This is a genomic window from Rhodococcus sp. NPDC055112 (assembly GCF_053607505.1).
Genome location: NZ_JBSGTR010000039.1, coordinates 1 through 51,983, shown reverse-complemented (window position 1 = coordinate 51,983; position 51,983 = coordinate 1). Strand labels below are relative to the sequence as shown.

Genomic DNA, 51,983 nt, shown 5'->3' with positions numbered 1-51,983 from the left:
GTCCAGGGACTCGTCAACCGCGCACAGGCGCGCAGCGCCTAGTACCCGCCGAGTCCCTTGCCGATCATCACCACGCCGATCACCAGCAGCAGCGTCGCCATCACGGCCGCGTTGTTGGCGGTCAGCCAGGACTTGAGGTTCTGCAGCCAGACCGTGGCCTTCTCCTTGGCGACGAAGTAGGCGATCACCGGCACTGCGACCGTGCTGGCGGCCAGGATCGTGAAGACCACCCCGGTGACCACCAGGGTGGCGCCGCTGACCCCGAGGTTGGCGACGGCCACCGCCGCGCCGACGATCATCAGCAGGTTCTTCGGGTTCACCGCGGACAGCGCGAAGCCGAGACCAAGCGCCTTGCCGGGGGTGACCTTGTCGATGGCGGCGAGCCAGCCGGGCATGGTCGGTTCTGCGCCGGGGGCGGGCCTGCCCCGCCACTGCTTGAGCGCCAGCCAGAGCAGCGCGACACCGAGGACGATCTTGATGGTCGCGGTCGTCGCGTTTCCGCCCGACGAGGAGTCGAGGCCGACCACGCTGGCGATCGTCACGATCACGGTGTACCCGAGGGCGATGCCGAGAATCCAGCCTGCGGTGAACGCCGTCGCGGTGCTCCCCGCCTTCGGCGTCAGCAACATGAGGATCGCGGCGATGATCGGGATCGGACTGATCGCGACGCCGAGCGCGAGCGGAAGAATGTCACCAATGGCAGTTCCCATGGTTGGCATGGTGTCAGTCGGCGGGTGGGCGGGAACCACCCGAAAAGGGTGACCGGCGGTGGCTGCGCGTGGTGCGGGTCAGGTGACATGCTTCGTTCCATGGCGTCGAATACCCAGTCGTTGAACATCGAGCCGCCGAAGGCCGCGTCACTCAAGAACATGTCGTGGGTGCCTGGCGGTCTCTTCTGGATGGGCTCGGAGGACTTCTACCCGGAGGAGAAGCCCGTCCATCAGGTCGAGGTGGACGGCTTCTGGATGGACACGCATCAGGTGACCGTCGCGGAGTTCCGGCGTTTCGTGAAGGACACCGGCCACGTCACCGTCGCCGAGACCGCGCCGGACCCCGCCGACTATCCCGGCGCCGATCCTGCGCTGCTGGTGCCTGGCTCGTTGGTGTTCACCCCGCCGCCCGGCCCGGTCTCGCTCGACGACTACCAGCAGTGGTGGTCCTGGGTGCCGGGCGCGGACTGGCGTCACCCGGAGGGTCCGGACAGCAACGTCGGCGGGCGCGAGCGGCACCCGGTGACGCACGTCGCGTACGCGGACGCCAAGGCCTACGCCGCGTGGGCGGGCAAGGAGCTGCCGACCGAGGCCGAGTGGGAGTTCGCCGCCCGCGGCGGTCTGGACCGCAAGGCCTACGCGTGGGGCGACGATTACACCCCAGGCGGGAAGCAGCAGGCCAACACCTGGCAGGGCCAGTTCCCGTGGCAGAACCTCGCCGAGGACGGGTTCGTCGGAACCTCGCCGGTCGGGAGCTTCCGGCCCAACGGTTACGGGCTCCTGGACGTCGCGGGCAACGTCTGGGAGTGGACCACCGACTTCCACGCCGCCGACCACAGCGCGGGCGGGAAGAACGTCAACCCGGCGAGCTCGTGCTGCATCCCGCGCAACCCGAGGTCGGAGTCGGCGGCGCAGACCGAGGGCGAGAGCTACCCGCGCCGGGTCATCAAGGGCGGCTCGCACCTGTGCGCGCCCAACTACTGCCTCCGCTATCGCCCCGCCGCCCGCCAGGGCGAGACCGAGGAGACCTCGACCTGCCACCTCGGGTTCCGGTGCATCGTCAGGTCGCCCGGGCCACGCTGATGGACCACTGGCTACAGCACGAGATCATCGAGCCGGGCAAGCTGCCGCTGCTCATGTTCTTCCTGGGGTTCATCGGCGGCTTCGCGTTCATCCGGCTCAGCGTGCGCATGATCCGGGCAAAGGTCCGGTGGTGGCCCGGCAACGTCACCCCTGGCGGCCAGCATGTGCACCACGTGGTGTTCGGCGTCGTGACGATGTTGATCAGCGGCGTGTGGGTTATCGCCGTCTACGAGGACGGCAGCTCGACGACCGGCGCGGCGCTCGCGGCGGCGTTCGGAATCGGCGCAGCACTGGTGCTCGACGAGTTCGCGCTGATCTTTTACCTCAAGGACGTGTACTGGGCCGAGCAGGGACGGACCTCCGTCGATGCCGTGTTCGTCGCCATCGCCGTCACCGGACTGCTGCTCCTCGGTGCCAGACCAACGGCGATCCTGGACGTCGAGGACTTCCGCGGGGAACTCCCGGGGTGGGCGCGCGGGCTGGTGGCGCTGCTCACGCTGCTGAGCTTCCTGATCGCGGCCGTCGTGATCGCGAAGGGCAAGATCTGGACGGGACTGTTCGGGATGTTCTTCTTCCCGGCCCTGCTGGTCGGCGCCATCCGGTTGAGCCGTCCGGGCGCGCCGTGGGCGCGCTGGCGCTACGGGGACCGGCCGAAGCGGATGCGCAAGGCCCTCGAACGGGAGAAGCGGTACCACAGGCCCATGATCCGGGCGAAGATCTATGTGCAGGACCTCGTCGCGGGCAAGCCGAGCGTCGAGCACGCCAGGGTGGCGACCGAGGAAGAGCTCGAGCGGACCGTGCAGGCCGCGCCCCCGGCCCCGCACCACGAGCGGGTGCCCCGGTAGTCCCGATTTCGTCCCGTCCTGCTCGTCTGGCACAATTGACGGGTTGCCTGTACAGGCAACACCTACCTAATCGGAGTACGAACCAGCCGAGCACAGCGTGAGCAGTGCCGCTCGGTTCCTCTACTCGTGCGAAAACGCAAGGATGGAACAACCGATGAACACCCTGGACTTTCTGGACGCCCGCTCACTCCGCGACGACATTCCGGAGTTCCGTCCCGGCGACACCCTGAACGTGCACGTCAAGGTCATCGAAGGCTCGAAGGAGCGCGTGCAGGTCTTCAAGGGCGTCGTGATCCGTCGCCAGGGCGGCGGCATCCGCGAGACCTTCACCGTTCGCAAGGTCTCCTTCGGCGTCGGCGTCGAGCGCACCTTCCCGGTGCACAGCCCCAACATCGCTCAGGTCGAGGTCCTCACCCGTGGTGACGTCCGTCGCGCCAAGCTGTACTACCTCCGCGATCTGCGTGGCAAGGCCGCCAAGATCAAGGAAAAGCGCTGATCTTTCTCACGCATTTTTCAGGTTGGCCCGGCCCCGGAACAGCACCTTCGTTCTGGGGCCGGGCTAACCTGTTCCGGTGGTAAATACCCCTCAGGAATCGACGGCGCCGGACGGTGCCGAATCCCCCGAACCGACGTCGGGGAGGGTCGAGAAGAAACCCCGCTCGTTCTGGCGGGAACTCCCCATCCTCATTCTCGTCGCGCTCGTGATGAGCTTTCTGCTGCAGACCTTCATCGTCAGGGTGTACCTGATTCCGTCGGAGTCGATGGAACCCACGCTGCACGGCTGCGCCGGCTGCACCGGCGACCGGATCGCCGTCGAGAAGATCAGCTACCGCTTCGGCGAACCGCAGCCCGGTGACGTGATCGTGTTCAAGGGCCCGGAATCCTGGAACGGCGGCTGGACGTCCACCCGTTCCGACAACCCGGTGGTCCGCGGATTGCAGGAGGTCGGTTCCCTGGTCGGCCTGGTGCCGCCGGACGAGAACGATCTGGTCAAGCGGGTCATCGCGACCGGTGGTCAGACCGTCGAATGCTGCGACGACCAGGGCCGCATCCTGGTCGACGGCAAGCCGATCGACGAGCCGTACGTCGTCACCGACTTCCCCTTCACCCCGGGCACCCAGACCTGCGACACCCCGCTCAAGTCGGGCCGCTGCTTCGGTCCCGTCACCGTCCCAGAGGGCAACCTCTGGATGATGGGCGACAACCGCAGCAATTCCGCGGACTCGCGCTATCACGTCGGCGACGAGTACAACGGAAGCGTGCCCGTGGACAACGTCATCGGCAAGGCAGTCGCCATCGTGCTGCCGCCCTCGCGGTGGGGCCTCATCGATTCGCCTGATATCCAAGGACAGTGAGTACCTGGCCACCGAGGACGATCATCCGCAGAGCGGCGGGTCTGCGGACGATGGAGTCTGCCCTCATCCGTAGCGGCCTCGGCCCCGTGGTGGGCGTCGACGAGGCCGGCCGCGGCGCCTGCGCGGGACCGCTTGTGGTCGCCGCTTGCGCGCTCGGGCCCAAGCTGCACCCGGCGCTGGCGAACCTCGACGACTCCAAGAAGCTGACCGAGCGGATGCGAGAGGAACTGTTCCCCGCCATCACGCGCATCGCCAGGGCCTGGTGCATCGTGGAGATCCCGGCGTGGGAGGTCGACTCGCTCGGCGTGCACGTGGCGAACATCGAGGGCATGCGGCGCGCGGTCGCGGGCCTGGCGTTGTCCCCGGGATACGTTCTGACGGACGGGTTTCGGGTGCCGGGCCTGCCCGCGCCGTCGCTGCCGGTGATCGGCGGCGACGCGTCGGCGGCCTGCATCGCGGCGGCCAGCGTGCTGGCGAAGGTCTCGCGCGACCGCACGATGGTGGCAATGGACACGGAGCTGCCCGGCTACGGGTTCGCCGCGCACAAGGGGTACAGCACGGCCGCGCACACCGCGGCGATGGCCGCGCTCGGCCCGAGTCGTGAGCACCGGATGTCGTACGCGAACGTCGCCGCCGCGCGACTGATGCAGCGCGATCCGGTGCGCGAGGACCGCTTGGTGGCCGATGAGGTGGGCGAAATGTACACCGCGGAGGTGCGTGCGGGATGATGATGGTTCACCACAGAGCAGGAGGACGGCGAAACAGATGAGTGCCGAAGATCTCGAGAAGTACGAAACGGAGATGGAGCTCTCGCTCTACCGTGAGTACAAGGACATCGTCGGCCAGTTCGCCTACGTAGTGGAGACCGAACGCCGGTTCTACCTGGCGAACTCCGTCGAGCTGATCCCGCACAACGCGGACGGGGAGATCTACTTCGAGGTGCGGATGGCCGACGCCTGGGTGTGGGACATGTACCGCCCCGCGCGGTTCGTCAAGCACGTCCGGGTGATCACCTTCAAGGACGTCAACATCGAGGAGCTCGAGAAGTCCGACCTGCGGCTGCCCGAGAACGGGCCGTTCGGGGAGTAGGGCGAGCGCACACCGCACACTTTCTGCCGAGATCGCACACCCTTTGATCACTCAACGGGTGTGCGAACTCGTCAACGGGGTGCGGGATCTCGGCTGCGGGTCAGGCGATCTGGACGCCGTTCTCCAGCATCGTGGTCCGCAGCACGAATGCTGCCTCGCCGCCGATGATCTCGCCCACCAGCGTCAGATAGCGGTCGACAAATTCGGGGCCGTGCGGGGCGAAGGTCGCGCCTGCGGACTCGAGGTGATGGGCCAGCTCGTGCAGGACCACCAGCTCGCGCAGGGCCCAGGCCGTGCCACGGGTGTGCAGCGGTACCGCGATGGTCGCCGAGCCCGCCTCGTAGTGGGCGGCGGCCGCGCCGGCCCGCGCGCGGACGGTGACCGGGGCGGCCGCGCCCGGCCAGCGCTCGCGCACCCAGTTCAGGGCCAGCACCCGGTCCGCGTAGTCCTGGACCGAGTCGATCGAGGCGAACTTCCGCTCGACCGGCAGCGTGATCGTGGAGCCGAACAGTTCGAGCTCGCGCGCCCCCTTGTCGGCGCGGTCGAAGACCGTGCGCACCACTGCCTCGGCCTCGTACACCCGGGTGCGCTGGCTGTCGCGGTCGGTGCTCACTCGAGCTGCTTCGTCGCGCCGGCGAGCTCAGGGGCGTGGCCGAGGCGCGCGGCCCGGCCTGCCCGGTCGCCCGCCCGTCGCGCGGTAGAGGAGTGCCCCGCGGTGGCCTTTGACCCCCGCCACGTCCCGCGCGCCTGCGAGGTCTGACGGTAGAAGTCCGACAGCTCGAGCTGCTTGTCGCGCAGCACCAGCGCGGTACCGGTCAGTTCGGAGCCCTTCGAGTCCTCCGCGCGCACCGCCTCGGCCTCGGCGGCCTTCTTCGCGGTGGTCAGCCGTTCACCGATCCGGGCGGCGAACGCGAGCTGGAAGTTCAGCCGGGCCGTGACCCCGGCGACCGGACGGTGCGCCCCCGACTTGATGAACGCGTCCGATGCCCGGACCATCTGCACCAGCAGGCTCGAATACAGCGCCTCGCAGGCATCGATGTCGGTGCCGAACCCGTAGGCGAACACCTGCGTCGAGTTGTGCGCGACGTCGCACTGCACGTCGTTGGCGCCGGCGATGCTGACGAACAGGTGCACGTAGGTGCGCAGGCCCTTCTTGCCGGTCTCGCCGATCGAGATGACCCGCTGGGTGGGGGTGGCGCGCTGCTCGCGACGCGAGGTGTGCGAGCGCGCGACGGCGAGGTCGATCGAGGTGGCGGTGGCCAGGCGCTGAGCGGCCTCCATGAAGGCCTGGGCCTCGTGCGGATTGGTGGTGGACTCGGCCTGGCGGAGCAGACCGCCGATCCTGGCCAGCATCTTCTCGGAACTCACTCGGACGAGCGTAGACCGCGGCACCGACGCGCGGCCGCGCCTATCGCTGGCCGTCGAGCTCGAAGTACAGCGCGTCGGACCAGTGGCCGAGGCCGAGCTCGCGGAGGGGTTCCTCGATGCTCTCCTGAGACGGCGTGAACAGCCACTGCCAGAAGTTCGGCTTGGCGGGCGCGAGCCCGGCCAGGGCGGCCTCCATCTCGGCGTCGATGTCCGCGAGCCCGGTCAGCAACGCCGCGCCCTGGTCGGCGAAGGGCTCGTCGTCCATCGCGAAGATCTCGCCGCACTCGAGGACGAAGTGATCGTCGGGCCCGGTGTTGGTGCGCAGGAAGCGCAGCGCGTCCTCGGCCATCGTGCCGAGGCCCGGGTGGTGGATGCGGCCCAGGAACTTCTCGAGCCGGGCGATGCCGGGTCCGCAGCGCGCGGTGACCGCGATCAGGTCGGGGGTGTCGTCCCAGATGATCGACTGGCGGGCACGCGGGTCAACGGACACGAGGATCCGGGGGACCAGCGGTATCGCGTACGACCACTCGGAGACGCCGGCGAGGCGCTGGGTGCGGGCCGCGGCCGGATCCGCCTGTGGATCAAGGGAAGTGGTGTAGAGGTAGGTGCGGTTGGCCACGGCCACTTCCTGTCTGTGGTGGATCGGGCGACCAGCCGAGTGTAGGGGTCGCCGGTGACGGGCCACCGCTGGATCGGCCGCGATCCGCCGCTACGCGTGACCGGCGCCCAGGTGAAGGGACACGAGCTCGGCGAGGTGCACGCCGACCTGGTCGAGCGGGCGCACCGACCGGGACGAGATCGAGACGATGGTGGCGCCCTCGATCGCGCACACGGCGGTGGTGGCAAGCGACCGGGCGGTAGACGCATCAACGCCCGTGCGCTCGAGCTGACCGGCGAGCAGATTCGACCAGTCGTCGAACACCTCGGCGGCAACGGCTGGCGCCAACGGCGCCTCGGGGCCGCCGAGGGCCGCAGCGACAATCGGGCATCCGGCGGTGAAATCGCTGGCCACCAGCGTGTCCTTCCACATCTGAATGAAGGCGACGAGGCTGTCGGTCGGGCCGTCGGTGGTGGTGGACTCGGCGATGACCGAACTCATCAGCCGGCCGGCGGCCCGGGTGGATTCCTCGATGAGCTGCGCCTTCCCTCGGGGGAAGTTCTGGTAGATCGAACGCCGCGCGGTGTCGCTGCGGGCCAGCAGGTCGGTGATGCCGGTGCCTGCGACGCCGCGCTCTCGTACCAGCGCGATCGTCCCGGCGATGAGCCGGTCGCGCGGACTCGTGGTCATGGGCATCCATCCTTCACCTGAGCGAACAATCCTTGCGGTAGCACGATCAGTCTACTATGGTGCCTGAAAGACGTAACTGGCATTTACACATATCTTTCCGGGGTCGTATCCGGGTTCACCCGCCGCCGCATCCATGAAGGACTTCGCATGACGCCACTGAATCGGACTTCTGATCGAGCCCCGAGCCCTACGAAGCCTCGGCCGTCGAGGGGAGCCCTCGCGGGTGACGACAAGGGCGGCGTGCTGACACGGTTCGTCGAGGCCTCGGACGGGGTGCAGCTGGCGGTCTACGAGCGGGGGAACCCGGGCGCGCCGACGGTGCTGTGCGTGCACGGGTTTCCGGATGACCACCGGGTCTGGGACGGGGTGGCGGGCGAGCTCGAGTCGACGCTGCGCGTGGTGACATTCGACGTACGGGGTTCGGGCGAGTCGGGACAACCGAGACGGATCAGGGACTACCGCCTCGACCAGCTGGCAGACGACATCGGTCGGGTCGTCGACGCGGTCTCGCCGGGGCGGCCGGTGCATCTTCTCGGGCACGACTGGGGCTCGGTGCAGGCGTGGCATGCCGCCACGGATCCGGCGCAGCGCGATCGCATCGCCTCGCTGAGCTCGATCTCCGGACCGTGTCTCGATCACGTGCCCTACTGGATGCGGTCCCGGCTTGCCGCTGGCCCCCGGGGTTGGAAAGACCTTCTGGCTCAGTGGAAGTCCCCGCTGTACATGGGCTTCTTCCAGATCCCGTTGGTTGCGCCGCTGGCGTGCCGACTGGGCCTCGTCGACGGCACGATCGCTCTGGCAGCGCGCTTCGAGACCGGGGTCATGCCCACGGACGTCTCGGCGCGCCGCGCCAGCGACAATCGCGGCGGACTGAGGATTTACACCGCAAACCTGCTCCCACGCCTGTTGCGCCCGCAGGAACGCACCACCGATGCGCCCGTACAGGTCCTGGCCCCGCGCCGGGACATCTTCATCACCCCCGCGAGCCAGGTCGATGTCGGTCGCTGGGCCGTCAATTCACGAGTTCATTCGGTCGACGGCGGGCACTGGATACCCCTGTTCAACCCGACCGCGATCGCCGACCTCGTGCGGTCGTTCGTCGGCGAGCACGAGGCGGAAACCATCAACGCGAACGGAGAGCCACGATGAGCACACACACCGACTCCGACAAGGTCGCCATCGCCGCCCGCAACGTGTCCTGGGACTGGACCGGGCTGCCGATGCACTATCTCGACGCCGACCCCATCGCAACGCATGTCGTGAACGGGATGAACATGCTCCTGCCCGAGGGTGAGGTCTTCTTCGTCGACGTCTTCCAGCAGGCACTGCCGCTGATCAAGGACGACGCCGTCCGCGCGGACGTGATCGGGTTCATCGGCCAGGAAGCCACCCACTCGTCGTCGCACCAGTCGCTGCTCGACTACCTCGATGCCGAAGGGCTGCACACGGATCCGTACGTGGCGCAGGTCCGGTGGATGTTCCGTCGCCTCCTCGGCGACCGTGACCTGACCGGACGCAAAGCCCGTTCCTGGCTCCTCGAACGGGTCGCCATCGTCGCCGCCCTCGAACACTTCACCTCCTACCTCGGGGACTGGGGACTCAACGCCCGGGCCTGGGACGATGCCCTCGAACCTCGGGTGCTCGACCTGCTCCGCTGGCACCTGGCCGAAGAGGTCGAACATCGCCATGTCGCGTTCGACCTCTTCACCCACCTCGACGGCGGCTACCTGCGGAGGGTGCGCACCTGGCTGGTCGCCGCGCCCGTGTTCGCGATCCTGCTGGGCCGGGGCCTCCGATTCCTGATGTCCGTCGATCCCGACCTCGACGACCGCAGCCGGCGCATCCGATTCCGTGATGCCCGGCGGGCCTGGCGCAAGGGTCTGGTGCCGAGTCCGGGGAGCCTGGCACGGATGTTCGTCGAGTACTTCCGCCCCGGCTACCACCCGTCCCGCTACGGCTCGACCAGCCAGGCCGTCGCCTACCTCGCTTCCTCACCTGCGGCACGTGCCGCGGCCTGAGCGTCCCATCGCCCGATCTGGAGTCCGCTCATGACCCGATTCACTCCGCCACCGGCGCCCCCGTCGCTGCGCCGGCCGGACAAGCCCGACCGGCTGATGTCCGGCCTACGGATGGTGATCCGCGGATACGCCGCCGTGACCAGCCGGGTGCGCATCCTCGAGCCCACGCCTGTGGACCGCGTCCTGCGCCTGATCGTCGCGGACAGCCGCATCGAAGCCGACGGGGTGCGCAGCCTGCGTCTGGAATCCGCGGACGGGTCCGCCCTGCCGCGATGGCACCCGGGCGCACACATCGACCTGACACTGCCCTCGGGGAAGGTTCGCCAGTACTCGCTGTGCGGCGACCACAACGACCGGCGAAGCTACCGGATCGCGATCCGTCGCATACCCGACGGCGGCGGCGCATCGATCGAGATCCACGATCGCCTGCCCATCGGTGCACGGGTCACCGCGGGTGGTCCGCGCAACGGCTTCCCCTTCGCGTACCCGCACCTGGCACGGGCCGACATCTCCCGGGTGGTGTTCGTCGCCGCAGGCATCGGCATCACCGCGATCCTGCCCATGGTGCGTGCGGCGGCCGCATCGGGTGTCGATTGGCACCTGACCTACCTCGGCCGGGACGCCGGGTCCATGGCGTTTCTCGACGAGATCGGCGAACTCGACCCCGACCGGGTCCGGATCCTCACCGGTCCGCGCCGCACGGCCGCCGAGGTGCTGGCACACGCAGGCCCGCGCACGTCGGTCTATTTCTGCGGGCCGCCGGGGCTCCTTGCCGGTATCCAAGCCGGGTTCGACCGAACAGGATCGGCCGGAATGCATTTCGAGAGGTTCAGCCCCGAGCCCGTCGTCGGTGGGCAACCGTTCGAGATTCGTCTCGCCCGCACCGCGGAATCCGTCCATGTCTCCGCGGCCGAATCGGCCCTCGCCGCCGTGCGAGCCGCGGTACCGGGTGTGCCGTACTCGTGCCAGCAGGGATTCTGCGGCACGTGCCGAGTGCGGGTCGTCTCCGGTGACGTCGACCGCCGCGGACGATCCGCGTTCCTCGACGAGCCGGACACGATGCTCATCTGCACCGACCGCGCGAACTCCGCACAACTCACCATCGACCTGTGACCGTTCATCGATTCACACCCAGAACGAGAGGCTGATCATCCATGGCGACTCCCGATTCCATCGCCCCGTGGTGCCCTCCGGAGTTGGCGTCCGGGGCCAAGAGATTCGCCGTTCGTTCAGGATTCACCGGCCTGCACTGGACGAACGTGGCGAAGAGTTTGTCGCCGGCAGGCAGGGAACTCCTCCGCAGGGACTTCGTCCCGGTAGCAGTCGAGACCTTTACGGGAACCACACTGGAGTTCTGGAACGACTGGCTCTCCGATGCGAAGCTCGACGACCTCCAGGGACTGGTCGTCGTGCTCGACTCGAACGGAACCCCCGCGGCCTGGGTCGCGAGCAATCAACGCCGGTTCGGCGGTCGTGAGTGCTTCTATGCCAACTCGGCGGGGGTACACCCGGACCACCAGGGGTCCGGGCTCTCGAGCGCAATCTGGCGGGAACTGTTGCGCAGCGCGATCGTAGCGTCGGCGCCGCGCCGGCTGTACGCCGTCATGCGCACCGCCAATCCGCTCGTCTACGGCGCATGGTCGGCGGCCGCCGGTGGGCCAGGAAAGGCCTTTCCGTCGCCCGCTTCCTCCGCGATTCCAGATCGGGTGCTGCGCATCGCGGCGGACGCGGCGCGAGATCTCGGTCAGCTCGACCGATTCGACCCGGCCACCTTGATCATCACGGATGCCTACGAACACACGGAGAACGGGCTGTGGACCGAACGGCCCACGTCGGATCAGGACGCCGTCGACGACTGGATGCGAGCCACCCTCGGTCCGAAAGACGCGATCGTGCTCGTCGTGGCATTCGACCCGATCCCGATGCTGCTCAGTGAGATGGTGCGGACGGTGCGCATCCGGCTGGGAATCGGAACAGGCGGTTCGTCGAGGAGCTCACGGAGCGCCGAAAGGGCCTGATGGGGACGAGGCCGTCCGGCCTGGTCGGAGTACGCGCGGCCGGGTTGTCCACAGGGTCGAATCCACCCACAGGGCAGGGCAAGACGTCGGGATGACGAGGTCTCGGTCGGCCGCAGGGGTGACAGGGTCTGGCCATGGCACGGAACCTGGAGCTGGGGGCATGGGGTGAGGAGCTGGCCGCGGGCCACCTCACCCGCGCGGGCATGACGATCCTGGAGCGGAACTGGCGGTGCCGGTACGGCGAGCTGGATCTCATCGCCAGGGACGGCGGCGCGGTCGTCTTCGTCGAGGTGAAGACGCGGTCGGGCCGGGGCTACGGCACGCCCGCCGAGGCGGTGACATTCGCGAAGCAGGGCCGGATCCGCAGGCTGGCCGGGCTCTGGCTGGCCGAGCAGCCGCATGGCTGGCGGCAGGTGCGGTTCGACGTGGTCGCCGTGATCGTCGAGTCCGGCCGCGATCCGGTGCTCGAGCACATGCGCGCGGTGTTCTGATGGCGCTCGGGCGGGCCTACGCGGTGGCGGTGCGCGGTGTCGACGGCCAGCTGGTGGAGATCGAGGCGGACATCGGGCGCGGGCTGCCCGGGGTGCACCTGGTCGGGCTGCCCGACACCGCGCTGCAGGAATCGCGGGACCGGGTGCGGGCCGCGGTCACCAATTCCGGTGAGCGATGGCCGGATTCGCGGGTGATCCTGGCGCTTTCGCCCGCGACGCTGCCGAAGGGTGGCAGCGGATTCGACCTCGCCCTTGCCTGTGCGGTCCTGGTCGCGGACGGGCGGGTGCCGAGCGCGGACCTGGACAAGTCCGTGCTGCTCGGCGAGCTCGCGCTGGACGGGCGGCTGCGCGGGGTCCGAGGCGTGCTGCCCGCCGTGCTGGCGGCCAAGTCCGCGGGCAGGCCCGCCGTGGTGGTGCCGTACCCGGCGCTGGCCGAGGCAGGTCTGGTGGACGGCATCGATGTGTGGGGGGCGCGCAACCTGCGGGAGGTGATCGAGTGGCTGCGAGGGGAGTTGGTGCTGCCGGGCCCGGCCCCGTTGGAGGTGCCGCCCGAGCGGACGACGGCCGACCTCAGCGACGTGGCGGGCCAGGGGGATGCGCGCCTGGCGCTGGAGGTGGCGGCAGCGGGCGCACATCACCTGATGCTGACCGGCCCGCCTGGCATCGGGAAGACGATGCTGGCACAACGTCTTCCGGGGGTGCTACCGCCGCTGAGCGAGCAGGAGGCGCTCGAGGTGACCGCGATCCACTCGGTGGCGGGGCTGCTCACCAGCGAGCGGCCGCTGATCATCGAACCGCCGTTCGTTGCCCCGCACCACACCTGTTCGATCAGTGCGCTGGTCGGCGGCGGGTCCGGGATGGCAAGGCCCGGCGCGGTGAGCCGGGCGCACCGGGGTGTGCTCTTCCTCGACGAGTGCGCCGAGCTGGGCGTCAAGGCGCTTGAGGCGCTGCGGACCCCGCTCGAGGACGGTGAGGTCCGGATCGCACGGCGGGACGGGGTGGCGTGTTACCCGGCGCGGTTCCAGCTGGTGCTCGCGGCGAATCCGTGTCCGTGCGCGCCGCCCCGCACGGAGGACTGCGTCTGCGCGCCGACCGCGCGCAGGCGCTACCTGGGAAAGCTGTCGGGTCCGTTGCTGGACCGGGTGGATCTGCGGGTGAGCATGCAGCCGCTCTCGGTCGGCGCGCTGAACGGGGAGGCCGCCGAGTCGACGGCGGAGGTGCGGGCGCGGGTGGCGGCCGCCAGGGCGACTGCGGTCGAGCGATGGCGTGAGTTCGGCTGGCGGACCAATGCGGAGGTGCCGGGTCCCGCTCTGCGGCAACGGTTCCGGATCTCCCGACAAGCGCTCGGTCCGTTGGAGGGGGCGCTGCGGGAGGGGCAGATCACCGCCCGGGGCGCCGATCGCGCCCTGAGGGTCGCGTGGACGCTCGCGGATCTCGCCGGCCTGCCATTGCCCGGTGAGGATCAGGTGGGGTGCGCGCTGGGCTACCGGGATCGGCGGGGCGAATGAGTGCGCGGCGGGCGGCCTGGGCGTATCTGTCGCAGGTTGCGGCGGGCCCGTGTGCCCCGCTGGTGGAACTGGTAGCGGCGGTGGGGCCGGAGGAGGCGGCGCGGGCGGTGCGCGGGGCGGCGCTGCCGGAGGCACTGCGTACCCGGACGCAGGCGCGCAGACACATCGACTCCACTGCCCGCGATCTCGATACTGTCGGGCGGCTCGGCGGCAGGCTGCTCACACCCGACGACGAGGACTGGCCGGCGTGGCGACTGCTTGCCTTCGACGGCCTCGACCCGCGGCGCGAGCGGGAGTCGGCGCCGCCGTTGGCGCTGTGGGTGCTGGGGGAGCGGCCGTTGACCGAGCTGACCGATCGGGCTGTTGCGGTGGTCGGGACCCGGGCCGCCAGCGGCTACGGCGAGCACGTCACCGGGCAGTTCGTCGACGACCTCGCGGGCCGGGGCTGGACCGTGGTCTCGGGTGGTGCCTACGGCATCGACGGCGCCGCGCACCGCGCCGCCCTGGCCGTGGGTGGGGCGACGGTGGCGGTCCTGGCGTGCGGGGTGGACCGGGCCTATCCGGCGGGGCACGCGGGGCTGCTGCGGGAGATCGCCAGGGAGGGGGCGGTGGTCAGCGAGTACGCGCCGGGCACGACCCCCGCCCGGCACCGCTTCCTGGCCCGCAACCGGCTGGTCGCCGCGCTCGCGGACGCGGTGTTGGTGGTGGAGGCGGGTGCCCGCAGCGGGGCGCGTAACACCGCGACCTGGGGGGCGCGGCTGGGCCGGCCGGTGCTGGCGGTGCCGGGCCCGGTGACCTCGGCGTCCTCGGTGGGGTGTCACCGGATGATCCGGGAGGGGGAGGCGCTGCTCGCGGCACGCGCCGCCGATGTGGTGGAGGCCGCCGGACCCGTCGGGGTGGCGAGCGAGGACGGCGGCCCGGTGCGCGCGCTCGACGGACTCTCTCCGAAGGCGGCGCTGGTGTACGAGGCGCTGCCCGCGTCGGGATCGGTCGGCGTGCGCGAGCTGTCGGAGGGCTCGGGGCTGCCGATCGGGTCGGTGCGTGGTGCGCTGCCAGTGCTCGAGCTGGCAGGGCTGGTCGGGTCCGACGGGACGGGGTGGTTCCGGCGAGCGACGACGTGACTTGACCCTGACCCTGGGGCAGGCTTGCAGGATGGTCGGCATGACGAGCACAGAGACGCCGAGCGGCTCCCGAGGGCGCGGTGATCGGTGATGCTCACGGTCGGAGAGCTCGCGTCGCTGGCGGGCACCACGGTGAAGACCGTGCGGCACTACCACGCGCGCGGCCTGCTGGCGGAACCAGAGCGGGAGGCGAACGGATACCGCAGCTACGGCGCGCAGGACCTGGTCCGGCTCAGCCGCATCCGCAGGCTTCGCGACCTCGGCCTGTCCATCGCCCAGATCGGCGATCTGCTCGAGGGCGACACCGGCGGGATCCACCAGGCGCTCGACGCGCTGGACGACGAACTGGCCGAGCAGTCCCGGCTCATCGCGCTCCGTCGCCGCACCATCGCGGACCTGCGCAGCAGCCTCGACCCGGAGCTGCCCGACGAGTTCGCGCAGGTGATGTCGCAGTACCTCGCCGCGGGGGTGTCGCCGGCATGGGTCGCGCAGGAGAAGGAGTTCCTGCTGCTCGTGATCGCGGTCTCGGCCGGTAGCCCCGACGTGCGCGAGCGGCTGCTCGGCATCCACCGGCGGGTGCTCGCGGACCCCAACCGCGCGCGCGGCGTCGACCTGATCGGCCGGGTCTCCCGGCTCGACGACCACACCGGCGATGCCGAGATCGACATGCTCGCAACGGACTACTGCGCCTTCATGGCGGAGGTGCTACCCGACCAGATGCGTCCGAGTGAGGTCCCGTACATCAGGGACGACGAGCGGATGTCCGCACTGATGGACGAGCATCGCTTCGGCAATGCCTCATCCGGCTACGAGAGGTTCGTCCGAGCGGTGGCCGCCCGGCTTGCCGACGGCGCCTAGCGCCGCACACCCCCGATTCACCCGTTCAGGCCCGCGTCACATGTGGGTCTATCTGCCATGCCCGAACTCAGGAGGTACACGCGCATGCAAAAACTGACAGTCATCACGGCCGCCGCGGCGGCCGTGGGCACCATCCTTGCCGGATGTGCCCAGCCCCAGCCGGATTCGGCGACCGAGGACCCGACCGTGAGTGCGTCGGCCGTCGCCCTCGACCGCTACCACCGGCAGCCCGTCTCGTGGGCGGCCTGCGCCGACGAGCAACTCGCGGCGACCGGCAGCGAGTGCGCGACCGTCGACGTCCCGCTCGACTACCGGGATCCGCAGGGCGCGACCATCGAACTCGCGATCTCCCGGATGGCGTCCACCGACCCCGGCAGCAGGCGCGGCATCATCCTGACCAACCCCGGTGGACCGGGCGGCCGCGGCCTCGGCATGCCTGCCAACCTGCGCGAAGGAATGACCCCCGACGTGGCCGCCGCCTACGACGTCATCGGGATGGACACGCGCGGGCTCGGCGCCAGCACCCCGCTCGACTGCGGGCTGGCGGACATGACCTGGTTCCGCGCGACCGGCACCGATCGGTCGGGGTTCGACGAGAACGTACGACGGGCCTCGGAGGCAGCCGACCTGTGCTGGGACAAGTACCCGGATGTGTTGCCACACATCAACACCGCGAACATCGCCAGGGATCTCGACGTGATCCGCGCGGCGCTGGGGGAGGAGAAGGCCTCGTATTACGGCTGGTCCTACGGCACCGTGCTGGGCGCGACGTACAGCCAGATGTTCCCGGAGCGGCTCGACCGTCTGGTACTCGACAGCGCGGTCGATCCGGCCAAGTACGGAATCGAGATGTTCCGGGACATGGGCCCGGCAAACGAAAAGGCCATCGACGACTTCGCCGCCTGGGCCGCGCAACGCGACGGTGAGTACGGGCTGGGCGCCACCCCGAAACAGGTGCGGGCGGGCATCGAGCAACTGATCGCCGACGCGGCGACCACCCCGATCATGGTGGGGCAGTTCGCCCTCGACGACCACACGCTGCCGTTCGTCCTGTACTTCAACGCCACCAGCGATACCGACAATGCCGCCTTCGCTGAGGTCCTGGTGCAGCTCCGTCAGCTCGCGGCAGGCAAGCAGGTGACGCCGGCGCCGAAACTCGAGGGCCTGCTGCAGGCGATGTTCCGCCCGGAGTCGGGCACCGGCCCCGACTATGCCTCCACGCTGGCGATCCTCTGCGGCGACCGCAGGATGCCGACCGACCCGGAGTGGTACTGGCAGAACATCGAACGCGCCCGCGCCGAGCAGCCCATCTTCGGATCCGTGCACAACGCCATCACGCCGTGTGCCTTCTGGCGCGCGCAGCCGATCGAGCAGGTCGAGATCGGCAACGACACCCCCACGCTGCAGGTGCAGTCGCTCGGGGACACCAGGACCACCTACGAGGAGGGCATGGGCATGCACCGGGCCATGCGAGGGTCGAGGCTGGTGACGGTACCGGGACGCACGCACGCCGTGTTCCCGGATTACCCCAACGATTGCGCGCGCGACGCGGTGAACGACTACCTCGGGGAAGGCGCACTCCCGGGCGAGGACGTCGTCTGCGAGGCGTAGCCGGGCGTCAGCCGAACTGCGGGCAGATGTGCTGCCGCGCCGCGTCGTAGGCCCGGGTCTCCTCCTCCAGCGCTTGCTGCTCGGCCGAGAAGTCGCGACCCGCTGCCTTCGCGGCGTCAAGGGCGGACTGTCGGGCACCGATCAGGGCCACCGTGTAGCCCGCCCAGTCGTCCCAGGAGTCGGTCGACACGGCGGCGGGCAGCATCTGCTCGTATGCCTCGCAGTAGCCGTGGCCCGCGGACACGATGGCGCCGCGTTCGGCGCGCGGGTTCAGCGTGATCGCGCCCGCGGTGATGTCGTCCCAGCGGCTGTCCGCGCAGACGGCGCCCGCGAATCCCGCGTCGCCGTCCTCGGGCACGTTCTTGAACACGGCGCTCTGCTCGACCCGCTCGATCTGGGCCGGGCGCGCGGCGACGAACTGGTCCACCAGGTTCTGCTCGACGGAGTCGGCGGTCCCGTCGCCACGCGGCCGCAGCACGTCGACGAGCTCCTCGGCGGTGGCGTTGGGGAGCGTTGCGTCGACGCATGCCGCCGCGTCCGCCGACCCGGGCTCGGAGGAGGCCGCCGAGCATCCGCCGAGCAGGACGGCGGTCAGCGGAAGCAGGACGGCGAGTGAACGGATGCGGCGGATATGTGTCATTGCCCCTCGAGAAAAGACGCGGAAGTCGCTGGCGGCGGCGCTGGTTCACCTCGCCCCGGCGTGGACGGTCGATCGCACGCGACGAATCGGCCAGGCAGCAGTATCTCAGGCAAACGCCGAACGAGTGGGGAATCTCGCCATCCGGTCCGATGCGCCCGTATTGTGTTAGGTAACGCTAACTAGTGGAGGAGTCGGAATGGCCAGACGGATCACCACGCTCACGGTCTCGCGCACCGAGCGGTTGACCCCACACCTGGTGCGCGTGTACCTCGGAGACCCCGGTTTCGAGGAGTTCGTCCCCAACGACTTCACCGATGCCTACGTCAAGCTGATCTTCGGACCGGACGACGATCAGGTGCTGCGCACGTACACGGTGAGCTCCGTGGACGACGAGAATCGTGAGGTCGCCATCGATTTCGTCGTGCACGGCGACGAGGGGGTGGCCGCACCGTGGGCCGCCTCCGCCCAGCCGGGGGAGAGTGTGCGACTGTACGGTCCCGGTGGGGCCTACGCCCCGCGTGCGGACGCCGACTGGCATCTCCTCGCAGGCGACGAATCGGCGATCCCCGCGGTCGCGGCGGCGGTCGCCGCGCTGCCCGCGGACGCGGTGGCGCGGGTGGTGCTCGAGGTCGCGGGCCCGGACGACGAGGTGCCCCTGCCATCGGCAGCGCCCGTGGACGTCACCTGGGTGCATCGCGGTGGCGCCGCGGACGAGGTGGGTGACGACCGGGCAGGCGACAACGCGCCGCTGATCGAGGCGGTCAAGGCCGTGCCGTGGTTGCCCGGTCAGCCACACGTGTTCATCCACGGCGAGGCGCATGCCGTCATGCACGGTCTGCGCGCCTACATCCGCAAGGAGCGCGGGGTCGCCGCCGAATGGGCGTCGATCTCCGGCTACTGGCGGCGCGGCCGCACCGAGGAGGGCTTCCGGGTGTGGAAGTCGGAGCTCGCGGCCACCGAGAATCCCGACCGCCCGCGCTAGCCGACGGGGACCGGCGCGCCGCGGCGAACCAGTCGAATCCCGGTGCCGCTGAGCGCTATCGCGATGACCAGGCCAAGGGCGAGGCCGATCGCGGGGAAGCTGAGCCAGGTCGGCCCGAGGTCGATGTGCCACGGCAATGATGCGGTGGTGGGATCGCCTGCCGGCGTGCGGTCCAGTGCGAAGGGCTCGCCCAGCTGGGGTGGATGGATGCCGCCGACGAGCGCGACGATCGCGCCGTAGACCAGGCCGCAGATCAGGAAGACCGCATATAACGGTCCTCGGCCGTCGCCCCCGCGGCGGACCAACCGCCAGCCGGACAACCCCACCACCGCGCCGACGGTGGCCAGCATCGTCGCGCCCACGGCCGGGAAGATCAGTAGCGCCGGGAGCCACGGCGGGCCGGGGAAGTACATGAACCCGTAGTAGATCGTCCTGACGCCAAGGCGGCCGTTCGGCTCGGTGGGCGAGTAGTCGGCGTATGGGGTCGCGTGGCGCCACGCCGCCGCGCCGAGCACCCCCGCGGCCAGCCCGAACACGGCCAGCGCGAGGACCACTGCGGCGAACCCGCTGCCCGTCCTTTTGCGGTTGCTCACCGGATCATCATCGCGGACACCGGGTCCCAGACGGTGTAGTCGACGCCGGGCGAGTCACATCGCCGCTTCGGTCTAGGCGCGGGCCGCCATCACATCGGCGCCGTCGACCGCAGGCTTGGCGGGCCTGCCGAGGGTGAGCAGCGCCGTCATCGCTGCGACCGCGCACACCACGATGCCGATGGACATCCCCAGCGCGGACCCGCCGACCAGCGGCGAGATCAGCGCCGCCAGGCCGAACTGGCCCGCGCCCATCAGTGCGGACCCGGTGCCCGCGGCGGCGGTCACCTCGGACTGCCCGAGCGCGGTGGCGTTGCCCATGATGAATCCGAGGCTGGTGGTCACCAGGAACAGCAGGGGCAGCACCACCGCGGTCGCGGCGGCGCCGACGGTCACCTCGAGCAGCAACAGGGTGCCCGCGGTCAGCAGCATCGACACCCCGAACCTCAGCAGTTGGCGGGCGTGGAATCGCCCGATCAGCCTCGTGTTGACGATGCTGCCCGCGACGATGCCGATCGAGTTGACGCCGAACACGATCGAGAACTGGCCGGGGGTCAGGCCGAGCACGTCCTGCACCACGAAGGGCGAGGCGGAGATGTAGGAGAACAGCGCGCCGAATCCGAACATGAAGGTCAGCGCGTACCCGACGTAGCGACGGTTGCCCGTCACGTACCGCATGTTGTGGGCGAGCGCCGAGAGCCCGCCGCCGTGCCTGCGCTCGACGGGCAGCGTTTCGGGCACCAGCGTCAGCACGCCGACGAGCATCACCACGGAGGCCGCGGCGAGCACCCCGAAGATGCCGCGCCAGCCGATCGGCCCCAGCAGCGCGCCGCCCATCAGCGGGGCCAGCACGGGGGCGACGCCACCGATGATCATCATGATGCTGAACAGCTTTGCGGCGTTGTCGCCCTTGGCCCGGTCGGCGATCACCGCGCGCGCCAACACGATTCCCGCGCCGCCGCTGAGGCCCTGCAGCAATCGGGCGCCGATGAGCACCTCCGCCGACGGTGCGAGTGCGCAGGCCACGCCGCTGATCGCGCAGACGACGGTGCCGCCGATGAGCAGCCTGCGCCGCCCCCATCCGTCGGAGAGCGGGCCGACGATCAGCTGGCCGATGCCGAGGCCGGCCATGAAGGTGGTCAGGGTGAGCTGGACCGTCGAGGCCGAGGTGCCGAGGTCCTCGCCGAGGACGGGCAGGCCCGGCAGGTACATGTCCGTGGCGAGCGGCGCGATCGCGGACAGCAGGGCGAGGATCAACAGCATCGGGATCGGAATGGTTCGGCTCACATGAGGGACCCAGCGGCGCGGGTGCTTGATTTATTCCCGTCTGGGGGCGACGGTGCGAACATGAGTTCGCAGGCGAAGCGGCAGGAACCGGGCGAGGTACCCACGCGGTTGGCGTCGCACCTCGACGCCTACGCCGAGTACCTGTCGCTCGAGCGCGGCCGGTCCGCGCACACGGTCCGGGCGTATCTGGCCGACGCCCGGTCGCTGCTCGCGCACCTCGCGGCCACCTCGCCGGACGCGGACCTCGAGGACATCGACCTGCGGGTGTTGCGGTCCTGGCTGTCGGTGCAGGCATCCGCCGGGGTGGCGCGCACCACCCTGGCACGCCGAACCGCGGCCGCCCGCACCTTCACGACATGGCTGACCCGCACCCGCCGGATCCCGTGCGATCCCGGCGTCCGCCTCGTCGCGCCCAAGGCCCACCGCACCCTGCCCGCCGTGTTGCGCCAGGGCCAGGCGGCCGAGGCCATGCAGGCCGCGGAATCCGGTGCGGCGCAGCTCGAACCGATCGCAGTCCGGGACCGGCTGATCGTGGAGTTGCTGTACGCCAGCGGAATCCGGGTGGGGGAGCTGTGCGGCCTCGACCTCGACGACGTCGATCTGGAACGCCGGGTGCTACGGGTGCTGGGCAAGGGCAACAAGCAGCGCTCGGTGCCGTTCGGGGGACCGGCGGCCGCCGCCGCCGACGCCTGGCTGACGTCGGGGCGCCCGGCGCTGGTGAACGAGCGCTCCGGCCGGGCGCTGCTGCTCGGCCGACGCGGCGGCCGGATCGATCAACGGCAGGCGAGGAGCGTCGTGCACGAGGTCCTCGAGGCGGTACCCGGCGCGCCGAGCCTCGGCCCGCACGGCCTGCGGCACTCGGCGGCGACCCACCTGCTCGAGGGCGGCGCCGACCTCCGGGTGGTGCAGGAGTTGCTCGGGCACAGCAGCCTGGCCACGACGCAGCTGTACACGCACGTGTCGGTGGCACGGCTGCGAGCGGTGCACGACCAGGCGCACCCACGGGCCTGACGGCCGCTACCGTTTCGCGTAGTCGGCGAAGCCCTGCCAGTCGATCAGGACGCAGGCCTCGTCGCCGACCACCCACGCGTCGTGGCCGGGTGGGGCGACCATGACGTCGCCGGGGCCGAACTCCTGCCGTTCGCCGTCGTCCATCACCACGACCATGCGTCCGGAGACGCAGTAGCCCACGTGGGCGGCCTGGCAGCTGTCGGTCTTTGCGATCGGCTTGACGTGCTCGGACCACTTCCAACCGGGTTCGAAAACTCCGCGGCCGACCGAACCGCCGTGGAGGTCGACCAGATCGAGCTTGCCCTTGCCGTCCTCGAACGGGCGGGTCTCCTCGGGTGAATCGAATGTCTTGCGAACCAATCCGGACATGGCCTGCCTCCTGTGGTTGCCTGCCACCGATGCTTCTCCCGGCCGGGGGCGAAGTCCAGGCCCCGCTTGATAGCCTCGGCCCCGGAACCACTGCGGGTCGAACCCGCAGATCTGCCACACATTCGGGGGAATTGTGAACCGCGATCATTCGACGCCGGCCTGGCTGCAGGGAGCCGCCGCGCAAGCGGAGGAGCAGGCCTGGACGGATCGGAGTGTGCCGCTCACCGCCGTGCCAGCGTGGTCGCCCGCAGTGCCCGCAGTGCCCGCAGTGCCCACAGTGCCCGCAGTGCCCGCAGTGCCCGCAGTGCCCGCAGCGCCCGCAGCGCCCGCAGCGCCAGCCGTGCCAGCCGCGCCAGCCGTGCCAGCCGCCCCCGAGGAACTGTGGACCGGGCCGAACCACGCCGTCGAACCCGACTGGGCACGCCGTAAGCCCGCCCCGGTCGAGCCGACCTGGACCGAACCGGTCCGCCCGCCGGCGCCGCCCCACCAGCCCACCAACCGGGACCTGGTCGCCGGGGCGCTCCTCAAGCGGCCGCGACGTGCCCCCGACGCCGGCTGGCGCGCGGCCGTGCACCGCATCTCCGGCGGGGTCATCAACCCCGGCCAGTCCGGCGAGGAACTGCGACAGCAGGCCCTGGTCGAGCGCATCAACCAGCCGATCCGAGGCGACTACCGGATCGCGTTCCTCTCCCTCAAGGGCGGGGTCGGCAAGACCACGACCACGGTCGGGCTCGGCTCGACGTTCGCCTCGCTGCGCGGGGACCAGGTGATCGCGGTGGACGCCAACCCGGACATGGGCACTCTGGCGACCCGGGTTCCGCTGCAGACCTCCTCGACGGTGCGCGATCTGCTCGCCGACGCGCCGAACCTCCACCGCTACTCCGATGTGCGCAGGCACACGTCGCAGGCCGAGAGCCGGCTGGAGGTGCTGGCGAGCGAGCAGGACCCGGCCATCTCGGAAGCGTTCAGCGAGGCCGACTATCGGTCGGTCATCGACATCCTGCAGGTCTACTACAACATCATCCTCACCGACTGCGGCACCGGCATCATGCATTCGGCGATGAACGGTGTTCTGCAGCTTGCCAATTCGCTTGTGCTGGTGAGCTCGCCGGCGATCGACGGGGCTCGCAGCGCCGCGGCCACCCTGGACTGGCTGCAGCACCATGGCTACGGGCACCTGGTCGAACGGACGGTCGTGGTGATCAGTTCTGCCAGGCCCGGCGCGTCGACGATCGATCTCGACGAGCTGAGCAGGCATTTCCTCGCCCGGTGCCGGGCAGTGCAGGTGGTGCCCTTCGACGAGCACCTCGCCGAGGGCGCCGAGATCGACCTGAACCTGCTCAGGCCCGCCACCCGCAGGGCCTTCGTCGAGCTCGCGGCGATGGTCGCCGACGACTTCCCGGCCTCCTCGGGCAGGCACGCCGTCGCCGAGTGGAGCTAGTTCCGCTTGCCGTCGGTGCCCAGTGGCTTGAGCCGGACCGGCGCCGCGCGCACCAGGCCGAGCGGGTCGAGGTACTCGCGGCCCCGTCGTAGCCCCCAGTGCAGGCAGGTCCCGCACCCCGGATGTCCCGGCTCCAGGGTGCCGATCGGCGTCCCGCGGCCCACCCGCCCGCCGACGGTGACCGCCGCGCGGACCGGCTCGTAGGTGGTCCGCAGCCCGCCCGGGTGATCGATCGAGACCACCGGCTTGCCCGCCACCACCCCGGCGAACACCACTACTCCCTCGCCCGCCGCGTACACCGCCTGGCCGGGGCCTGCGACCAGGTCGACGCCGCGGTGTCCGGGCAGCCAGTCGTGTTCCGGTGGATCGAAGGCCCGCGTGAGCGGCGGGCGCGGACGCAGCGGCCAGGTGTATCCGTCGGGTGCGGCCGTGGTCGGCGACGGACCGCCGAGCAGGACGATCGCGCACAATCCGAGAACGGTCAGGATCCGCATCACTCCACCCTGGGGCACGCCGGGTCGCCGCAGGGGTCGCGTCGGGCGATCTGTGGATGACCGATCGGCTGTCCACAGCGCCGGTTATGACCTGCTGGTGCCAGCCCGTACACTGTCCATGCGGTCTGTGCTCGCACAGTCCGACTTCGCGCGCCCGCGCATGAAACACGGCCTCCGGCTGGTCCTGCACTCGTGCAGGTCCGGGGGCTGGCGGGCGCCAGGGCAGGGATCACCGATCGCCTGCGTCAACCGGCTATGAAAGAGGTACACAGCCATGGCTGTCGTAACCATGAAGCAGATGCTCGACAGTGGTACCCACTTCGGGCACCAGACCCGTCGCTGGAACCCGAAGATGAAGCGTTTCATCCTCACGGACCGCAACGGCATCTACATCATCGACCTGCAGCAGACCCTCACGTACATCGACAAGGCGTACGAGTTCGTCAAGGAGACCGTTGCCCACGGCGGCACCGTCCTCTTCGTCGGCACCAAGAAGCAGGCGCAGGAGTCCATCGCCGAAGAGGCGACCCGCGTGGGCATGCCCTACGTGAACCAGCGCTGGCTCGGCGGCATGCTGACCAACTTCACCACCGTCCACAAGCGTCTGCTGCGTCTCAAGGATCTCGAGGCGATGGAGCAGACCGGTGGCTTCGAGGGTCGCACCAAGAAGGAAATCCTCATGCTCACGCGTGAGATGACCAAGCTCGACCGCACCCTCGGTGGCATCCGGGACATGGGCAAGGTCCCGTCGGCCATCTGGGTCGTCGACACCAACAAGGAGCACCTCGCGGTCTCCGAGGCCCGCAAGCTGAACATCCCGGTCATCGCGATCCTGGACACCAACTGCGATCCCGACCTGGTCGACTACCCGATCCCGGGTAACGACGACGCGATCCGCTCCGCCGCTCTGCTGACCAAGGTCGTCGCCTCCGCGGTGGCCGAGGGCCTGCAGGCCCGCGCGGGCCGCGGTTCCGCGGACGACGCGAAGCCCGAGGCCGGCGCCGAGCCGCTCGCCGAGTGGGAGCAGGAGCTGCTCTCGCAGGCCGCCCCCGCCGCCGAGGCGGAGGCAGCAGCCGAGGCTCCCGCAGCCGAGGCTCCCGCAGCCGAGGTGACCGAGGCTCCCGCAGCCGAGGCCCCGCAGGCCTAGTGACTCGGCCCTGACCTTCCAAGGTCAGGGCCGCTTCACTTCACGCTCCACCCCAGGCATCGAATCTCACTCAAGGAGGCTCGCCCCCAATGGCGAACTACACCGCCGCTGACGTGAAGCGGCTCCGCGAGCTCACCGGCTCCGGAATGATGGATTGCAAGAACGCGCTTGCCGAGACCGACGGCGACTTCGACAAGGCCGTCGAGCTGCTCCGCATCAAGGGCGCCAAGGACGTGGGCAAGCGCGCCGAGCGCACCACGGCCGAGGGCCTGGTCGTCGCCAAGGACGGCGTCATGGTCGAGCTCAACTGCGAGACCGACTTCGTCGCCAAGAACGCCGAGTTCCAGGAGCTCGCCGACAAGGTCGTCACCGCGGCCGCCGCGGCCAAGCCTGCCGACCTCGACGCGCTGAAGGCCGCCTCCGCGGGCGACCAGACCGCTGACGAGCTCGTCGCGGCGCTGTCCGCGAAGATCGGCGAGAAGCTCGAGCTGCGTCGCGTCGTCGCCTTCGAGGGCCCGGTCGCGACCTACCTGCACAAGCGCAGTGCCGACCTGCCGCCCGCCGTTGGCGTCCTGGTCGAGTACCAGGGCGAGGGCGACGCCGCTGCGGAGGCCGCTCGCGCCGCCGCCATGCAGGTCGCCGCGCTCAAGGCGAAGTACGTCACCCGTGACGAGGTCCCCGCGGAGATCGTCGACGCCGAGCGTCGCGTCGCCGAGGAGACCGCCAAGGAGGAGGGCAAGCCCGAGGCTGCGCTCCCCAAGATCGTCGAGGGCCGTGTCAACGGCTTCTTCAAGGACGTCGTGCTCACCGAGCAGTCCTCCGTCACCGACTCGAAGAAGACCGTCAAGGCCCTTCTCGACGAGGCCGGCGTGACCATCACCCGCTTCGCGCGGTTCGAGGTCGGCGCCAGCTAGACGGCACCAGCTCCACCGAAAGGCCCCGCCCCGGTTTCCGGGTGCGGGGCCTTTCTGCGTGTGTCGCGCGCGTCGTCGGCCCCGGGCGCCGTTCGCGGGGGCGGATAAGGCAGGATGGAGTGGTCATCTGTGGCCAGAACACCGGGTGGCCTATTCATGCTGGCCACACGCCGCCAAGCGCGGCACCGAAGATCGAGGAGAGCCATGACCGAACCCGCACCGACCGAATCCGCGCCCCGACGGGAGGGCTTCAAGCGCGTCCTCCTGAAGCTCGGTGGCGAGATGTTCGGTGGTGGCGAGGTTGGACTGGACCCCGACGTGGTGCAGACCGTGGCGGAGCAGATCGCCGATGTCGTCAATTCCGGCGTGCAGGTCGCGGTCGTCATCGGCGGCGGCAACTTCTTCCGCGGCGCCGAGCTGCAGCAGCGCGGCATGGACCGGTCGCGGTCCGACTACATGGGCATGCTCGGCACCGTGATGAACTGCCTTGCGCTGCAGGACTTTCTCGAGAAGCAGGGCGTCGCCACCCGCGTGCAGACCGCCATCACCATGGGCCAGGTCGCCGAGCCGTACCTGCCGCTGCGGGCGCGCAGGCACCTCGAGAAGGGCCGCGTCGTCATCTTCGGTGCCGGCATGGGCATGCCGTACTTCTCCACCGACACGACGGCCGCGCAGCGCGCCCTCGAGATCGGCGCCGAGGTCGTGCTGATGGCCAAGGCCGTCGACGGTGTCTACACCGCGGATCCGCGGGAGGACCCGGACGCGACCATGTACACCGACATCACCCACCGCGAGGTGATCGAACAGGGACTGAAGGTGGCCGACGCCACCGCGTTCAGCCTGTGCATGGACAACCAGATGCCGATGTTGGTGTTCAACCTGCTCACCGAGGGGAACATCGCGCGCGCGGTGGCCGGTGAGAAGATCGGAACACTCGTCAAGTCATGAACCATCCCACCGCACCCGCCGAGCCTGGAGGAACACCGTGATTGATGAAGCTCTCTTCGACGCCGAGGAGAAGATGGAGAAGGCCGTCGCGGTGGCCAAGGAGGACCTCGGCGGAATCCGCACCGGCCGGGCGAACCCGGGCATGTTCAACCGCATCGTGATCGAGTACTACGGGTCGATCACGCCGATCACCCAGCTGGCGAGCATCAACGTGCCCGAGGCACGGATGGTCATCATCAAGCCCTACGAGGCCGCGCAGCTCGGTCCGATCGAGACCGCGATCCGCAACTCGGACCTGGGGCTCAACCCCAGCAACGACGGCAGCATCATCCGCATCTCGGTGCCGCAGCTGACCGAGGAGCGTCGCCGCGAGTTCGTCAAGCAGGCGAAGGGCAAGGGCGAGGACGCAAAGGTCTCCATCCGCAACGTCCGCCGCAAGGCGATGGACGAGCTCTCGCGCATCCAGAAGGACGGCGACGCGGGCGAGGACGAGGTCGGGCGCGCCGAGAAGGAACTCGACAAGACCACCGCCAAGTATGTGGCGCACATCGACGAACTTGTGAAGCACAAGGAAGCTGAATTGCTGGAGGTTTAGTGTCAACCGAAGGCTCGGCGCCCCAGGGCGCCGCCGCGGCCGTGAACGCCAAGGCAGGTCGCGACCTGCCCGCGGCGATCGCGGTCGGCGTTGGGCTCGGGGCGATGCTCGTCGCCGCGCTGCTCTACGTCCCGAACCTGTTCTTCGCCATCGTGGCGGCCGCCATGGCCGTCGCGACGTGGGAGGTCACCAAGCGGCTGCGCGAGGGCGGGATCGCGGTCCCGTTCATCCCGCTGCTGCTCGGTGGGCAGGCCACGATCTGGCTGGGCTGGCCGTACGGCACCACCGGCGTTCTCGGCGGGTTCGCGGGCACGGTGCTCGCGTGCATGGTGTGGCGCCTGTTGCAGGGCGGGCTGAAGGCCACCCCGCAGAACTTCCTCCGCGACACCGGTGTCGCGGTCTTCGTGGCCGCGTGGATCCCACTGCTGGCCTCGTTCGCGACGCTGATGGTGCGTCAGGAGGACGGTCCGGGACGGATCTTCTGCCTGATCATCGGGGTGGTGTGCTCCGACGTCGGCGGCTACGCGGCGGGAGTGCTGTTCGGCAAGCACCCGATGGTGCCCGCGATCAGCCCGAAGAAGTCCTGGGAGGGCTTCGCCGGTTCCCTGGTCTTCTGTGTGATCGGCTCGGTCCTCACCGTCACCCTCATCCTCGATGCCCACGCGGTGGTCGGCGTCGTGCTCGGCGTCGTGCTGGTCCTGGTGGCCACCACCGGCGACCTGATCGAGTCGCAGGTCAAGCGCGAGCTCGGCATCAAGGACATGGGCACGCTGCTGCCAGGGCACGGCGGGATCATGGACCGGCTGGACTCGCTGCTGCCGTCCGCGTTCGTCACCTGGCTGGTGTTCACCGCGCTGCTGTGACCGTGCGAGTGCAGTCGTGACGGCACCGATCCCGAGCCCCAACATCTGGCACTGGCCGGACGTCTACGAGGTGGAGAACCGCGCCCAGGACGCGGACGGAGCCGTGTTCGCGGAGTTGCGGCGGGTCGCCGACTGGGCCGGGCGCGACGTATTGGACCTCGGCTGCGGCACCGGCTTCCACCTACCGGTGTTCGCGGCGGGGGCCAGGGCGGTGGTGGGCGTCGAGCCGTACCAACCGCTGGTCGACCGGGCGCGCAGGCGCACGGCGGGACTCGACACCGTCACGGTGCTCGCGGGCTCCGCCGAGCGGATCCCGCTGCCCGAGAACTCCGTGGACGTCGTGCACGCGCGGACCGCGTACTTCTTCGGCGCGGGCTGTGGGCCGGGTATCACCGAATCATTGCGGGTCCTGCGGCCGGGGGGAGTGCTCGCAGTGGTCGACCTGGACGCCACGGTCGGCCCGTACGGCGAGTGGATGCGCGCGGACCTGCCGCACTACGACCCGGCCGGGGTCGAGTCGTTCTTCGCCGCACAGGGATTCGAGCTCTCGCGGGTGCGGACCCGGTGGGAGTTCGAGAGCCGGGATGCCCTGCGCAACGTGCTCGGGATCGAGTTCAGCGGAAAGATCGCCCAGCGCGCCTACACGCAGACCCCGGGACTGGCGCTCGAGGTCGGCTACCGGATCCACACCAGGCGCGCGCCCGCCGGGCTGCTGTATTGAGTCGTTCCTGCCGCCCGAGACCGCGGGGCAGGGGCATGATGGCCTGATGGCTGAGCTGACCGATTATCTGGCCACGCTCGACGAACCCGAGCGGTCGTTGCTCGACGGCATCCGGGTGCGCGCGCTGGAGCTGGCCCCCGACGCGATCGAGGGCGTGAGCTACGGAATGCCGGCACTGCGCTACCGGGACAGGCCGCTGCTCAGCGTGCGAGCGGCCGCCAGGCACCTGTCGGTGTTCCCGTTCAGCGCGGCGGTCGTCGAGGCGGTCGCGCCCGAGCTGGGCGGCTACTCGCTGTCGAAGGGCACCATCAGGTTCACCGCGGATCGGCCGCTGCCGCCGCAGGTGCTCACCCGCATCATCGCGCTGCGCCGCGAGGAGATCGACGCCGCGCGCTGACCGGTTCGCCCCGGTATCGGGGTCCTCCACCAACGAGCTGTCAGGGCCACTCCGGGACGTCTCCCGGTGTGGCCCTGGCAGCTGGTGGGTGGGCGCTCAGATGCGACGCTCGCGGCGGTAAAGCGAGCGCGCCCACGCGTATCCGGCGACGCCGATCGCGACGATCCAGCCGACGGCCTGCGCAACCACCGCGCCCTCGAGGCCGGCGCCGCCTGCGAGCAGTCCGCGTACGGTCTCGATGATCGGCGTGAACGGCTGGTACTCCGCGAACCAGCGCACCGCCGTCGGCATGGTCTCGACCGGCACGAAACCGCTGCCCAGGAACGGCAGCAGCAGCAGGATCATCGGGGTGTTGCTGGCCGTCTCCACGCTCCGGGCGTTCAGCCCCATCGCGACGCACAGCCAGCTGAGGGCGAGACCCAGCAGCACGAACAGGCCCAGCAGCGCGAGCCAGTCGAGCGCGCCCGCGTCGGGGCGGTAGCCCATCGCGAGAGCCGCGCCGAGCACGAGCACGATCGCCGCCAGCGACTGGAGCACCGTGCCGAGCACCTGCCCGGAGAGCACGGACCCCGGCGAGATCGCCATGGTCTTGAACCGCGCCATGATCCCGCTCGCGGCGTCCATGGCGGCGCTGATGGCCACGGACTGTCCCGCGCCCACGATGGTGAGGATGAACAGGGTCGGCGTGATGTAGTCCAGGTATGCCGCCCGCCCGTCGGCACCGGGGGCGACCCCTGGCATGACGCCTGCGCCGAGGGCGCCGCCGAAGATGTACACGAACAGCACGAGCATCACCAGCGGGCCTGCGACGAGGAACATGGTGAGCCCCGGGTAGCGCACCGCGCGTAGGAGGTTGCGGCGAAGCATCGTGAGGACATCCGTCGCCGGGCGCGAGCGCACGGTGGCGGGAGCGGTGGTGGCGATGGCGGTCATCGGACGTTCTCCTCGGTGGTTGCGGGGTCGTTCTCGGTCTCGGTGGGCGGCTCGGTCAGGGCGAGGAACACGTCGTCGAGTGAGCCGGTGTCGTGCGCGGCCTTGAGCTCGTCGGGGGTGCCCTCGGCGACGATGCGGCCTTCGTTCAGGACGGCGACCGAGTCGGCGAGCTTGTCGGCCTCCTCGAGGTACTGCGTGGTGAGCAGGATCGTGGTGCCCGCGGCGACGAGCGTCCGCACCTCGTCCCACAGGACCCGACGGCTGCGTGGGTCGAGGCCCGTCGTCGGCTCGTCGAGGAACACGACGGACGGTGAACCGACCAGCGTCATCGCGAGGTCGAGCTTGCGCTTCATGCCGCCGGAGAAGGTCGCCACGGGCTTGCGGGCGGCGTCGGCGAGCCCGAAGCGCTCGAGCAGTTCGGTTATCCGGCGGCGCCCCTCGGCGCGGCCGAGGTGATTGAGGTCGGCCATCAGCCGCAGGTTCTCGGTGGCGTTGAGCAGCTCGTCGACGGCGGTGATCTGGCCGGTCACGCCGATCGCCGCGCGCACCGCCTCGGGCTCGCGGGCCACGTCGTGGCCGGCGACCCGGACCGTGCCCGCGTCGGCGGCGAGCAGGGTGGACATGACGCCGACGGCAGTGGTCTTGCCTGCCCCGTTGGGGCCGAGCAGGGCGGTCACGGTGCCTGCGGGCACGACCAGGTCGACGCCGTCGAGCACGAGTTGCTCGCCTGCCTTCGACCGGTACGACTTGCGCAGGCCTGCGACCTCGATCGCGGGACCGCGGACGGTGGTGGTCATGGGTTCTCCTTCGATGGTGGGTTGTCGGTGGTCTCGGGTCAGGCGTGCGGACGTCGGACGACGATGTCGCCGTAGCTGCTGCCTGCGCGCACCTCGACGGTCCTGTCGTTCTCGTCGGGGCCCGTGGCGTCGTGCAGGAGGTTGCGGACCTTGCCGTGCTGCGCGGTGGCGTCGAGCCAGGCGGCGGTGCCCTCGGGCACCCCGACCTCGATCGCGCCGGTCGAGCTCTCGAGCTGGACCCGGCCGCTGATGGCCTGCTCGACGCGGATGTTCCCGTGCGCGGACCTGGCGGTGGTGTCTCCGAGTGACCGCTCGATCGAGATGGGCCCATGGGCGCCGTTCACGCGCAGGATCCCGGTGGACTCGCCGATCTCGGTTGGACCGTTCGGGTTCTTGATGCTGGCGTCTCCGTCGAGCTCGCGGATGCGCACGCCGCCTGCGGTGACGACGATCTCGGTGGAACCGAGGGCGCGTCCCACGACGACGGAGCCCGCCGTCGCGCGGAGGTCGAGCCTGCCGGCCTCGTCGATCCGGACGTCGCCTGCGCGGCTCGTGAACGAACAGGCTCCGAGCCGGCCCTGGGCGAAAACGGGGCCCAGCGCGCTGCCCTGCAGGGCGGAACCGGTCGGTAGCTCGATCGTGACGTCGACGGAGGACTTGGTGAGGTACTTCCACCTGGTGCTCGTCTGCACGGTGAGGGTGCCGTCGTGGAAGTCGATGCGGGTCTCCTCGGCGGCCTTGACATCGCCGGACTTGCTCGGGTCGTTGGGGCGGACGGTGACCACGGTGTCGGCGCGATCGCTCGCGACGAGGTTGACGGCGCCCGCGGCGATGTCGACGGCGACGGTGATCGGTTCAGGGGTCGCGAAAGTAGGCATGGTGAGTCCTCTGGGTGTGGTGTCGGCCCCTGTTCGCGGGGCGCGGGTCTGCGGTTAGGGGGTGTGGGTCAACGCACCCAGCCGGTCAGCCGACCGGCGGTGCTGGAGGTCCGCGCCGTTGCGCGGGACGGTGCGGCGGGCAGGACCGCGGCAGCGACCGCGCGCACGAGCCAGGTGTTGAGGGATACGCCCTCACGGGCCGCTGCCGCCTCGACCTGGGCCTTGAGTTGGTCGGGGAGACGGAGCGTGGTGCGGGACGTGCTGACGTCGTCGGGGTCGAGGGCCGCGGGCAGCGCGGGCTCCGCCGCCGGCTCCGCGTTCTCGAATGCCGAGGCCGGGGCGGGGGTGACGACGAACTCCGGGTCGCGGCCCTGGAGGCGCACGTCGACGGACCCGGGGGCGAGCTCGGCCGTGATCTCGTTCGCCGCTGTCGAGAGCGCCTCGAGCAGCACGAGTCGGACGGCGGCGTCGAGCGGGGCGGTCAGGCGGTCGGCGAGCTCACGGGCCTCGTCACCGCCCGCCGCGGCGGCAACGGCGAGCTGGTGCTGTAGCTCGTCGACGTATCTTGTCAGGTTCATGACACCACTATGACACCACTTGGGTGTCAACGCAAGGGGTGGGGTGTCATCTCTGGTGGCAAAGTGGTGTCACGGTGGTGTGAACATGACAAAGGCGCAGGTCATGGCGATTCTTGGCTCGCGCAAGCGAACCTGGATATGCGACACGCTGGGGTGTTCTCGGGGAGGTTCGGGCGTGACGACGGTGCCTGCGGCAGCGCCGACTCCACTCGTTGCCGCGACGACACCACTAGCGGTCACGTCGACACCACGAACACGGCCCAGGCCCCGCGATCGGGACCTGGGCCGTGTTCGGTGAAGCGTGGAGCCGGTTCTAGTCCAGGCCGAACGACCTGGCGAGATCCGTAACCTTCTTCGCCTTGGCCAGGCGCGGCAGGTCGCTGCCGTCGCGCACGCGTTCGCCGTCCTCGCCGAGCTCGGCGATCACGTCCCGCGCCCAGACGACATCGTCCGGGCTCGGGCTCAGTGCGCGATCGACCGCGAGGGCCTGATCGGGGTGCATGCAGAGCTTGCCGGTCAGCCCCATGGATGCGGTCAGCGCCGAATCCCGCTGCAGGACGGTCTCGTTCGTGCTGATGGTCGGGCCGTCGATCGGACCGGCGAGCCGGGCCGCGCGGCTGGCGACGACGAGGCGGGACCGCGGGTACGCCATCGCCATCGGGTCGTCGCTCATGCCGGTGTCGCGGCGGAAGTCGCCGCTGCCGAACGCGAGCCGGAACACCCCGTCCGCCCTGGCGATCTCGGGCGCGGCCTCCAGGCCCATCGCAGATTCGATCAAAGCGAGGATGCGGGTGCCCTCGGGCAGCCGGTCCGCGGTCGCGTCGACCTGGTTGCCGCTCTCGGTCTTGGCGAGCATCACCCCGGCCAGGCCGGGCGCCGACGCGAGGGCCGCGAGGTCGTCGGCCCAGTAGGGCGTGGTGGCGTCGTTGATCCGGACCCAGGCACTGCCGCCGCGGCTGAGCCACTCGACAACTCGGGTGCGGGCCGCTGGCTTGGCTGGCGGGGACACCGCGTCCTCTAGGTCGAGGATCACCGCGTCCACCCCGGATTCGGCGGGCGGCGTGAAGGCCTCGGGCTTGGTGGCAGGCACCAGCAGCCAGGACCGGGCGAGATCGGGTGGGGCGCCAACCCCTCGACGCTCCGCGTGAATGGTCACAGCAACTCCTCCGATGATCGGGACGACGTTTCCATCGTCCTCTCGCCGGGAGTGCGGAGCCAGTTTGCGTAAGTAATGTGCGCTGTCGCACAGGCGGGTCAGCGGCTGGTGTATCTGGCCTTCTTCGCCACCCGGCGGATCTGCAGGATGCGGACGCCGCCCGCGAGGGCCATGATCAGCGCGCCCGCGATCGCGGCCAGCAGCAGGCTCACGCCGAGCGGAAGCGAGAACTCCCAGAAGAACAGCTGGAGGGCTACCTGGTCGAGGTTCTGCAGGATGAACACGAGCAGCAGGATCAGGACCAGGACGCCGATGACGAGGCCGGTCCAGGTGGCGGCCGCCTTGGTGTGGCCGAGGCTGGTGTGCCGATCGACGGCGGCCTGGGCGGGGTCGACCGGCGGCTCGGCGACGGGAGTCGGCTGGGTCGCACCACGCGGGTCGTCGATCGGGTCGGAAGTGGCATCCGGATGGGGACCGTCGCTGTGCGCCATGCTCCGATCATTTCGCACCGGATGTGTGATTGCACGCGCATCGGGGCGGGAATTCGCATGTCGCGGGTGCCGGATGGGACACTGGAGCACACTATGGCCGTTTCAGTCCCGCTCGTGTTCAACGCCCCGCGTCGCGGCATGCCGCCGACGCACCTCGCCGACCTCGACTCCGAGGGCAGGAAGGCGGCCGTTCAGGAGCTGGGGCTGCCCGGATTCCGGGCGGATCAGCTGGCCCGTCAGTACTACGGCCGGCTCGAGGCCGATCCCGAGAAGATGACAGATCTGCCGGCATCGGTGCGCGAGAAGGTGGGCGAGGCGCTCTTCCCGACCTTGCTGACCGCGGTCAAGCACGTCGCCTGCGACGACGGCAGCACCCGTAAGACGCTGTGGAAGGCGAACGACGGCACCCTGCTCGAGAGCGTGCTCATGCGCTACCCGGACCGCGCGACGCTGTGCATCTCCAGCCAGGCCGGCTGCGGGATGGCGTGTCCGTTCTGCGCGACCGGCCAGGCCGGGCTGACCAGGAACCTGTCCACCGCCGAGATCGTCGACCAGGTCCGCTCGGCGGCCGCGGCGATGCGGGACGGCGACATCGCGGGTGGCGAGGGCCGGCTCTCGAACGTGGTCTTCATGGGCATGGGGGAGCCGCTCGCCAACTACAAGCGGGTGGTCGCCGCGGTCCGACGGATCACCTCGCCCGCACCGGACGGCCTCGGGCTGTCGCAGCGCTCGGTGACCGTGTCGACGGTCGGGCTGGCGCCCGCCATCCGCAAGCTCGCCGACGAGGGACTGTCGGTGACGCTCGCGGTGTCGCTGCACACCCCGGACGACGAGCTGCGCGACACCCTGGTCCCGGTCAACAACCGCTGGACGGTCGCCGAGGTGCTCGACGCCGCCAAGTACTACGCCGATCAGACCGGTCGCCGGGTGTCGATCGAGTACGCGCTGATCCGCGACATCAACGACCAGCCGTGGCGCGCCGACATGCTCGGCAAGAAGCTGCACAAGGCTCTGGGGTCGCGGGTGCACGTGAACCTGATCCCGCTGAACCCGACACCGGGCAGCAAGTGGGACGCGAGCCCCAAGGACGTCGAGCGTGAGTTCGTGCGCCGGGTCATCGCGCAGGGCGTGTCCTGCACCGTCCGCGACACCCGCGGCCAGGAGATCGCCGCCGCCTGCGGGCAGCTCGCCGCCGAGAACTGACCGCACCGAACAGGACAACGGCCGCGCGGCTCCGAGTGGAGCGGCGCGGCCGTTGTCGAAAGTTCTTGTCTACCGGGGCTTGCGGCGCCGGATGATGTCGCGCACGAGCAGGAACACCATGCCAAGGGAAATTCCGACGAGCCACAGGTCCTCGACCTTGCCCTCGTGGTTTCCGATCGTGTAGACGAGCAGGAAGGCTGCGAAGAACCAGCCAAGGAAGCGGAACAGTCGCGGCGCCTCGCCGCTCCAGCCCCAGGCTGCGGACGGAACTTCTGCCGTGTCGACGTGTGCGGCGACGAGGGGCTCGTTCACGCTGGGATCCAGCTCGGTGGCCACGGTCGATCCTCCTGCTCGTACGGGTGTGCGTGTGCCTGCATATCGTGGCATACGACCGTGCGTCGTACCTAGCTGGGTCGGCGCGTCAGGGGAGCTCGCGTGAACGCACCGAGGTAGCGACGCGTGATCAACCGCTGCACCGCCCGATTCACCGGGCCGCAGAGCCGGGTGAGCGCGCCGCCGCCGGTCGAGAAGGCGTCGATGACAACCCGCACCCGGCCGTCGTCGCCGAGTTCGACCGCGAAGCGTTCCTCGCCGCGCTCGGGGTGCCCGGGCAGGGTCCCGTAGGCGAAGCCGCACCGGTGCGGCTCGTCTATTCGGTACACCACCCGGCACGGCGCCGTGACGGACAGCGGACCCGGTCCCAGTCGCAGGATCACGACGGCGCCCTCGACGGCCTCGTCGTCGGTGGATCGCACGCGCAGGCCGGCGCGGCGGTGCATGTCCCAGTGCAGCAGTACGTGTTTCGCCCGCTCGAAGTCCTCGGCGCCGACGCCGATGACGGCGCTCTCGTGCACGTGGTGGTACCCGTCGGGCGGCGCGGCGCGAGTGCCGCCGACCTCGGAGTAGGTCAACGGCACGGTCCGCAGTGCGTCCGGGTTCACGGACGCCATCCTGTCAGGGTGGCAGGCAGGCGGCCCGAACCGTACGGTGTACTACATGACGATTCTGGTGACCGGATCCACCGCGAACATCGGCCGACTGGTCGTCGACCACCTCCTGGCGGCAGGCGCGACCGATGTCCGGGCCCTGACGAACAACCCACAAAAGGCGATGCTGCCGGACGGCGTCGAGGTCGCGGAGGGCTACCTGCGCAGGCCCGAGTCGCTGCCTGCCGCCTTCGAGGGGGTCGAGAGGATGTACCTGGCACCGACCCCGGAGACCGTCGAGGAAGTCGTGTCACTGGCACGCGAGGCCGGGGTCCGGCACATCGTGGACCTGTCCGGGGAGCACGAATCGTGGTGGGGCGGGGTCACTACTGCCGTCGAGCGGTCCGGCATCGACTGGACCCACCTGTGGGCGGGGGAGTTCCTCGAGAACGACCTCGTCTGGGGCGAGCAGGTGCGGCGCACCGGACAGGTGCGCGACCCCTACCCCGATGTGGTCAGCGCGCCGATCGCGATGGACGACATCGCCAGGGTGGCGGCCGCCGTACTGCTCGGCAGCGGGCACGAGGGCAGAACCTACGAGCTGACCGGGCCGGAGGCCCTCTCGCGCGCCGAGCGGGTGCACGAACTGGGCGCGGTGCTGGGCCTGCCCGTGGAGTACGTCAAGGTGCCCGTCGAGGAGGCCATCGAGATCCTCGAGCCGGTCATGGGTGTGAACGCCCGGTTCTACCTCGAGACCGCCGTCGCGTCGCTGGTCGGTGCGCCGCAGCGGGCGACCGCCACGGTCGCGGAGGTCACCGGACGCCCGGCCACGACCTTCGCGCAGTGGATCGCGGCGAACGCCGACACCTTCCGTCAGGCCGCGCATCGGTAGACCTCTTGCCGCCCGCGTCGGTGTCCTGTCAGCTTCTTCTCAGGTGCCGTCATGAACAATGGACGGGTGGCAGAACCTACGCGCGTGCTCCTGCTCGGCAGCACCGGATCAATCGGCACCCAGGCCCTCGAGGTCATCGCGGCCAACCCCGACAAGTTCACCGTCGTCGGTCTGGCCGCGGGCGGCGGCAACATCGACCTGCTGGCCCGCCAGATCCGCGAGACCGGGGTGAGTGCGGTCGCGGTCGCCGACCCCGAGGCCGCCGCCCGTCTCGACGGTCCCGCACTCAGCGGCCCCGGCGCCGCCACCGAACTGGTCCGCACCACGGGGGCGGACGTGGTGCTCAACGCGCTCGTCGGATCCCTCGGCCTCGAGCCGACGCTCGCGGCGCTCGAATCCGGCGCCCGGCTGGCGCTGGCGAACAAGGAGTCGCTGGTGGCGGGCGGCCCGCTGGTCACCGCCGCGGCGGCGCCCGGTCAGATCGTGCCGGTGGACTCCGAGCACTCGGCGCTGGCGCAGTGCCTGCGTGGCGGGCGCGCCGAGGAGGTGGACCGGCTGGTGCTCACCGCCTCGGGGGGCCCGTTCCGCGGCTGGACCGCCGACGCCCTCGAGGCCGTCACTCCCGAGCAGGCCGGCGCGCATCCCACCTGGTCGATGGGCCCGATGAACACGCTCAACTCGGCGACCCTGGTCAACAAGGGCCTCGAACTGATCGAGACCCACCTGCTGTTCGGCATCGACTACGACCGCATCGACGTCACCGTGCACCCGCAGTCGATCGTGCACTCGATGGCCACCTTCACCGACGGCTCCACCCTCGCCCAGGCCAGCCCGCCGGACATGAAGCTGCCGATCGCGCTGGCCCTCGGCTGGCCGGACCGGGTGCCGGGGGCCGCCGCGGCCTGCGACTTCTCCACCGCGTCGACCTGGACGTTCGAGCCGCTCGACTCGTCGGTGTTCCCGGCCGTCGACCTGGCGAGGGCGGCGGGCAAGGGCGGCGGCTGCCTGACCGCGGTCTACAACGCGGCCAACGAGGTCGCCGCGCAGGCGTTCCTCGACGGGGCCGTCCGGTTCCCGGCGATCGTGCGCACGGTCGAACGCGTTCTCGCCGGTGGCGACGAGTGGTCCGCGCCACCGGCTACCGTGGAGGATGTGCTCGCCGCGGACGGGTGGGCGCGCGCACGGGCACACGAGCTCGTCAAGCAGGAGGACTAGAGCCGCATGGTGTTCGTCATAGGTGTGGTGCTGTTCGCGCTGGGCATCACCGTCTCCATCGCTCTGCACGAGGCCGGCCACATGTGGGCCGCCCGCGCGCTGGGGATGAAGGTCCGCCGCTACTACATCGGCTTCGGGCCGAAGATCTTCTCCTTCCGCCGCGGCGAGACGGAGTACGGACTCAAGGCGATCCCCGCGGGTGGTTTCTGCGACATCGCGGGCATGACCCAGCACGACGAGCTCGCGCCCGACGAGGTCGACCGCGCGATGTACAAGCAGAAGACGTGGAAGCGCCTGGTCGTCATGTCCGGCGGCATCGCGATGAACTTCATCTTCGGATTCGTGCTCGTCTACATCCAGGCCGTCGGCTGGGGGCTGCCGAACACCGAGACCAGGGCCGTCGTGGAGGGCGTCACCTGTGTGGCGCCGACGCAGGCGGGCAAGGACGGCGACTACAAGCTGGCGGACTGCACCGGCGAGGGGCCCGCGCAGCAGGCGGGCGTCCTGCCCGGCGACGTGGTCGTCGCGGTCAACGGGACGCCGACCTCGACCTTCGGTGATGTCGTCAAGGCGACGCAGCCGCTCTCGGGCACCGCGGAGTTCACCGTCGACAGGGACGGTGAGACCCAGGTGATCGACGTGCAGGTGCAGCAGGCGCAGCGCTGGGTCAACGATCAGAACTCCACCAACAGCAACCCGCTGCCGCCCGTCTCCCAGGACGTCGGCGCGATCGGCATCAAGGCGCCGCCGACATTCCTCGAGTACTCGGCGCTCTCCGCGGTCCCGGGCAGTTTCGTCTACACCGGCGACGTCTTCGTCCGCAGCGTGGACGCCCTGGTCCAGATGCCGTCGAAGGTCGCGGACCTGTGGACCGCCGTCACCGGCGGCGAACGCGACATCGAGACCCCGATCAGTGTCGTCGGTGCCTCCGTCATCGGCGGCCAGATGGCCGAACGCGGTTACATCGACCTGTTCATCGGGTTGCTGGCGACGCTGAACTTCTTCCTCGGCATCTTCAACCTGCTGCCCCTGCTCCCGCTCGACGGCGGGCACATGGCGGTGACCATCTACGAGAAGATCCGCGACTCGATCCGCGCGCGCCGCGGTCTGCCCGCTGGCGGACCCGTCAACTACATGAAGCTGATGCCGATCACCTATGTGGTCATCGCGTTGGGCGGTGCGTACATGCTGCTCACGCTGACCGCGGACATCGTCAACCCGATCAAGATCTTCTAGTGCTCGCTAAACTTGTCCTGACGCTACGAAAGAAGGCATCCACGTGACCAGCCCCGTCGGATTGGGCATGCCCGAAGGCCCGGCCGCCGTCCTCGCGCCGCGCCGCAAGACCCGACAGCTCCAGGTCGGATCCGTCGGGGTCGGCAGCGACTTCCCGGTGTCGGTGCAGTCGATGTGCACCACCAAGACGCACGACGTCAACGCCACCCTCCAGCAGATCGCCGAGCTGACCGCGTCCGGATGCGACATCGTGCGGGTGGCCTGCCCCCGCCAGGAGGACGCCGACGCGCTGGCGACGATCGCGAAGAAGAGCCAGATCCCCGTCATCGCGGACATCCACTTCCAGCCGCGGTACATCTTCGCCGCCATCGACGCCGGGTGCGCGGCGGTGCGGGTGAACCCCGGCAACATCAAGGAGTTCGACGGTCGGGTCGCGGAGGTGGCCAAGGCCGCGGGCGACGCGGGCATCCCGATCCGGATCGGCGTCAACGCCGGTTCGCTTGACCCGCGCCTGATGCAGAAGTACGGCAAGGCCACCCCGGAGGCGCTCGTCGAGTCGGCGCTGTGGGAGGCGGGCCTGTTCGAGGAGCACGGCTTCGGCGACATCAAGATCTCGGTCAAGCACAACGACCCGGTGATCATGGTCGAGGCCTACCGCCAGCTGGCCGCGCAGTGCGACTACCCGCTGCACCTCGGCGTGACCGAGGCGGGCCCCGCGTTCCAGGGCACCATCAAGTCCGCGGTCGCGTTCGGCGCGCTGCTCTCGGAGGGGATCGGCGACACCATCCGCGTCTCGCTGTCCGCGCCGCCCGCCGAGGAGATCAAGGTCGGCACGCAGATCCTGCAGTCGCTCAACCTGCGTCCGCGCAAGCTGGAGATCGTGTCCTGCCCGTCCTGCGGGCGCGCCCAGGTGGACGTCTACACCCTCGCCGAGCAGGTGACCGCCGGCCTCGAGGGCATGGAAATCCCGCTGCGGGTTGCCGTGATGGGTTGTGTGGTCAACGGTCCCGGTGAGGCCCGCGAGGCCGACCTCGGGGTCGCGTCCGGCAACGGCAAGGGTCAGATCTTCGTCAAGGGCAAGGTCATCAAGACGGTGCCCGAGGCGATGATCGTGGAGACGCTGATCGAGGAGGCGATGCGGATCGCCGAGGAGTTCGGCGAGGACCAATCTGCCTCGGGATCCCCGGTCGTTACCGTCAGCTGACGCGCGCACGTATCGTGGGATCACCAGACAATCCGAATCCCGACGACCCGACCCGGGGGTGACTCGGTGCTCAAACTGCTCGGCGCCAGGCAGCTCGGTGCCCGCGACAGGGTGCATGTGCTGCGCGTGCTGGACGCCGACCCGATCGCCTCGTGCATGGTCGCGGCGCGGATCCAGGACCTCGGGATCGACCCGCGAGCGATCAACGGCGAGCTCTGGAGCCGGGGCGGCCCGGCCGAATCGCTGTGCTTCTCGGGCGCGAACATGGTTCCGCTGCGCGGCGACCTCGACGACCTGCGGGCCTTCGCGGACCGGGCGTGCCGGGGACCGCGGATGTGCTCGTCGGTGGTCGGCCGCAGCGAGCTGGCCTTGCCGCTGTGGGAGATGCTCGAGACCGACTGGGGTCCGGCGCGCGAGGTGCGCGCCGAGCAGCCGCTGCTCGCGCTGTCGGCGCCGCCCGTCGTCGCGCCGGATCCGTACGTGCGTCCGGTGCGGATGGATCAGCTCGAGCCGTACCTCACGGCCGCGGTCGCGATGTTCATCGAGGAGGTCGGGGTCGACCCGCGCTCCAACGACGGCGGCCGTGGCTACCGGCGCCGGGTCGCAGGCCTGATCGCCTCGGGCCGGGCCTGGGCCAGGTTCGACGGCGAGGAGGTGACCTTCAAGGCGGAGGTCGGCTCGATGTCCGCGCAGGTCGGCCAGATCCAGGGCGTGTGGGTGCACCCGCAGTACCGGGGCCACGGTCTCGGCGCGGCCGGGACCGCCGCGGTGGCGGCGGCGGTGGTGGCGTCGGGCCGCACCGCGAGCCTCTACGTGAACAGCTTCAATCACCAGGCGAGGCGGACCTACCAGCGCATCGGGTTCACCCAGGTCGGCACCTTCTCGACGGTCCTGCTGGATTAGCGGCGTCGCCGCCCGTGCGCGAGTCGTACCCCGATCGGGGTGAAAAGCGCGCACGGTGCGGGTGCCTTCCCGACCTGGGCGGTGAGCCCACCTACGATGGCAGGCGATGATCTCCACCGCCGCACCCCGCATCCTCTCCTCGCTCGTCGTCACGGGCGCCCTCGTGCTCGGCGCGGTCGCGTGCACACCGAAACCGGACGGCCCCGAACCGGCCGCGCAGGAGTTTCTCGACGCGGTGGCCGATCGGGATGCCGAGCGGGCCGCCGCACTGTCCGACCGGCCCGCGGACGCCCAGCCCGCGATCGACGCCGCGTGGGAGGGGCTGCAGGCCGAATCCCTCAGCGCGACGACCAGATCGGTCCGGGTGGACGGCGACACCGCGACCGTCGGCTACACCTACGAATGGCATCTGCCGAAGGACCGGGTGTGGACCTACACCGGCGACCTGCAGATGGGGCGGCGGAACGGGGAGTGGGCGGTCCGCTGGAGCGCCACCGACCTGCACCCGAAGCTCGGCGACACCCAGACGATGACGCTGCGGGCCACCGCGGCGCCGCGGGCCCGGGTGAACGAGCGGGCAGGCTCGGACGTCCTCGTGCCGGGGACCATCGAGCGGATCAAGTTCAACGCCAAGGACTCCGGCAACCCCACCGCCGTCGCGACCGCGCTGGCGACGACGCTGGAGCCCTTCGACCCGACCCTCACCCCGCAGTCGATCGTGGAGTCGGCGACCTCGGTCAGCGGCGCCTACCTGGTTGCGAGCCTGCGGCAGGAGGACTACGACACCGTCGCCGCCGCGCTGAGCGGTCTGTCCGGGGTCACGGTCTCGGAGGAGGCGGACCTGGTCTCCACCGACCGCGAGTTCGCCCCCGACCTGATCGGTCAGGTCAAGAAGCGGGTCATCGACGAGGTGGACGGCAAGGCCGGCTGGAGCGTGGTCACCGTCAACAAGAACGGTGTCGACATCGATGTGCTCACCGAGACCAAACCCCAACCGGCGCCGTCCTTCTCCGTGAGCCTGGACCGGCCGATCCAGGTGGCCGCGCAGAACGCGGTCAACGCTCGGGTCGAGCAGGCGATGATGGTGGTGCTGCAGCCGTCCACCGGCGCGATTCTCGCGGTCGCGCAGAACAAGGCCGCCGACAAGGACGGCCCGGTCGCGACCACCGGCCTGTACCCGCCCGGCTCCACGTTCAAGATCGTCACCGCGGGCGCGGCGATCGACAACGGACTCGCCCAGCCCGGTACCCCCGTCGGCTGCCCGGGACGCATCGTCATCGGCGAACGGTCGGTGCCCAACTACAACGAGTTCGCGTTGGGCACGGTGCCGATGAGCACCGCGTTCGCGCGCTCGTGCAACACCACCTTCGCCAAGCTGGCCAGCGAGATGGAGCCCGACGCCCTGACGGTGGCGGCCGCGCGCTACGGCATCGGGCCCGACTACGACGTGCCGGGCCTGCCGACGGACTCCGGATCCGTCCCGCCCGCACCGGAACTGGTGCAGCGCACCGAGGACGGTTTCGGGCAGGGCAAGGTCGTCGTGAGCACCTTCGGAATGGCGCTGGCGGCGGCGACGATCGCGAACGGGTCGACGCCCGTACCGACCCTGATCTCGGGGGAGGAGACCAAGATCGAGGGCGCTCACCCGCCGATCAGCCCGGAGATGGTCGCGGGCCTGCGCGGGATGATGCGCGACGTGGTCACCAGCGGTACCGCCACCCGGATCGCCGACCAGGGCGAGATCTACGGCAAGACCGGTGAGGCCGAGGTCGACGGCGGCTCGCACGCCTGGTTCGTCGGGTACCGCGGCGACATCGCGTTCGCGACGCTGGTGGTCAGGGGCGGCAGTTCCGACAACGCGGTGGCCGTGACGCGGGACATGTTCACGGCGTTGCCCGAGGGCTACTGAGGCGAGCGATGCCCGCCGCCGTTCAGGCGGATGGGGTACTCGCACAACGGTAGGGGCACGCCCATCGACCGGGTCTGGCCGACGGACGTCGATCCCACGTATGGCGCAGGCGGACTGGTCTCGGTGCGTCCGGAGGGCGGCGCCATCGATTACGACCCGCCGTTCCACACCGACTACTTCTGGGTGGCGTTGCTCGACCCGGTCGAGTTGTCCGCGGCGGATCCCAATGCGGACACGGTGATCCGCCTGGATGTGCAGGCCGGGGTGTGTGTCTCGGTTCGGCATCTCGGTGATTCGTGGTGTGGGCAGGAGGGCGACGTGCGGATCCTGGCGGTGGACGAACCGATGGCCGCCGAGTTGTTCGAGCGTCGACGCGTGCGGCGGTGGTGACGGTTCCTGCGCTCGCAGTTCGGAACCGGCATGTAACGCCACCAGGCCGGGTGGAGATAGGCACTTCGGATCGGGGGATCCGAGGACGAGGCGGCTCGCATGCGCGGCCGCCGCGAGGGAGGGGTCAACGCGTGCGTTTCGGCAGCCCGAGAATTGTTCGGCGGCTCACCATCTCTCAGCGGGTAAGGCGACGGGTGCTGGCGCTGGCCGCCGCCACTCTCGTCGTGCCCCTGACCGCGGGCGTCGCGGGTACCGCGGCCGCCGCGCCGATCGCGCATCGCGCGCCATGGGGTGGTTACGAAGAGGTGTGGGTGCCCTCGCAGATGGGGCCGATCAAGGTCCAGATCCAGTGGGCCTCGCGAGGCGGCAACGCCGCGCTGTACCTCCTCGACGGCATGCGCGCCCGAAATGACCGCAACGCCTGGACCTCTGACACCAACGCTCTCGAGCAGTACCGCCACGACAACGTCACGCTGGTGATGCCGGTCGGCGGCGAGTCCAGCTTCTACAGCGACTGGATGGCGCCGTCGAACTTCAACGGGCAGCAGACCGCCTACAAGTGGGAGTCGTTCCTGACCCGGGACCTGCCGAACTACCTCGAGACCCGCGGCGTCTCGCGCAGCAACAACGGGGTGCTCGGACTGTCGATGGGCGGCTCGGCGGCGTTGACGCTCGCGGCCTACCATCGCGACCAGTTCAAGTTCGCCGGCTCGCTGTCGGGCTACCTGAACATCTCCGCGCCCGGCATGCGCGAGGCCATCCGGGTCGCGATGCTGTCGGCAGGCGGGTTCAACGTGGACTCGATGTGGGGCCCGCCCTGGAACAGCCAGTGGCTGCGCAACGACCCGTTCGTGTTCGCCCCGCAGTTGCGCGGGCTCTCGCTGTACGTCTCCTCGTCCAGCGGCCTGCCCGGGCCCTACGACCAGCCCCGCGCGCCGATCGACTTCTACAACACCGCGAACGGCATGGCACTGGAGGCCCTGGCCCTGGCGAACAGCAGGGCGTTCCAGGTTCGCCTGGATACGCTCGGAATTCCCGCGACGTACAGCTTCCCGGCCAACGGCACCCACGCGTGGCCGTACTGGTCGGCGGAGTTGTGGGGTGCCCGCCCACAGATCCTGAACACCCTGAACGCCTGGTGATCTCGGTCGGGGGCGGTCAGGCCGATGCCTGGGCCGGGTCGAGCCGGGCGGTCAGCCGGTCCCGGACGGCGGGCCAGTCCTCGGCGATGATCGAGAACAGGACGCTGTCCCGGACGGTCCCGTCCTCACGCCGGAAACTGCGGCGCAGCGTCCCCTCGTAGGTGGCGCCGAGCCGGGCGATGGCCTGCTGGGAGCGGATGTTGCGGACATCGGTCTTGAGCTGGACGCGCCCGACCCCAAGCTGCTCGAAGGCGTAGCGCAGCAGGAGGGCCTTCGTCTCGGGGTTGACGGCGCTGGCCCAGGCTTCGGGCGTGTAGAGCGTCATCCCGATCTCGAGCCGGGCGTCGCGGACCACGACGTCGAGATAGGCGCTGGTGCCGACGATGGCGCCCGCGGGGAGTTCTCCGCACGGGCCGACCGTGCGTACGGCCCACAGCTGCCATTCCGGTTGGGTGCCCCGCTCGCGGAGGAACTCCGCGAACTGCTCGGGGTCCGACGGTCGCCATGGCACGTGTGCCCAGACCCGGTCGTGGTCGAGGGCGCGGAAGAGTTCCGTCGCATCGGTGGCCGGGTCCAGCGGGGTCAACCGGACCGACGTTCCGACGAGTTCGGTGCCTGCCGGGACCGGCCACGTCATCGCCGGCCACGGGTGGTCGGACGGTCGCGGGTCCTCGACCGGTTGGAAGCGAACGGGGTCGGCGATGCGGTGCGGCATCGGACCAGTATCACCCGGCCACGATCAGGCCGCGCGGTACACCTTGCACTCGCTGACGGTGTTGGTCTTGCGGTCGAGATAGGCGAACAGGACTGCGTGGGCGCCGTCCACTGTCCCGGTCGCGGTGACCGCGTCGCCCGCTGCGATCACCTTGGTCAGGTCGGTGATCGCGTTGCCGCCGAGCATCTTCAGTGCGTGTGCGTCGCCGCGCTGCGCCGAGTCGACCAGTCGACGGACCGCGTCCTTGCCCTTCTTGCCCACGCTCAGTGCGGCCTTGCCGAAGGCGAGCGTGCCGCCGAGGCCCTGCAGGCGCAGCATCCGTGCGCTCATCGAGGCGGTGACCGTCAACCGCTCGGGGCTGACGCCTGCCACCTGCGCGAACATCGGCGTCACCTCCCAGTGTGCGGCGATGCGACGGATCCGCGGCTCGCCGTCGTCGAGGGTGGCCTCGTAGAGCAGGTGCATCGGCGCCCTTGCCACGACCCCGGCCGAGAGCCGGGTCTCGATGGTCACGTCGCGGACCACGTGCAGTCCGTCGACGATGTCCTCGTGCTCGATGTCGAAGCTGATGTCGTTGGGCCCGATGAAGGTGTCCCAGAACCGGCCGAGCGGGTCGCCGCCGCGGCGGCCCGACTTCCTGTCGTGCAGGCCGCCGAGCACGGGGCGGCCGCCGACCGGGTCCTCGATGATGTGCTGGCGCGCGAACAGGCCGAGCCACGCGGCCCTGTCGTGCACGGCGACGGCGGTGGGGGAGGAGCGAGCCAGGGCCAGCAGGTCGTCGGTGGACGGATTCGCGGACATGGCACCCCTGGGATCGGCGTCGGACGGTCGATCGGAGTATGCCAGGAAAGGTAGAACTTGTTCTAGATTCTGTTTCCCCGCGTCCGCTCAGTTCATCGGTCCGGGCGGCACGCCGTCCTCGCCGAGGAACTCGGGGTGCAGCTCGGCCTTCACGCCCAGCTTCTTGTTGGCCAGGTTGTTGACGAACCACAGCACCACGCCGATCGCCAGCAGCACGCCCGCGATCTTGTACTGCGCGGGATCGCGGTCGGTGAGCGGCGTGGCCAGGAAGGCGCAGCTGATCGCGCCGATGATCGGCAGCACGGTCGGCGCACGGAAGTGCTTGTGGTCCACCGTGTCCTTGCGCAGCACCAGGACGGCGATGTTCACGACGGTGAACACGCACAGCAGCAGCAGTGCGGTGGTGCCGCCGAGCTGGGGCACCTCGCCGACGATCGTGATCAGCCCCAGCGCCAGCAGCGTCGTGAACCCGATCGCGATGTACGGCGTCCGCCGGGTGCGGTGCACCCTGCCGAGCTGCGGCGGCAGCACGTGCTGACGGCTCATGCCGTACAGCAGCCGGCTCGCCATCAGCATGTTGATCAGCGCGGAGTTGGCGACCGCGAACATGGTGATGAACGCGAAGATCCCGATCGGGAAGCCCGGTGCACCCGCCTGCACGACCTTGAGCAGCGGGGTGTCGCCCTCGCCGAGCTCGTTCGCGGGTACCAGCGCGATCGCCGTGACCGACACCAGGACGTAGATGATGCCGGTCGAGATGAGGCCGATGAGCAGGACCTTCGGGAAGATCCGGCTGGGCTCCTTGCACTCCTCGGCCATGTTCACCGAGTCCTCGAAGCCGACCATCGCGTAGAAGGCGAGGGTGGTGGCCGCGATGACGCCGCCCAGCGCGGACCGGTCGCCGGTGTCGAAGGTCGCGGCCCGCGAGAAATCGCCCTCGCCGATGCCGAGCGCCCACATACCGATGAAGATGATGATCAGCAGTCCGGACAGCTCGATGCAGGTCAGCAGCACGTTCAGCTTGACGGACTCGCCGACGCCCCGGAAGTTGACCGCCGCCACCGCGATCATGAAGACGATGCCGATCAGCGTGATCCCGATCCCCGTCCGGACATCCAGGTCGAAGGCCTCGGCGAAGTTGGCGGCGAACGCCCGCGAGGCGGTTGCGGCGGAGGTGATCCCGGAGCACATCACCGCGAACGTCACCATGAAGGTGAAGAACTGGATGCCGAAGGCCTTGTGGGTGTACAGCGCGGCGCCCGCGGCCTGGGGGTACTTGGTGACCAGTTCGAGGTAGCTGAACGCGGTGATCAGCGCGACCACGAACGCGACAAGGAATGGCAGCCACACCACGCCGCCGACGTCGTTGGCCACCTGCCCGGTCAGGGCGTAGATGCCGGTGCCGAGGATGTCGCCGACGATGAACAGCAACAGCAACCACGGGCCCATCACCCGCTTGAGCGTGGGCTCCTGCGCCGGGGTGCGCATTGCGTCCGATGGTGTCGTCATCGTCGATCCCCTCCCTCGTCGGGGCCGCGACCAGATCGCCCACAAGAGACCTGATTCATGACCGAGATTAGCGTTAATGTGGCGCGGAACGTTGAGTTTCCTGATCGCCGGTTCGCCGTCGCCACGATGTCCACGCCTACGGCATCTCGCCGGTCACGCTCAGTCCCAGGGTCGCCGCGTCCACTCGTTGAGGCCGATTGCAGGTGTCGGAATTCGCTTATCCGGCATATGAATCTGGCAATGATGCAAGTGGCGTTGTCGCCATCGTTACCTTCGTCACATTCCCCATTCTTCATTGCGGCCGCAGGGCCCAGTCACTACGAATATCGGCGGTGCAAAACCGCACCGCTACCGCGAACGACATACACAACACAAGGAGCACACAATGGGTTCGGCTGAATTCGCCTCCGCTCTCGAAGCCATCAGCACCTTCACCGGCTCGATCAGCGACCTCACCGGCGGAGCGGCAACCTTCATCGGTTCCGTCGACGGGCTGGTCAACCCGAAGGCCTGATCGCCTCACCGCGACCGACAACTGGGCCCGCACTCGAACGTTTCGGGTGCGGGCCCCTTGGCGCCGCCCGCCCCTGCGCGACGATTGCGGCGTCGGCCTTACGTGACGCATCGCCTCGTGTTCGCCAGTCTCGGCCTTGCGGCCGCCCGGCCGTCGGTCGTGACCAGCTCCGTGCGTGGGCCGGCTACGGCAGCAGACCCAACCTCCTGGCGGTGACCACTGCCTCGTGTCGCGAGTGGGCGTCGAGCTTGCCCATCGCGGCACGGAGGTAGCTCTTGACCGTCTCGGGCTGGAGCGAGAGCCGATGGGCGACTTCGTTGTTGGTGCAGCCGAGCGCGATGTGGGCGAGCACGTCCAGCTCCCGGGGCGACAACGTGACCGAGGTGTCGCCCGCCGCCGCCTCGTCGTTGACCAGCGCCGCCAACTTGTCCGACACCGCGCGCAGCCGACCCCGGAGCGGGCCCTCGGGCACCGACTGGGCGAGCCCGCGCAGTTCGGCGTGGGCGCCCCGGATGCCCTCGGCCATCGCCCCGCTCGCGTTGCCCCGGTTGCTGTCGAGCACCCCGAGCATCTGCAGGCGGCGGTCCACCTCGTCGCGGATGGCGAGCTCGGTGCTGAGCCTGCGGCCCGCCTGCACGAGGATCTCGGCGGTGCGGTCGCCGATCGGCATGGATTCCCGGACCGCGGCGTAGAGCACCGCGCGCGAGGCGCCGTCGACCAGGACGGGGACCGCGAGCACCGAGCGGATGCCCTCGCCGAGGACCGGCCGGTCGTAGTGATGCGTGATCGACATCGCGCTGCCGTAGTCGGGGATCGAGACCGGCTGCCGCTGCAGGACCACCCGTCCGCCCAGCCCCGAGTTCGGCGGGATCACCAGGCCCTTGAGCCCGTTGGTCCTGGTCCCGAAGAACTCGGTCAGGTGCAACGTGCTCGCGGAGACCTCGCCGCCGAACAGCACGGGCACGTTCGCCTGTGCCGCGACCGCGCGCAGTTCGGCGCGCAGGGCGTCGCCGTCGCGGGGTCGCAACAGGGGCGGGGTGCGGGAGAGCATGGGATACCCCTTTCCGGGGGTGGTGCGTCTTGTTTGTGAGCTAGATCATAGGGCCATGGAGAAGTCCGGCGTCTGCCGGACCGCTGTCGAAGGAGCAAACCATGGGCACCGATGCCACCTCGCGGGTGCGCGAGCTGCTGGAGCAGTACGACACGCCGCAGGCCTGCGCGGCGGACCTGCTGTGTGACCGGCACCCCGACACCGATGTCGCGTTCACGGTGATCGAGGGCGACCTGACCTCGCGTGACCTGAGCTACGGCGAGTTGCGGGCGGAATCGTCCAAGTTCGCGGCCGCGCTGGCGGAGCTCGGCGTCGAGCCGGGGGACTGCGTGGCGACGCTGATGGGCAAGTCCGCGGAGCTGGTCATCGCGCTGCTCGGCATCTGGCGTCGCGGCGCCGTGCACGTGCCGCTGTTCACCGCGTTCGCGTCCCCGGCCATCGCGTTCCGGCTCGCCTCCAGCGGTGCCAAGTTCGTGGTGTCCGATCAGAACCAGCTCGCCAAGCTCGCGCCCGGCGAGGACATCCCGGCCGACGCGCCCTGGCGGGTCATCGTCGCGGCGGGGGAGCCCGAGTCCGCGGACCAGCTGCGGTTCGACGACCTGCTCGCGGCGCACGCCGCCGAGGACCCGGCAGGCGCCGCGGTCGCCGTCGGCGGCAACGGCCCGCTCGTCCAGCTGTTCACCAGCGGCACCACCGGGACCCCCAAGGGCGTCCCGGTGCCGGTGCGTGCGCTGGCCTCGTTCCACGCCTATCAGGAGTTCGGCCTCGACGTCCGCAGCGACGACGTGTTCTGGAACGCCGCGGACCCGGGATGGGCCTACGGGCTGTACTACGCGCTGCTGGGCCCGCTGGCGGCGGGCACCCGCAGCCTGCTGCTGCACTCGGGCTTCTCCGCGCCCCTCACCTGGCAGATCATCGAGAAGTTCGGCGTCACCAATTTCGCGGCAGCGCCGACCGTCTACCGCAGCCTGCGGGCCGACACCACGCCGGTACCCGAGGGGCTGTTGCTGCGCCGCGCGTCCTCGGCGGGCGAGCCGCTCACCCCCGACGTCGTGGCCTGGTCCCAGAGCGCGCTCGGCGTCGAGGTGCGCGATCACTACGGGCAGACCGAGCACGGCATGTTCATCGTCAACGCGTGGGCGGACGGCCTGCGCGAGGACGTGCGGCCCGGCTCGATGGGCCGGCCGCTGCCGGGTTGGAGCTGCGCCGTGCTGCTGGACGACGCGGACGAGGTCGCGCCTGCAGGCACCCCCGGTCGCGTCGCCATCGACACCAAGGGCAGCCCGATGATGTGGTTCACCGGCTACGTCGATGCTCCCGAGAAGACCGCGCAGCGGTTCAGTACGGACGGCCGCTGGTACATCACCGGCGACGCGGGCAAGACCGACGAGGACGGCCACTTCTTCTTCTCCTCGCGCGACGACGACGTGATCATCATGGCCGGCTACCGCATCGGGCCCTTCGATGTGGAGAGCGTCCTGGTGATGCACGAGCAGGTGATCGAGGCGGCCGTGGTCGGCATGCCCGACGAGCTGCGCGGCGAGGTCCTCGAGGCCTTCGTCGTTCTCCGCGACGGCACCGAGGGCACCGGCGAACTCGAGACCGAGCTGCAGACGCTGGTCAAGAAGAAGTTCGCCGCGCACGCCTACCCGCGGACCGTGCACTTCGTGCCGTCGCTGCCGAAGACCCCCAGCGGCAAGGTGCAGCGCTACCTCCTGCGCAAGGGATAGGCGGCTTCGCCGCCCGTGCGCGGTTGACGAGTCCAGGGACTCGTCAAC

58 protein-coding genes are annotated in these 51,983 nt (G+C 69.9%); 36 read left to right on the top strand and 22 right to left on the bottom strand.

The annotated features are described in order from the left end of the window. Nucleotides 1-38 precede the first annotated feature (38 nt). Nucleotides 39-710, bottom strand: coding sequence for a GAP family protein (locus ACWFRB_RS17425; protein ID WP_452642361.1), 672 nt, complete (start codon nucleotides 708-710; stop codon nucleotides 39-41). A 159-nt stretch (nucleotides 711-869) separates the two neighbouring features. On the opposite strand from ACWFRB_RS17425, the gene ACWFRB_RS17420 reads away from it, so the two are divergent. The 6 genes from ACWFRB_RS17420 (at nucleotide 870) to ACWFRB_RS17395 (ending at nucleotide 5,082) form a co-directional block, all read left to right on the top strand. Beyond that, complete coding sequence (locus ACWFRB_RS17420) at nucleotides 870-1,793, top strand: formylglycine-generating enzyme family protein (protein WP_452642366.1); 924 nt, start codon at nucleotides 870-872, stop codon at nucleotides 1,791-1,793. Further along, the gene (locus ACWFRB_RS17415; protein ID WP_452642360.1) at nucleotides 1,763-2,638 is read left to right on the top strand and encodes a hypothetical protein; all 876 of its coding nucleotides are present in this window, start codon (nucleotides 1,763-1,765) and stop codon (nucleotides 2,636-2,638) included. Before ACWFRB_RS17420 ends, ACWFRB_RS17415 begins: the two co-directional genes overlap by 31 nt. Before the next feature lie 154 nt (nucleotides 2,639-2,792). Beyond that, entirely contained in the window at nucleotides 2,793-3,134 is a 342-nt protein-coding gene (gene rplS / locus ACWFRB_RS17410; protein ID WP_027499292.1) for a 50S ribosomal protein L19, read from the top strand. Between the two features lie 76 nt (nucleotides 3,135-3,210). Beyond that, on the top strand, nucleotides 3,211-3,993 hold the full coding sequence (gene lepB / locus ACWFRB_RS17405) for a signal peptidase I (RefSeq protein ID WP_452642359.1): 783 nt from the start codon (nucleotides 3,211-3,213) through the stop codon (nucleotides 3,991-3,993). After that, nucleotides 3,990-4,721 (top strand): ribonuclease HII, encoded by a 732-nt coding sequence (locus ACWFRB_RS17400; RefSeq protein WP_452642358.1) that lies wholly within the window; start codon nucleotides 3,990-3,992, stop codon nucleotides 4,719-4,721. The genes lepB and ACWFRB_RS17400 overlap by 4 nt, the downstream gene beginning before the upstream one ends. Nucleotides 4,722-4,758: 37 nt before the next feature. Continuing rightward, nucleotides 4,759-5,082: a DUF2469 domain-containing protein gene (locus ACWFRB_RS17395; RefSeq protein WP_072750096.1), complete on the top strand. Its 324-nt coding sequence runs from the start codon at nucleotides 4,759-4,761 to the stop codon at nucleotides 5,080-5,082. A 100-nt stretch (nucleotides 5,083-5,182) separates the two neighbouring features. On the opposite strand, the gene ACWFRB_RS17390 is transcribed toward ACWFRB_RS17395, so the two are convergent. The 4 genes from ACWFRB_RS17390 to ACWFRB_RS17375 all read right to left on the bottom strand — a co-directional run bounded on the left by ACWFRB_RS17390 (nucleotide 5,183) and on the right by ACWFRB_RS17375 (nucleotide 7,738). Next, nucleotides 5,183-5,695, bottom strand: coding sequence for a TIGR04338 family metallohydrolase (locus ACWFRB_RS17390; protein WP_452642357.1), 513 nt, complete (start codon nucleotides 5,693-5,695; stop codon nucleotides 5,183-5,185). After that, entirely contained in the window at nucleotides 5,692-6,435 is a 744-nt protein-coding gene (locus ACWFRB_RS17385) for a DUF2786 domain-containing protein (RefSeq protein ID WP_452642365.1), read from the bottom strand. The genes ACWFRB_RS17390 and ACWFRB_RS17385 overlap by 4 nt, the downstream gene beginning before the upstream one ends. A 55-nt stretch (nucleotides 6,436-6,490) precedes the next feature. Then, on the bottom strand, nucleotides 6,491-7,069 hold the full coding sequence (locus tag ACWFRB_RS17380) for a DUF7822 domain-containing protein (protein WP_452642356.1): 579 nt from the start codon (nucleotides 7,067-7,069) through the stop codon (nucleotides 6,491-6,493). Between the two features lie 90 nt (nucleotides 7,070-7,159). Further along, complete coding sequence (locus ACWFRB_RS17375; RefSeq protein WP_452642355.1) at nucleotides 7,160-7,738, bottom strand: TetR/AcrR family transcriptional regulator; 579 nt, start codon at nucleotides 7,736-7,738, stop codon at nucleotides 7,160-7,162. A gap of 147 nt (nucleotides 7,739-7,885) precedes the next feature. Here ACWFRB_RS17375 and ACWFRB_RS17370 point away from each other — a divergent pair, with 147 nt between their 5' ends. The 9 genes from ACWFRB_RS17370 to ACWFRB_RS17330 all read left to right on the top strand — a co-directional run bounded on the left by ACWFRB_RS17370 (nucleotide 7,886) and on the right by ACWFRB_RS17330 (nucleotide 17,363). Beyond that, nucleotides 7,886-8,887: an alpha/beta fold hydrolase gene (locus ACWFRB_RS17370; protein ID WP_452642354.1), complete on the top strand. Its 1,002-nt coding sequence runs from the start codon at nucleotides 7,886-7,888 to the stop codon at nucleotides 8,885-8,887. Next, a complete protein-coding gene (locus tag ACWFRB_RS17365; RefSeq protein WP_452642353.1) occupies nucleotides 8,884-9,756 on the top strand; it encodes a metal-dependent hydrolase in 873 nt (290 codons plus the stop codon). The genes ACWFRB_RS17370 and ACWFRB_RS17365 overlap by 4 nt, the downstream gene beginning before the upstream one ends. A 30-nt stretch (nucleotides 9,757-9,786) precedes the next feature. After that, nucleotides 9,787-10,869, top strand: a complete 1,083-nt coding sequence (locus ACWFRB_RS17360) for a PDR/VanB family oxidoreductase (RefSeq protein ID WP_452642352.1) — start codon at nucleotides 9,787-9,789, stop codon at nucleotides 10,867-10,869. Between the two features lie 146 nt (nucleotides 10,870-11,015). Further along, entirely contained in the window at nucleotides 11,016-11,774 is a 759-nt protein-coding gene (locus ACWFRB_RS17355) for a GNAT family N-acetyltransferase (protein WP_452642351.1), read from the top strand. A 134-nt stretch (nucleotides 11,775-11,908) separates the two neighbouring features. Continuing rightward, nucleotides 11,909-12,265 (top strand): YraN family protein, encoded by a 357-nt coding sequence (locus ACWFRB_RS17350; protein ID WP_452642350.1) that lies wholly within the window; start codon nucleotides 11,909-11,911, stop codon nucleotides 12,263-12,265. After that, nucleotides 12,265-13,773, top strand: coding sequence for a YifB family Mg chelatase-like AAA ATPase (locus ACWFRB_RS17345; RefSeq protein WP_452642349.1), 1,509 nt, complete (start codon nucleotides 12,265-12,267; stop codon nucleotides 13,771-13,773). The genes ACWFRB_RS17350 and ACWFRB_RS17345 overlap by 1 nt, the downstream gene beginning before the upstream one ends. Then, on the top strand, nucleotides 13,770-14,894 hold the full coding sequence (dprA, locus tag ACWFRB_RS17340) for a DNA-processing protein DprA (protein WP_452642348.1): 1,125 nt from the start codon (nucleotides 13,770-13,772) through the stop codon (nucleotides 14,892-14,894). The genes ACWFRB_RS17345 and dprA overlap by 4 nt, the downstream gene beginning before the upstream one ends. Before the next feature lie 90 nt (nucleotides 14,895-14,984). Then, nucleotides 14,985-15,752, top strand: a complete 768-nt coding sequence (locus tag ACWFRB_RS17335) for a MerR family transcriptional regulator (protein WP_452642347.1) — start codon at nucleotides 14,985-14,987, stop codon at nucleotides 15,750-15,752. Between the two features lie 84 nt (nucleotides 15,753-15,836). Next, nucleotides 15,837-17,363, top strand: coding sequence for an alpha/beta fold hydrolase (locus tag ACWFRB_RS17330; protein ID WP_452642346.1), 1,527 nt, complete (start codon nucleotides 15,837-15,839; stop codon nucleotides 17,361-17,363). 7 nt (nucleotides 17,364-17,370) lie between these two features. On the opposite strand, the gene ACWFRB_RS17325 is transcribed toward ACWFRB_RS17330, so the two are convergent. Continuing rightward, a complete protein-coding gene (locus ACWFRB_RS17325; RefSeq protein ID WP_452642345.1) occupies nucleotides 17,371-18,003 on the bottom strand; it encodes a hypothetical protein in 633 nt (210 codons plus the stop codon). A 196-nt stretch (nucleotides 18,004-18,199) separates the two neighbouring features. Between ACWFRB_RS17325 and ACWFRB_RS17320 the strand changes: the two genes are divergently transcribed. Next, nucleotides 18,200-18,985 (top strand): siderophore-interacting protein, encoded by a 786-nt coding sequence (locus ACWFRB_RS17320; RefSeq protein ID WP_452642344.1) that lies wholly within the window; start codon nucleotides 18,200-18,202, stop codon nucleotides 18,983-18,985. On the opposite strand, the gene ACWFRB_RS17315 is transcribed toward ACWFRB_RS17320, so the two are convergent. After that, a complete protein-coding gene (locus ACWFRB_RS17315) occupies nucleotides 18,982-19,578 on the bottom strand; it encodes a hypothetical protein (protein WP_452642343.1) in 597 nt (198 codons plus the stop codon). The two genes, ACWFRB_RS17320 and ACWFRB_RS17315, sit on opposite strands and share 4 nt — an antisense overlap. 72 nt (nucleotides 19,579-19,650) lie before the next feature. Next, the gene (locus tag ACWFRB_RS17310) at nucleotides 19,651-20,838 is read right to left on the bottom strand and encodes a multidrug effflux MFS transporter (RefSeq protein WP_452642364.1); all 1,188 of its coding nucleotides are present in this window, start codon (nucleotides 20,836-20,838) and stop codon (nucleotides 19,651-19,653) included. A gap of 84 nt (nucleotides 20,839-20,922) precedes the next feature. On the opposite strand from ACWFRB_RS17310, the gene ACWFRB_RS17305 reads away from it, so the two are divergent. After that, nucleotides 20,923-21,873 (top strand): tyrosine recombinase XerC, encoded by a 951-nt coding sequence (locus ACWFRB_RS17305; protein WP_452642342.1) that lies wholly within the window; start codon nucleotides 20,923-20,925, stop codon nucleotides 21,871-21,873. A 6-nt stretch (nucleotides 21,874-21,879) separates the two neighbouring features. Here the strand turns inward: ACWFRB_RS17305 and ACWFRB_RS17300 are convergent, their stop codons facing one another. Beyond that, the gene (locus ACWFRB_RS17300; RefSeq protein WP_452642341.1) at nucleotides 21,880-22,242 is read right to left on the bottom strand and encodes a cupin domain-containing protein; all 363 of its coding nucleotides are present in this window, start codon (nucleotides 22,240-22,242) and stop codon (nucleotides 21,880-21,882) included. A 505-nt stretch (nucleotides 22,243-22,747) separates the two neighbouring features. Here ACWFRB_RS17300 and ACWFRB_RS17295 point away from each other — a divergent pair. Next, nucleotides 22,748-23,683 carry a MinD/ParA family ATP-binding protein gene (locus ACWFRB_RS17295; RefSeq protein WP_452642363.1) on the top strand — a complete coding sequence of 312 codons (936 nt, stop codon included), beginning with the start codon at nucleotides 22,748-22,750 and terminating at the stop codon, nucleotides 23,681-23,683. Here ACWFRB_RS17295 and ACWFRB_RS17290 read toward each other — a convergent pair. Next, nucleotides 23,680-24,177, bottom strand: a complete 498-nt coding sequence (locus ACWFRB_RS17290; protein WP_452642340.1) for a M23 family metallopeptidase — start codon at nucleotides 24,175-24,177, stop codon at nucleotides 23,680-23,682. The two genes, ACWFRB_RS17295 and ACWFRB_RS17290, sit on opposite strands and share 4 nt — an antisense overlap. A gap of 274 nt (nucleotides 24,178-24,451) precedes the next feature. On the opposite strand from ACWFRB_RS17290, the gene rpsB reads away from it, so the two are divergent. The 7 genes from rpsB to ACWFRB_RS17255 all read left to right on the top strand — a co-directional run bounded on the left by rpsB (nucleotide 24,452) and on the right by ACWFRB_RS17255 (nucleotide 29,762). After that, nucleotides 24,452-25,324 carry a 30S ribosomal protein S2 gene (gene rpsB / locus ACWFRB_RS17285; protein ID WP_452642339.1) on the top strand — a complete coding sequence of 291 codons (873 nt, stop codon included), beginning with the start codon at nucleotides 24,452-24,454 and terminating at the stop codon, nucleotides 25,322-25,324. An 89-nt stretch (nucleotides 25,325-25,413) separates the two neighbouring features. Next, a complete protein-coding gene (tsf, locus tag ACWFRB_RS17280) occupies nucleotides 25,414-26,238 on the top strand; it encodes a translation elongation factor Ts (RefSeq protein WP_452642338.1) in 825 nt (274 codons plus the stop codon). A gap of 204 nt (nucleotides 26,239-26,442) precedes the next feature. Continuing rightward, nucleotides 26,443-27,186 (top strand): UMP kinase, encoded by a 744-nt coding sequence (gene pyrH, locus ACWFRB_RS17275; RefSeq protein WP_452642337.1) that lies wholly within the window; start codon nucleotides 26,443-26,445, stop codon nucleotides 27,184-27,186. Nucleotides 27,187-27,223: 37 nt separating this feature from the next. Next, nucleotides 27,224-27,781, top strand: a complete 558-nt coding sequence (gene frr / locus ACWFRB_RS17270; RefSeq protein ID WP_097212693.1) for a ribosome recycling factor — start codon at nucleotides 27,224-27,226, stop codon at nucleotides 27,779-27,781. Next, nucleotides 27,781-28,644: a phosphatidate cytidylyltransferase gene (locus tag ACWFRB_RS17265; protein WP_452642336.1), complete on the top strand. Its 864-nt coding sequence runs from the start codon at nucleotides 27,781-27,783 to the stop codon at nucleotides 28,642-28,644. Before frr ends, ACWFRB_RS17265 begins: the two co-directional genes overlap by 1 nt. 16 nt (nucleotides 28,645-28,660) lie before the next feature. Then, nucleotides 28,661-29,365, top strand: coding sequence for a class I SAM-dependent methyltransferase (locus ACWFRB_RS17260; RefSeq protein WP_452642335.1), 705 nt, complete (start codon nucleotides 28,661-28,663; stop codon nucleotides 29,363-29,365). A gap of 46 nt (nucleotides 29,366-29,411) precedes the next feature. Next, a complete protein-coding gene (locus ACWFRB_RS17255; protein ID WP_452642334.1) occupies nucleotides 29,412-29,762 on the top strand; it encodes an iron chaperone in 351 nt (116 codons plus the stop codon). A 96-nt stretch (nucleotides 29,763-29,858) separates the two neighbouring features. On the opposite strand, the gene ACWFRB_RS17250 is transcribed toward ACWFRB_RS17255, so the two are convergent. From ACWFRB_RS17250 to ACWFRB_RS17225, 6 genes are all read right to left on the bottom strand, one after another. After that, nucleotides 29,859-30,695 carry an ABC transporter permease gene (locus ACWFRB_RS17250; RefSeq protein WP_452642333.1) on the bottom strand — a complete coding sequence of 279 codons (837 nt, stop codon included), beginning with the start codon at nucleotides 30,693-30,695 and terminating at the stop codon, nucleotides 29,859-29,861. Then, on the bottom strand, nucleotides 30,692-31,492 hold the full coding sequence (locus tag ACWFRB_RS17245) for an ABC transporter ATP-binding protein (RefSeq protein WP_452642332.1): 801 nt from the start codon (nucleotides 31,490-31,492) through the stop codon (nucleotides 30,692-30,694). Before ACWFRB_RS17245 ends, ACWFRB_RS17250 begins: the two co-directional genes overlap by 4 nt. Nucleotides 31,493-31,530: 38 nt before the next feature. Beyond that, nucleotides 31,531-32,370 (bottom strand): DUF4097 family beta strand repeat-containing protein, encoded by an 840-nt coding sequence (locus ACWFRB_RS17240; protein WP_452642331.1) that lies wholly within the window; start codon nucleotides 32,368-32,370, stop codon nucleotides 31,531-31,533. A gap of 68 nt (nucleotides 32,371-32,438) precedes the next feature. After that, on the bottom strand, nucleotides 32,439-32,948 hold the full coding sequence (locus ACWFRB_RS17235; RefSeq protein ID WP_452642330.1) for a toxin-antitoxin system HicB family antitoxin: 510 nt from the start codon (nucleotides 32,946-32,948) through the stop codon (nucleotides 32,439-32,441). Nucleotides 32,949-33,261: 313 nt separating this feature from the next. Beyond that, nucleotides 33,262-34,098: an HpcH/HpaI aldolase/citrate lyase family protein gene (locus tag ACWFRB_RS17230; RefSeq protein ID WP_452642362.1), complete on the bottom strand. Its 837-nt coding sequence runs from the start codon at nucleotides 34,096-34,098 to the stop codon at nucleotides 33,262-33,264. Between the two features lie 104 nt (nucleotides 34,099-34,202). After that, on the bottom strand, nucleotides 34,203-34,595 hold the full coding sequence (locus ACWFRB_RS17225; RefSeq protein WP_452642329.1) for a lipopolysaccharide assembly protein LapA domain-containing protein: 393 nt from the start codon (nucleotides 34,593-34,595) through the stop codon (nucleotides 34,203-34,205). 93 nt (nucleotides 34,596-34,688) lie between these two features. Between ACWFRB_RS17225 and rlmN the strand changes: the two genes are divergently transcribed. After that, entirely contained in the window at nucleotides 34,689-35,798 is a 1,110-nt protein-coding gene (gene rlmN / locus ACWFRB_RS17220; RefSeq protein ID WP_452642328.1) for a 23S rRNA (adenine(2503)-C(2))-methyltransferase RlmN, read from the top strand. Nucleotides 35,799-35,867: 69 nt separating this feature from the next. Here rlmN and ACWFRB_RS17215 read toward each other — a convergent pair whose 3' ends face one another. Together ACWFRB_RS17215 and ACWFRB_RS17210 are read right to left on the bottom strand one after the other, a co-directional pair. After that, the gene (locus ACWFRB_RS17215) at nucleotides 35,868-36,185 is read right to left on the bottom strand and encodes a DUF2631 domain-containing protein (protein ID WP_452642327.1); all 318 of its coding nucleotides are present in this window, start codon (nucleotides 36,183-36,185) and stop codon (nucleotides 35,868-35,870) included. A gap of 17 nt (nucleotides 36,186-36,202) precedes the next feature. Further along, complete coding sequence (locus ACWFRB_RS17210; protein WP_452642326.1) at nucleotides 36,203-36,748, bottom strand: DUF1990 family protein; 546 nt, start codon at nucleotides 36,746-36,748, stop codon at nucleotides 36,203-36,205. Between the two features lie 46 nt (nucleotides 36,749-36,794). On the opposite strand from ACWFRB_RS17210, the gene ACWFRB_RS17205 reads away from it, so the two are divergent. The 8 genes from ACWFRB_RS17205 (at nucleotide 36,795) to ACWFRB_RS17170 (ending at nucleotide 45,615) form a co-directional block, all read left to right on the top strand. Next, entirely contained in the window at nucleotides 36,795-37,616 is an 822-nt protein-coding gene (locus ACWFRB_RS17205) for an NmrA family NAD(P)-binding protein (protein WP_452642325.1), read from the top strand. Between the two features lie 51 nt (nucleotides 37,617-37,667). Next, a complete protein-coding gene (gene dxr, locus ACWFRB_RS17200) occupies nucleotides 37,668-38,831 on the top strand; it encodes a 1-deoxy-D-xylulose-5-phosphate reductoisomerase (RefSeq protein ID WP_452642324.1) in 1,164 nt (387 codons plus the stop codon). Between the two features lie 6 nt (nucleotides 38,832-38,837). Then, a complete protein-coding gene (locus ACWFRB_RS17195) occupies nucleotides 38,838-40,067 on the top strand; it encodes a M50 family metallopeptidase (RefSeq protein WP_452642323.1) in 1,230 nt (409 codons plus the stop codon). Nucleotides 40,068-40,110: 43 nt separating this feature from the next. Then, the gene (gene ispG / locus ACWFRB_RS17190; RefSeq protein ID WP_027499323.1) at nucleotides 40,111-41,271 is read left to right on the top strand and encodes a flavodoxin-dependent (E)-4-hydroxy-3-methylbut-2-enyl-diphosphate synthase; all 1,161 of its coding nucleotides are present in this window, start codon (nucleotides 40,111-40,113) and stop codon (nucleotides 41,269-41,271) included. A gap of 66 nt (nucleotides 41,272-41,337) precedes the next feature. Beyond that, nucleotides 41,338-42,174, top strand: coding sequence for a GNAT family N-acetyltransferase (locus tag ACWFRB_RS17185; RefSeq protein ID WP_452642322.1), 837 nt, complete (start codon nucleotides 41,338-41,340; stop codon nucleotides 42,172-42,174). Between the two features lie 106 nt (nucleotides 42,175-42,280). Next, entirely contained in the window at nucleotides 42,281-44,083 is a 1,803-nt protein-coding gene (locus ACWFRB_RS17180) for a penicillin-binding transpeptidase domain-containing protein (RefSeq protein ID WP_452642321.1), read from the top strand. Between the two features lie 30 nt (nucleotides 44,084-44,113). After that, nucleotides 44,114-44,473, top strand: coding sequence for a hypothetical protein (locus ACWFRB_RS17175; RefSeq protein WP_452642320.1), 360 nt, complete (start codon nucleotides 44,114-44,116; stop codon nucleotides 44,471-44,473). 131 nt (nucleotides 44,474-44,604) lie between these two features. Next, nucleotides 44,605-45,615 carry an alpha/beta hydrolase gene (locus ACWFRB_RS17170; protein ID WP_452642319.1) on the top strand — a complete coding sequence of 337 codons (1,011 nt, stop codon included), beginning with the start codon at nucleotides 44,605-44,607 and terminating at the stop codon, nucleotides 45,613-45,615. Between the two features lie 16 nt (nucleotides 45,616-45,631). Here the strand turns inward: ACWFRB_RS17170 and ACWFRB_RS17165 are convergent, their stop codons facing one another. The 3 genes from ACWFRB_RS17165 to ACWFRB_RS17155 all read right to left on the bottom strand — a co-directional run bounded on the left by ACWFRB_RS17165 (nucleotide 45,632) and on the right by ACWFRB_RS17155 (nucleotide 48,640). Beyond that, nucleotides 45,632-46,330: a GNAT family N-acetyltransferase gene (locus ACWFRB_RS17165; RefSeq protein ID WP_452642318.1), complete on the bottom strand. Its 699-nt coding sequence runs from the start codon at nucleotides 46,328-46,330 to the stop codon at nucleotides 45,632-45,634. 24 nt (nucleotides 46,331-46,354) lie between these two features. Continuing rightward, on the bottom strand, nucleotides 46,355-47,131 hold the full coding sequence (locus ACWFRB_RS17160; RefSeq protein WP_452642317.1) for a nuclear transport factor 2 family protein: 777 nt from the start codon (nucleotides 47,129-47,131) through the stop codon (nucleotides 46,355-46,357). Nucleotides 47,132-47,218: 87 nt separating this feature from the next. Then, on the bottom strand, nucleotides 47,219-48,640 hold the full coding sequence (locus ACWFRB_RS17155) for an APC family permease (RefSeq protein ID WP_452642316.1): 1,422 nt from the start codon (nucleotides 48,638-48,640) through the stop codon (nucleotides 47,219-47,221). 385 nt (nucleotides 48,641-49,025) lie between these two features. Here ACWFRB_RS17155 and ACWFRB_RS17150 point away from each other — a divergent pair, with 385 nt between their 5' ends. Next, nucleotides 49,026-49,154 carry a hypothetical protein gene (locus ACWFRB_RS17150; RefSeq protein WP_452642315.1) on the top strand — a complete coding sequence of 43 codons (129 nt, stop codon included), beginning with the start codon at nucleotides 49,026-49,028 and terminating at the stop codon, nucleotides 49,152-49,154. A gap of 184 nt (nucleotides 49,155-49,338) precedes the next feature. Here the strand turns inward: ACWFRB_RS17150 and ACWFRB_RS17145 are convergent, their stop codons facing one another. Next, entirely contained in the window at nucleotides 49,339-50,205 is an 867-nt protein-coding gene (locus tag ACWFRB_RS17145; protein ID WP_452642314.1) for a LuxR C-terminal-related transcriptional regulator, read from the bottom strand. Between the two features lie 101 nt (nucleotides 50,206-50,306). Between ACWFRB_RS17145 and ACWFRB_RS17140 the strand changes: the two genes are divergently transcribed. Then, entirely contained in the window at nucleotides 50,307-51,935 is a 1,629-nt protein-coding gene (locus ACWFRB_RS17140) for an AMP-binding protein (RefSeq protein WP_452642313.1), read from the top strand. Nucleotides 51,936-51,983 lie beyond the last annotated feature (48 nt).

What these genes read in the sequence shown, in the direction of transcription:
- ACWFRB_RS17425 (WP_452642361.1), bottom strand. Translation starts at nt 710, where the DNA reads ATGGGAACTGCCATTGGTGACATTCTTCCGCTCGCGCTCGGCGTCGCG.
- ACWFRB_RS17420 (WP_452642366.1), top strand. Translation starts at nt 870, where the DNA reads ATGTCGTGGGTGCCTGGCGGTCTCTTCTGGATGGGCTCGGAGGACTTC.
- rplS (WP_027499292.1), top strand. Translation starts at nt 2,793, where the DNA reads ATGAACACCCTGGACTTTCTGGACGCCCGCTCACTCCGCGACGACATT.
- ACWFRB_RS17395 (WP_072750096.1), top strand. Translation starts at nt 4,759, where the DNA reads ATGAGTGCCGAAGATCTCGAGAAGTACGAAACGGAGATGGAGCTCTCG.
- ACWFRB_RS17385 (WP_452642365.1), bottom strand. Translation starts at nt 6,435, where the DNA reads ATGCTGGCCAGGATCGGCGGTCTGCTCCGCCAGGCCGAGTCCACCACC.
- ACWFRB_RS17375 (WP_452642355.1), bottom strand. Translation starts at nt 7,738, where the DNA reads ATGACCACGAGTCCGCGCGACCGGCTCATCGCCGGGACGATCGCGCTG.
- ACWFRB_RS17370 (WP_452642354.1), top strand. Translation starts at nt 7,886, where the DNA reads ATGACGCCACTGAATCGGACTTCTGATCGAGCCCCGAGCCCTACGAAG.
- ACWFRB_RS17365 (WP_452642353.1), top strand. Translation starts at nt 8,884, where the DNA reads ATGAGCACACACACCGACTCCGACAAGGTCGCCATCGCCGCCCGCAAC.
- ACWFRB_RS17360 (WP_452642352.1), top strand. Translation starts at nt 9,787, where the DNA reads ATGACCCGATTCACTCCGCCACCGGCGCCCCCGTCGCTGCGCCGGCCG.
- ACWFRB_RS17350 (WP_452642350.1), top strand. Translation starts at nt 11,909, where the DNA reads ATGGCACGGAACCTGGAGCTGGGGGCATGGGGTGAGGAGCTGGCCGCG.
- ACWFRB_RS17345 (WP_452642349.1), top strand. Translation starts at nt 12,265, where the DNA reads ATGGCGCTCGGGCGGGCCTACGCGGTGGCGGTGCGCGGTGTCGACGGC.
- dprA (WP_452642348.1), top strand. Translation starts at nt 13,770, where the DNA reads ATGAGTGCGCGGCGGGCGGCCTGGGCGTATCTGTCGCAGGTTGCGGCG.
- ACWFRB_RS17335 (WP_452642347.1), top strand. Translation starts at nt 14,985, where the DNA reads ATGCTCACGGTCGGAGAGCTCGCGTCGCTGGCGGGCACCACGGTGAAG.
- ACWFRB_RS17330 (WP_452642346.1), top strand. Translation starts at nt 15,837, where the DNA reads ATGCAAAAACTGACAGTCATCACGGCCGCCGCGGCGGCCGTGGGCACC.
- ACWFRB_RS17325 (WP_452642345.1), bottom strand. Translation starts at nt 18,003, where the DNA reads ATGACACATATCCGCCGCATCCGTTCACTCGCCGTCCTGCTTCCGCTG.
- ACWFRB_RS17320 (WP_452642344.1), top strand. Translation starts at nt 18,200, where the DNA reads ATGGCCAGACGGATCACCACGCTCACGGTCTCGCGCACCGAGCGGTTG.
- ACWFRB_RS17310 (WP_452642364.1), bottom strand. Translation starts at nt 20,838, where the DNA reads ATGCTGTTGATCCTCGCCCTGCTGTCCGCGATCGCGCCGCTCGCCACG.
- ACWFRB_RS17305 (WP_452642342.1), top strand. Translation starts at nt 20,923, where the DNA reads ATGAGTTCGCAGGCGAAGCGGCAGGAACCGGGCGAGGTACCCACGCGG.
- ACWFRB_RS17300 (WP_452642341.1), bottom strand. Translation starts at nt 22,242, where the DNA reads ATGTCCGGATTGGTTCGCAAGACATTCGATTCACCCGAGGAGACCCGC.
- ACWFRB_RS17290 (WP_452642340.1), bottom strand. Translation starts at nt 24,177, where the DNA reads ATGCGGATCCTGACCGTTCTCGGATTGTGCGCGATCGTCCTGCTCGGC.
- rpsB (WP_452642339.1), top strand. Translation starts at nt 24,452, where the DNA reads ATGGCTGTCGTAACCATGAAGCAGATGCTCGACAGTGGTACCCACTTC.
- tsf (WP_452642338.1), top strand. Translation starts at nt 25,414, where the DNA reads ATGGCGAACTACACCGCCGCTGACGTGAAGCGGCTCCGCGAGCTCACC.
- pyrH (WP_452642337.1), top strand. Translation starts at nt 26,443, where the DNA reads ATGACCGAACCCGCACCGACCGAATCCGCGCCCCGACGGGAGGGCTTC.
- ACWFRB_RS17255 (WP_452642334.1), top strand. Translation starts at nt 29,412, where the DNA reads ATGGCTGAGCTGACCGATTATCTGGCCACGCTCGACGAACCCGAGCGG.
- ACWFRB_RS17250 (WP_452642333.1), bottom strand. Translation starts at nt 30,695, where the DNA reads ATGACCGCCATCGCCACCACCGCTCCCGCCACCGTGCGCTCGCGCCCG.
- ACWFRB_RS17245 (WP_452642332.1), bottom strand. Translation starts at nt 31,492, where the DNA reads ATGACCACCACCGTCCGCGGTCCCGCGATCGAGGTCGCAGGCCTGCGC.
- ACWFRB_RS17240 (WP_452642331.1), bottom strand. Translation starts at nt 32,370, where the DNA reads ATGCCTACTTTCGCGACCCCTGAACCGATCACCGTCGCCGTCGACATC.
- ACWFRB_RS17235 (WP_452642330.1), bottom strand. Translation starts at nt 32,948, where the DNA reads ATGAACCTGACAAGATACGTCGACGAGCTACAGCACCAGCTCGCCGTT.
- ACWFRB_RS17225 (WP_452642329.1), bottom strand. Translation starts at nt 34,595, where the DNA reads ATGGCGCACAGCGACGGTCCCCATCCGGATGCCACTTCCGACCCGATC.
- rlmN (WP_452642328.1), top strand. Translation starts at nt 34,689, where the DNA reads ATGGCCGTTTCAGTCCCGCTCGTGTTCAACGCCCCGCGTCGCGGCATG.
- ACWFRB_RS17215 (WP_452642327.1), bottom strand. Translation starts at nt 36,185, where the DNA reads ATGCCACGATATGCAGGCACACGCACACCCGTACGAGCAGGAGGATCG.
- ACWFRB_RS17210 (WP_452642326.1), bottom strand. Translation starts at nt 36,748, where the DNA reads ATGGCGTCCGTGAACCCGGACGCACTGCGGACCGTGCCGTTGACCTAC.
- ACWFRB_RS17205 (WP_452642325.1), top strand. Translation starts at nt 36,795, where the DNA reads ATGACGATTCTGGTGACCGGATCCACCGCGAACATCGGCCGACTGGTC.
- dxr (WP_452642324.1), top strand. Translation starts at nt 37,668, where the DNA reads ATGAACAATGGACGGGTGGCAGAACCTACGCGCGTGCTCCTGCTCGGC.
- ACWFRB_RS17195 (WP_452642323.1), top strand. Translation starts at nt 38,838, where the DNA reads ATGGTGTTCGTCATAGGTGTGGTGCTGTTCGCGCTGGGCATCACCGTC.
- ACWFRB_RS17180 (WP_452642321.1), top strand. Translation starts at nt 42,281, where the DNA reads ATGATCTCCACCGCCGCACCCCGCATCCTCTCCTCGCTCGTCGTCACG.
- ACWFRB_RS17175 (WP_452642320.1), top strand. Translation starts at nt 44,114, where the DNA reads ATGGGGTACTCGCACAACGGTAGGGGCACGCCCATCGACCGGGTCTGG.
- ACWFRB_RS17165 (WP_452642318.1), bottom strand. Translation starts at nt 46,330, where the DNA reads ATGCCGCACCGCATCGCCGACCCCGTTCGCTTCCAACCGGTCGAGGAC.
- ACWFRB_RS17160 (WP_452642317.1), bottom strand. Translation starts at nt 47,131, where the DNA reads ATGTCCGCGAATCCGTCCACCGACGACCTGCTGGCCCTGGCTCGCTCC.
- ACWFRB_RS17155 (WP_452642316.1), bottom strand. Translation starts at nt 48,640, where the DNA reads ATGACGACACCATCGGACGCAATGCGCACCCCGGCGCAGGAGCCCACG.
- ACWFRB_RS17150 (WP_452642315.1), top strand. Translation starts at nt 49,026, where the DNA reads ATGGGTTCGGCTGAATTCGCCTCCGCTCTCGAAGCCATCAGCACCTTC.
- ACWFRB_RS17145 (WP_452642314.1), bottom strand. Translation starts at nt 50,205, where the DNA reads ATGCTCTCCCGCACCCCGCCCCTGTTGCGACCCCGCGACGGCGACGCC.
- ACWFRB_RS17140 (WP_452642313.1), top strand. Translation starts at nt 50,307, where the DNA reads ATGGGCACCGATGCCACCTCGCGGGTGCGCGAGCTGCTGGAGCAGTAC.